The 57671-nt window shown below is 67.2% G+C and carries 45 protein-coding genes and 1 pseudogene (2 of these 46 cut by a window edge); 26 read left to right on the top strand and 20 right to left on the bottom strand.

Annotated elements, in window-relative coordinates:
- The 6 genes from AC0L5F_RS00245 to AC0L5F_RS00270 all read left to right on the top strand — a co-directional run.
- On the top strand, positions 1-2490 hold the 3' end of the coding sequence (locus AC0L5F_RS00245) for a DEAD/DEAH box helicase (protein ID WP_473314600.1). 2823 nt of this gene lie to the left of the window's left edge; only the last 2490 of its 5313 coding nucleotides appear in the window; the start codon falls outside the window, past its left edge; the stop codon is at positions 2488-2490.
- 150 nt (positions 2491-2640) lie between these two features.
- Positions 2641-3909: a hypothetical protein gene (locus AC0L5F_RS00250; protein ID WP_473314601.1), complete on the top strand. Its 1269-nt coding sequence runs from the start codon at positions 2641-2643 to the stop codon at positions 3907-3909.
- A 1076-nt stretch (positions 3910-4985) separates the two neighbouring features.
- Positions 4986-6167, top strand: coding sequence for a hypothetical protein (locus AC0L5F_RS00255; RefSeq protein WP_473314602.1), 1182 nt, complete (start codon positions 4986-4988; stop codon positions 6165-6167).
- Positions 6164-7216 (top strand): hypothetical protein, encoded by a 1053-nt coding sequence (locus AC0L5F_RS00260; protein WP_473314603.1) that lies wholly within the window; start codon positions 6164-6166, stop codon positions 7214-7216. Before AC0L5F_RS00255 ends, AC0L5F_RS00260 begins: the two co-directional genes overlap by 4 nt.
- A 185-nt stretch (positions 7217-7401) precedes the next feature.
- Entirely contained in the window at positions 7402-8775 is a 1374-nt protein-coding gene (locus AC0L5F_RS00265) for a hypothetical protein (RefSeq protein WP_473314604.1), read from the top strand.
- On the top strand, positions 8772-10079 hold the full coding sequence (locus tag AC0L5F_RS00270) for an AAA domain-containing protein (RefSeq protein ID WP_473314605.1): 1308 nt from the start codon (positions 8772-8774) through the stop codon (positions 10077-10079). Before AC0L5F_RS00265 ends, AC0L5F_RS00270 begins: the two co-directional genes overlap by 4 nt.
- Here the strand turns inward: AC0L5F_RS00270 and AC0L5F_RS00275 are convergent.
- Positions 10076-12826, bottom strand: a complete 2751-nt coding sequence (locus tag AC0L5F_RS00275; protein WP_473314606.1) for an ATP-dependent helicase — start codon at positions 12824-12826, stop codon at positions 10076-10078. The two genes, AC0L5F_RS00270 and AC0L5F_RS00275, sit on opposite strands and share 4 nt — an antisense overlap.
- A gap of 103 nt (positions 12827-12929) precedes the next feature.
- Here AC0L5F_RS00275 and AC0L5F_RS00280 point away from each other — a divergent pair, with 103 nt between their 5' ends.
- From AC0L5F_RS00280 to AC0L5F_RS00290, 3 genes are read left to right on the top strand one after another with little or no spacing between them, the layout of a single operon-like run.
- Complete coding sequence (locus AC0L5F_RS00280; protein ID WP_473314607.1) at positions 12930-14735, top strand: site-specific DNA-methyltransferase; 1806 nt, start codon at positions 12930-12932, stop codon at positions 14733-14735.
- A 4-nt stretch (positions 14736-14739) separates the two neighbouring features.
- Complete coding sequence (locus AC0L5F_RS00285) at positions 14740-17535, top strand: restriction endonuclease (RefSeq protein ID WP_473314608.1); 2796 nt, start codon at positions 14740-14742, stop codon at positions 17533-17535.
- A complete protein-coding gene (locus tag AC0L5F_RS00290; RefSeq protein WP_473314609.1) occupies positions 17522-19192 on the top strand; it encodes a GmrSD restriction endonuclease domain-containing protein in 1671 nt (556 codons plus the stop codon). The genes AC0L5F_RS00285 and AC0L5F_RS00290 overlap by 14 nt, the downstream gene beginning before the upstream one ends.
- A 31-nt stretch (positions 19193-19223) precedes the next feature.
- On the opposite strand, the gene AC0L5F_RS00295 is transcribed toward AC0L5F_RS00290, so the two are convergent.
- The gene (locus AC0L5F_RS00295) at positions 19224-19901 is read right to left on the bottom strand and encodes an NrtR DNA-binding winged helix domain-containing protein (protein ID WP_473314610.1); all 678 of its coding nucleotides are present in this window, start codon (positions 19899-19901) and stop codon (positions 19224-19226) included.
- Positions 19902-20004: 103 nt separating this feature from the next.
- Between AC0L5F_RS00295 and AC0L5F_RS00300 the strand changes: the two genes are divergently transcribed.
- The gene (locus tag AC0L5F_RS00300) at positions 20005-20853 is read left to right on the top strand and encodes an ARPP-1 family domain-containing protein (RefSeq protein ID WP_473314611.1); all 849 of its coding nucleotides are present in this window, start codon (positions 20005-20007) and stop codon (positions 20851-20853) included.
- The gene (locus AC0L5F_RS00305) at positions 20850-22346 is read left to right on the top strand and encodes an ADP-ribosylglycohydrolase family protein (RefSeq protein ID WP_473314612.1); all 1497 of its coding nucleotides are present in this window, start codon (positions 20850-20852) and stop codon (positions 22344-22346) included. The genes AC0L5F_RS00300 and AC0L5F_RS00305 overlap by 4 nt, the downstream gene beginning before the upstream one ends.
- A gap of 355 nt (positions 22347-22701) precedes the next feature.
- Here AC0L5F_RS00305 and AC0L5F_RS00310 read toward each other — a convergent pair whose 3' ends face one another.
- From AC0L5F_RS00310 to AC0L5F_RS00325, 4 genes are read right to left on the bottom strand one after another with little or no spacing between them, the layout of a single operon-like run.
- Entirely contained in the window at positions 22702-23574 is an 873-nt protein-coding gene (locus AC0L5F_RS00310) for a hypothetical protein (protein ID WP_473314613.1), read from the bottom strand.
- Positions 23537-24070 carry a hypothetical protein gene (locus AC0L5F_RS00315; protein WP_473314614.1) on the bottom strand — a complete coding sequence of 178 codons (534 nt, stop codon included), beginning with the start codon at positions 24068-24070 and terminating at the stop codon, positions 23537-23539. Before AC0L5F_RS00315 ends, AC0L5F_RS00310 begins: the two co-directional genes overlap by 38 nt.
- Positions 24067-24912, bottom strand: coding sequence for an N-formylglutamate amidohydrolase (locus AC0L5F_RS00320; RefSeq protein ID WP_473314615.1), 846 nt, complete (start codon positions 24910-24912; stop codon positions 24067-24069). The genes AC0L5F_RS00315 and AC0L5F_RS00320 overlap by 4 nt, the downstream gene beginning before the upstream one ends.
- A gap of 50 nt (positions 24913-24962) precedes the next feature.
- Entirely contained in the window at positions 24963-26249 is a 1287-nt protein-coding gene (locus AC0L5F_RS00325) for a vWA domain-containing protein (protein WP_473314616.1), read from the bottom strand.
- Positions 26250-26320: 71 nt separating this feature from the next.
- On the opposite strand from AC0L5F_RS00325, the gene AC0L5F_RS00330 reads away from it, so the two are divergent.
- The 4 genes from AC0L5F_RS00330 (at position 26321) to AC0L5F_RS00345 (ending at position 30664) form a co-directional block, all read left to right on the top strand.
- Positions 26321-26797 (top strand): helix-turn-helix domain-containing protein, encoded by a 477-nt coding sequence (locus tag AC0L5F_RS00330; protein ID WP_473314617.1) that lies wholly within the window; start codon positions 26321-26323, stop codon positions 26795-26797.
- 84 nt (positions 26798-26881) lie between these two features.
- Positions 26882-28054, top strand: coding sequence for a T3SS (YopN, CesT) and YbjN peptide-binding chaperone 1 (locus AC0L5F_RS00335; protein ID WP_473314618.1), 1173 nt, complete (start codon positions 26882-26884; stop codon positions 28052-28054).
- 13 nt (positions 28055-28067) lie between these two features.
- Positions 28068-29729, top strand: a complete 1662-nt coding sequence (locus tag AC0L5F_RS00340) for an NERD domain-containing protein (protein ID WP_473314619.1) — start codon at positions 28068-28070, stop codon at positions 29727-29729.
- Between the two features lie 2 nt (positions 29730-29731).
- Positions 29732-30664 (top strand): PDDEXK family nuclease, encoded by a 933-nt coding sequence (locus tag AC0L5F_RS00345; protein WP_473314620.1) that lies wholly within the window; start codon positions 29732-29734, stop codon positions 30662-30664.
- A gap of 45 nt (positions 30665-30709) precedes the next feature.
- Here the strand turns inward: AC0L5F_RS00345 and AC0L5F_RS00350 are convergent, their stop codons facing one another.
- On the bottom strand, positions 30710-31255 hold the full coding sequence (locus AC0L5F_RS00350; protein WP_473314621.1) for a hypothetical protein: 546 nt from the start codon (positions 31253-31255) through the stop codon (positions 30710-30712).
- A gap of 100 nt (positions 31256-31355) precedes the next feature.
- Between AC0L5F_RS00350 and AC0L5F_RS00355 the strand changes: the two genes are divergently transcribed.
- Positions 31356-31838 carry a hypothetical protein gene (locus AC0L5F_RS00355; protein WP_473314622.1) on the top strand — a complete coding sequence of 161 codons (483 nt, stop codon included), beginning with the start codon at positions 31356-31358 and terminating at the stop codon, positions 31836-31838.
- A gap of 114 nt (positions 31839-31952) precedes the next feature.
- On the opposite strand, the gene AC0L5F_RS00360 is transcribed toward AC0L5F_RS00355, so the two are convergent.
- Positions 31953-32558: a DUF2510 domain-containing protein gene (locus tag AC0L5F_RS00360; RefSeq protein ID WP_473314623.1), complete on the bottom strand. Its 606-nt coding sequence runs from the start codon at positions 32556-32558 to the stop codon at positions 31953-31955.
- 209 nt (positions 32559-32767) lie between these two features.
- Positions 32768-33505: a DUF429 domain-containing protein gene (locus tag AC0L5F_RS00365; RefSeq protein ID WP_473314624.1), complete on the bottom strand. Its 738-nt coding sequence runs from the start codon at positions 33503-33505 to the stop codon at positions 32768-32770.
- 272 nt (positions 33506-33777) lie between these two features.
- Between AC0L5F_RS00365 and AC0L5F_RS00370 the strand changes: the two genes are divergently transcribed.
- Positions 33778-34674, top strand: coding sequence for an alpha/beta hydrolase (locus AC0L5F_RS00370; RefSeq protein ID WP_473314625.1), 897 nt, complete (start codon positions 33778-33780; stop codon positions 34672-34674).
- Positions 34675-34677: 3 nt separating this feature from the next.
- On the opposite strand, the gene AC0L5F_RS00375 is transcribed toward AC0L5F_RS00370, so the two are convergent.
- Positions 34678-35367, bottom strand: a complete 690-nt coding sequence (locus tag AC0L5F_RS00375) for a DedA family protein (protein ID WP_473314626.1) — start codon at positions 35365-35367, stop codon at positions 34678-34680.
- A 23-nt stretch (positions 35368-35390) separates the two neighbouring features.
- Positions 35391-36053 carry a hypothetical protein gene (locus AC0L5F_RS00380; protein ID WP_473314627.1) on the bottom strand — a complete coding sequence of 221 codons (663 nt, stop codon included), beginning with the start codon at positions 36051-36053 and terminating at the stop codon, positions 35391-35393.
- Positions 36054-36103: 50 nt separating this feature from the next.
- Here AC0L5F_RS00380 and AC0L5F_RS00385 point away from each other — a divergent pair, with 50 nt between their 5' ends.
- Together AC0L5F_RS00385 and AC0L5F_RS00390 are read left to right on the top strand one after the other, a co-directional pair.
- A complete protein-coding gene (locus AC0L5F_RS00385) occupies positions 36104-37354 on the top strand; it encodes a histidine-type phosphatase (RefSeq protein ID WP_473316224.1) in 1251 nt (416 codons plus the stop codon).
- Positions 37351-38490, top strand: a complete 1140-nt coding sequence (locus AC0L5F_RS00390; protein ID WP_473314628.1) for a serine hydrolase domain-containing protein — start codon at positions 37351-37353, stop codon at positions 38488-38490. The genes AC0L5F_RS00385 and AC0L5F_RS00390 overlap by 4 nt, the downstream gene beginning before the upstream one ends.
- A 12-nt stretch (positions 38491-38502) precedes the next feature.
- Here AC0L5F_RS00390 and AC0L5F_RS00395 read toward each other — a convergent pair whose 3' ends face one another.
- Positions 38503-41109 carry a DEAD/DEAH box helicase gene (locus tag AC0L5F_RS00395; RefSeq protein ID WP_473314629.1) on the bottom strand — a complete coding sequence of 869 codons (2607 nt, stop codon included), beginning with the start codon at positions 41107-41109 and terminating at the stop codon, positions 38503-38505.
- Between the two features lie 64 nt (positions 41110-41173).
- Between AC0L5F_RS00395 and AC0L5F_RS00400 the strand changes: the two genes are divergently transcribed.
- Genes AC0L5F_RS00400 through AC0L5F_RS00410 form a run of 3 tightly spaced genes read left to right on the top strand, consistent with a single transcriptional unit; the run spans position 41174 to position 43721 of the window.
- Positions 41174-42307 (top strand): serine hydrolase domain-containing protein, encoded by a 1134-nt coding sequence (locus AC0L5F_RS00400; protein ID WP_473314630.1) that lies wholly within the window; start codon positions 41174-41176, stop codon positions 42305-42307.
- 46 nt (positions 42308-42353) lie between these two features.
- Positions 42354-42869 carry a hypothetical protein gene (locus AC0L5F_RS00405; RefSeq protein ID WP_473314631.1) on the top strand — a complete coding sequence of 172 codons (516 nt, stop codon included), beginning with the start codon at positions 42354-42356 and terminating at the stop codon, positions 42867-42869.
- Positions 42870-42890: 21 nt separating this feature from the next.
- Entirely contained in the window at positions 42891-43721 is an 831-nt protein-coding gene (locus tag AC0L5F_RS00410) for a dioxygenase family protein (RefSeq protein WP_473314632.1), read from the top strand.
- Between the two features lie 18 nt (positions 43722-43739).
- Here AC0L5F_RS00410 and AC0L5F_RS00415 read toward each other — a convergent pair whose 3' ends face one another.
- A complete protein-coding gene (locus tag AC0L5F_RS00415) occupies positions 43740-44126 on the bottom strand; it encodes a thioredoxin family protein (protein WP_473314633.1) in 387 nt (128 codons plus the stop codon).
- Positions 44127-44294: 168 nt separating this feature from the next.
- On the opposite strand from AC0L5F_RS00415, the gene AC0L5F_RS00420 reads away from it, so the two are divergent.
- Both AC0L5F_RS00420 and AC0L5F_RS00425 read left to right on the top strand, forming a co-directional pair.
- Positions 44295-48194, top strand: a complete 3900-nt coding sequence (locus tag AC0L5F_RS00420) for a DUF7669 domain-containing protein (protein ID WP_473314634.1) — start codon at positions 44295-44297, stop codon at positions 48192-48194.
- A gap of 296 nt (positions 48195-48490) precedes the next feature.
- Entirely contained in the window at positions 48491-48661 is a 171-nt protein-coding gene (locus AC0L5F_RS00425) for a hypothetical protein (RefSeq protein WP_473314636.1), read from the top strand.
- A gap of 136 nt (positions 48662-48797) precedes the next feature.
- Here the strand turns inward: AC0L5F_RS00425 and cspE are convergent, their stop codons facing one another.
- Positions 48798-49001 carry a transcription antiterminator/RNA stability regulator CspE gene (gene cspE, locus AC0L5F_RS00430; protein WP_056607991.1) on the bottom strand — a complete coding sequence of 68 codons (204 nt, stop codon included), beginning with the start codon at positions 48999-49001 and terminating at the stop codon, positions 48798-48800.
- Positions 49002-49386: 385 nt separating this feature from the next.
- Here cspE and AC0L5F_RS00435 point away from each other — a divergent pair, with 385 nt between their 5' ends.
- Positions 49387-51795, top strand: a complete 2409-nt coding sequence (locus AC0L5F_RS00435) for an immune inhibitor A domain-containing protein (RefSeq protein ID WP_473314638.1) — start codon at positions 49387-49389, stop codon at positions 51793-51795.
- Positions 51796-52301: 506 nt separating this feature from the next.
- On the opposite strand, the pseudogene AC0L5F_RS00440 reads toward AC0L5F_RS00435, so the two are convergent.
- The 5 genes and pseudogenes from AC0L5F_RS00440 to AC0L5F_RS00460 all read right to left on the bottom strand — a co-directional run.
- Positions 52302-52517: pseudogene (locus AC0L5F_RS00440) on the bottom strand (NAD(P)-binding domain-containing protein); the annotation flags it as partial.
- Positions 52514-53830, bottom strand: a complete 1317-nt coding sequence (locus tag AC0L5F_RS00445; RefSeq protein WP_473314639.1) for an MFS transporter — start codon at positions 53828-53830, stop codon at positions 52514-52516. The gene AC0L5F_RS00445 and the pseudogene AC0L5F_RS00440, both read right to left, overlap by 4 nt.
- Positions 53831-53930: 100 nt before the next feature.
- On the bottom strand, positions 53931-54713 hold the full coding sequence (locus AC0L5F_RS00450) for an exodeoxyribonuclease III (protein WP_473316225.1): 783 nt from the start codon (positions 54711-54713) through the stop codon (positions 53931-53933).
- Positions 54714-54775: 62 nt separating this feature from the next.
- Positions 54776-55162, bottom strand: coding sequence for a DUF1304 domain-containing protein (locus tag AC0L5F_RS00455; RefSeq protein ID WP_473314640.1), 387 nt, complete (start codon positions 55160-55162; stop codon positions 54776-54778).
- A 20-nt stretch (positions 55163-55182) separates the two neighbouring features.
- Entirely contained in the window at positions 55183-56835 is a 1653-nt protein-coding gene (locus AC0L5F_RS00460) for an FAD-binding dehydrogenase (RefSeq protein ID WP_473314641.1), read from the bottom strand.
- Positions 56836-56943: 108 nt separating this feature from the next.
- On the opposite strand from AC0L5F_RS00460, the gene AC0L5F_RS00465 reads away from it, so the two are divergent.
- The gene (locus tag AC0L5F_RS00465) at positions 56944-57432 is read left to right on the top strand and encodes a hypothetical protein (protein ID WP_473314642.1); all 489 of its coding nucleotides are present in this window, start codon (positions 56944-56946) and stop codon (positions 57430-57432) included.
- A gap of 101 nt (positions 57433-57533) precedes the next feature.
- On the opposite strand, the gene AC0L5F_RS00470 is transcribed toward AC0L5F_RS00465, so the two are convergent.
- Positions 57534-57671, bottom strand: partial view of a hypothetical protein gene (locus AC0L5F_RS00470; RefSeq protein WP_473314643.1) — the end only. The gene runs 267 nt beyond the window's last position; the window shows 138 of its 405 coding nt (coding positions 268-405); its start codon lies off the right edge, out of view; its stop codon occupies positions 57534-57536.

Raw genomic sequence — 57671 nt, forward strand, 5'->3', positions numbered from 1 at the left:
CGTTCCAAGAGGTTTGCTGGCGCGTCCGACGCCGCAGCCACCTCCACTCCACGGCTGGTCGGTGCGTACCTCAAGCGGATCGCTGCCGTGCACGAGGTCGATGCCGACGTCCTCGCCGGCAAGGTGGCCGAGCACCTGCAGGCCACTGGCGTGATCGACACGTCGTGGGTGCTTCGTGTGGACGACCCGGATGTCGCGCTCGAGATGATCGAGGCAGGATCGAGTCGATGGGTGTGCGCGAACTGTGGGGCCAGCTACCTCCACCCGTCGGGTGGCGTCTGCTCGATGCTCGATTGCGAGTCTCGCAAGCTCGAGGAGGAGCCCTCGAGCCCTGACGAGCAGAGCTACTACGGCTGGCTCGCCCAGAAGCCGATCCGTCGCATGGCCGTCGCAGAGCTGACCGGACAGACGAGTCTCGACAAGCAGCGCGACCGGCAGAGGCGTTTCAAGGGTGCGGTTCTTCCAGCACCCGCCGAGAACCCGCTGACCGATGCCCTGGACGTGCTGTCGGTGACGACGACGATGGAGGTCGGTGTCGACATTGGTTCGCTGCGCTCCGTGACCATGGCGAACATGCCGCCCAAGCGGTTCAACTACCAGCAGCGCGTGGGTCGAGCTGGCCGCAAGGGTCAGCCGTTCTCGTTCGCTGTCACCGTGTGTCGCGACCGATCGCATGACGAGTACTACTTCACGAACGTCGTGCACATGACGTCGGCGACTCCACCTCCTCCGTTCATCGACCTTCAGCGTCCCAAGATCGTCGAGCGCGTGGTGGCCGCGGAGGTGCTGCGGCGGGCTTTCCACGACCGCGTCGACACAGCGCCGTATCGCCCGAACGTGCACGGCAAGTTCGGGCCGAGCGCGGAGTGGGAGCACAACCGCGGCCACGTCCAGGGTTGGATCGAGGCGTCGGCTGATGAGATCGAGTCGGTTGCGGCGTACTTCTGCGCACACACCGAGATCGATCCTGAACGCGTCGCCTCGTGGGCGCGGAACTCCCTCCTCGATCGCGTCGACGAGGCAGTGGGCAACCCGTACTTCCACCACCCCGAGCTCAGCGAGCTGCTCGCCAACGCCGGAGTGCTTCCGATGTTCGGATTTCCCACCCGGTCGCGAGATCTGTATGGCGGCAAGGTCGAGAAGCACGAGGACCTGCGCGAGGCGATCGTCTCCAGCCGCGATCTCGGCATGTCGATCCGGTCGTTCGCACCTGGATCGGTGACGGTCAAGGACGGGTCCCAGCACCTGGCGATTGGATTCGCGGCGTACGAGCCGTCCGGTCATCGTTACCGATCGACCAACCCGCTGGCGGGCGAGATCAGGGTTCGCCGGTGCAAGACCTGTGGTGCGGTCGAGACCAGACAGACCGAGGACGTCGCGGGCTGCGCCGTCTGCGGGGGAGAACAGGACGCCTACCTCGTCTACCAGCCTGCCGGTTTCCGGACCATGTACACGACGATCGACTACGACGACAGCCACGAGGCGCCCTACCACCACGGGTACTCCGAGCTGTCGTCGTCGACGACGTACAGCGATTCGGAGACAGTTGGTGGTCTTGCCTTTGGTCTTCTCGAGCAGGCCGAGGTCGTCAGCATCAACGACAACAACCGTCGATTGTTTGACCTGACTCGACTCGGTGACTCGACCGTTGTCGCCAAGAACCCAGAGCTGTACGAATCGGCGCTCCCTCCATTCATGCGCGACTCTCCGTCGATCGGCGAGGCGGCGATCGGCGAGGTGCGTCGCACCGACGTCCTCCTGCTAGAGCTCTCTGGGCTTGACCTGGTCGGCGACGTGGTCTCGACTGGGTTCGAGTGTCCGGCTGGCGAGTCCGCGTTGATGACGTTCGCCGAGATGCTTCGCCGTGCAGCCAAGGACGAGCTGGACATCGACGAGTCCGAGCTGCAAGTCGGGCTCCAGCCGTGGTCCAAGAGCGGCGTGCTGTCACGCCGTGTGTTCGTCGCCGATGCCCTCGACAACGGCGCGGGCTACGCGCTCGAACTCGGCGACGTGACACGGCTGAGGCAGCTTCTCGAGGCGATCCGCACCGACATGGGCGGCCGGCTGGAGGCGCCAGAGCACCGAGACTCCTGCGCCACGTCGTGCCCGTCGTGCCTCCGGAGCTACGAGAATCGATTCGACCACTGGGGGCTCAACTGGCGTCTGGGGCTCGACGTCGTCGACCTGGCCCTCGGCAGGCCGCTCGACCTCGCGAGGTGGATGGGCACGCTTGAACGCCGTACGGCGCAGTTTGCCGAGGCGTTCGGCCAGTTCGGAGGCGTCGACGTGGACACCAATGGTCCGCTTCCCGTTCTCCGGGCGCACGGGCGAGCGATCGTCCTCGGACATCCCCTCTGGCGGCGTGATCGCGACGGATGGAACGAGATTCAGCGATCCGCGGTCGCGGGCGCCAGCACCGGCATGGTGTCAGACTTTCTTGAGCTCGAGCGCTTCCCGTTCCGCATCTGGTCCGCGCTCCAGGGCGTCTGAGCGATTGAGGAGCACACGATGAATCCATGGTTCACCCACCCTGCACGCCCGCTGACGGCGACCGCTGCAGGCAGCGACGAGCAGCGTTCCGTGCCCAGCCGTAGCCTGCGAGTGCAGGTGCTCGAGGGTGTAGTTCTAGCCGACCTAGACGTGCCGAGCGGATCTGTGTCGGTCGACCTGCTCGGCTCCATCGGCGAGCACTCTTGGCCCGGGATCGAGCAGGAGATCGACGCGAACGGCATAGCCATAGGATTCGAGGAACGCGGAGCGGACGAGTTGCCGCGCTACGAGCCGTGGGCCCCTGCTGGGACGGTCGAGGCGGTGCGGATTCGACTCCGAGACGGTCAAACCAGCGAATGGGACGTCTCCACGGTCACCAGCCCGCGCCGGGTCGGCCCCGTGACGCTGTGGATCTCAGACGCCGCGGCGAGTCAGGCAGTGAGAGACCTCGAGGACGTGGTGGCACCGGACGGTCGGTCGTCCAGGTTCTACGTTCGCCGCACCACGCAGCACCAGCACGGCGTGGGCGTTTTCTCGCACGCCGCGTTCGACGGTCTATTCCTCAACGTTGCCCAGCAGGCGACGGAGGGCGGCGCTCCAGACGGTCGGGTGCGGCTGTGGACCGGTCGCGACCGCGATGGTGAGGTCACGGAGCTCGTCATCGACCTCGCAGCCGGATCCCGGCTGGTTGAGCCGTCGTCGGGTGTCGACCCGTGGCGACAGGCGGTGTTCGGCGGCTTGCGGCTTCACCCCGACGCGGACCTGTCGAGCCTGATCAGGCGCGTGGAGCCGTTCTGGATCCCGGCCTACGTGCCAGGCGCAGGCGTCCAGATCGACGAGAACGATCCACGGGTTCGCGCCGCCCAGGACGATGTTGACGACGAGCACTACCTCCCCGCCGAGGTGTACGTCAGGCCGATCGGATCTGTTCCCCTGGCCGGCGAGCTGATGTTGGGTGCCGTGCAGCACGAAGCCGACGAGATCGTGGCCGGCTCGGCGAGGCTGGGACTGACGTGCGAGCCAGGCGTGTATCCGGTGTTCCTCGTCGACGATCCCGAGATGGGAGACGCTGGCTACCTCGTGCGCTTCGACGTCGGACTTCCCGCCCGCTGGTCCTACGCGCCCGGCGCGGTCGACGAGACCTGGAAGGCCGTGGGCGATGGTGGGGTCTGCATGTTCTCGGACCAGACGCCCGAGGAGACACGTCTCGCCTACCCGATCGCCAATCACCCCGTCCGGTGGAACGGGCAGGGAAGCGGCGCCCTGATCGTCCGCCCAAGTACCTTCGGCCCTCCGGACCTAGGCGTCTCTGAGGTCTACGTCGGCTACGACGACTCAGACCTACCGGTGGCGATTCTTCTCGACACCGTGAACATGGTTGCGGCAGACCTCACGTACGTCGACTCGGCGCGGGACTGAAGAGCGTCGAGCGTCCTGCGTCCCGCTCGTGCGCGAGACGCTGAGCCATCCCGCCCAGCGGCGACGGGAGCAAGTCAGTGTGCGTCACATGGTCGTGTCGAGTGAGCGACGGCATTCCGCATGGGTCATACGGCGTCTGAAAGTCTCAGGCCCCCTACATTGTCAGCTTGGGCCGCTCGACGTTGACAGCGTGATGCGCTCGTCGGACCGCGCTGGCGAAGCGGTCGTCGATATTGAGCCCTGACTCGACATGCTCCACACGTCCGCAACGAAAGGTGCGACGTCCGACTTGAACGTCGCGGGCTCGCGGTGACCAATCACAATAGCGATGAGGAGCACTTCGTCCTGGACACTGCGCCACCCCGCCTCAGTGGGGGCCGACTCGGGCCGCTCAAGCTCGGAGGCCTCTCTTGACCTCCTCGCGCGCAGGCCGTGCCTGTGCGTTCCAGGTCGCGACGGGAATACTCGAGCCAAGTTCCTCGAGCGAGAAGCGCCTCGAGGTGATGACTCAGCTGCGGCGCGATCTCATCGAAAGGTAGGTGCATCCGCGCCAGGGTCGCGAGGAGCGGGGCGCGAGTTCCACACGCCGACGGATTGGCTGAACGCTCGCCGAGGTCGGAGTTGTTCGGCGCTCTCGGCGGCACGTTCCGCGGGCAGCGAGTTGATCGTGGACCTCACGTCGCTTGCTAAATGAGCCACCGTCAGAGCAGACGACTGCTCGAGGCACGTCTGAACTTCGCCGGTGTAATCGAGGCTGCACTGCCTTGGGCACGCGGCCGGTGTCCTCCGAAGTCGTGGGTGGTGGCTATGTCTGTCGCAATGCGGCGAGGTCGCGCGCTTCTCAAGACGACCGCGAGCACGTTTGCGACAGTCGGGACGAGCGCAGCGGCGATGGCGATGAGCTTGCTAGGACCTTTCGATCGTGTCGAGACGTTGGCGGACCTTGATCCGATCAGCGGCCGGCTTCACCGGTCAGCTGACTCGAACGAGCCATTTTTGATCAGGATGTCGCGTAATGCCTCAGCGGAACTGCCTCAAGGGGAGACAATGCACTCGGTCATCGGGAGGAGATTGAAGTGACTGCGGGTGTCATCGTCGGGATTTCTGGCGTGCTGGTCGGGTTTGCCGCCGTGCTGTTCGCGCGACGGACCGCTCGGGTGCCGGTAGCCCCTCTGACCGAGGTCGAGACGGTCGAGCAGCAAGAGATCGAGCGCGTCGGCGCGGCACTTGCAGCCGGGGATGAGGTGTTCCTCCCGACCGGAAGGCCGAACGAGTTCGTCGTCTTCTCTCAGGCGTCACGAATTGAGGGTGATCTGGTGCCCGCCGATCTGGCTCGCTCGGCGGCGGCGAGCGTGTCCGCTGCGCTGCGCAGTGGAGTCGAAGCCGCACAGGCGTCGGGCCGACTCGTCATGGTTGACGGCGCCACGGCGAAGGCGATCCGCGAGGGTGCCATGGCAACGGACAAGGCCGGCAAGACGCTCGCCGTGGTCCGGAGTTCCGCCGGCAAGTGGGAGCACGTCGCACGGCTGACTCCGTCGGCCGGCAAGGTCGCGGGCGGCGCTCTCGCCGCCGCCAACGTCATGGGCGCGGTGAGCACGCAGATGCAGATGGCCGCCATCGAGGCCAAGCTCAGCGACATCGTCGAGGGCGTTCAGACGCTCGAGAACATCGCGCGCCGCGAGCTCGACTCATCGATCTTCGCGACTCGGAAGCTCGTGGAAGAGGTCGTTGGAGCGAGCCGGCACGCCGGCCACCTGCCCGAGCAGTCGTGGGCGATGATCGCGCCGCACTACAAGGACATCATCGAGGACCAGCAGATGGCCCGCGGAGCCGTCGAGGATTTCCTCAAAACCGCTGAATCCGATCCAAGGGGCTTCTGGCTCAAGAAGAAGGCGAGCTCGCTGCAGTCCAACCGCGAGCTTCTCGTCGAGCGGCTACAGACCCTCAAAGAGGCTGATCTGAACGTCGTCCGCATGCACATCGTCCGGTTGTGGCACTACACGGTCGTCCAGCCGGAGCTCGCTGGGTACTTCGAGGAGCTGGCTCGAGCAGAGCTCCAGGGGCAGACCGACACGGAGACGATGCTGTTGGAGCACGCCAACCGCACGATCGCGCAACACGGCGATCTGGGGCGGATCGAGAAGCTGTTTCACTGGAGCACGGGAGACGACTTCAGGCGCCAGGTCGAGCAGTTCGCTGACTTCTCTCCACTGGCACGTCGTGCGCCACAGGCGCTGTCGCTCGGACGGGCCGAATGAGCCGCGAAGAAGCGCGCCGCAACACGCGCGCGCGATTCGAGCAGTGGGCCAGCAATCCGACCTGCGAGGCCAACACGCTGTCGGCTGTGCACAACGTGCGCATGGACAGCGTGGCGTCGTCGGTCGGTCTCACTCCCTCGTTTGGTCAGTCGCCGTTTGCTATCGCGCGCGGCAATGTGTTTGAAGCGGGGCTGTTCCGCGATGATGCAGAACGACTGCGGAGTGCGTTGGAGCGCAAGGGGAGCCTGCCAGACGATTCGACCGGGTTTCTCGATCTTCGGCTGAAGATGAATGGTGGGAGCTCGGTCATGAGCGTCGACGCCGCCATCCAGGCGACGCAGCGATGGCTCGTTGATCTCGATGCGGGTGAGGCCACAGCATCAATCGTCGCTGCGCCCATGATCAAGATCCCGCGGGGAGTCATTCTCCCGGAGGCGCTCCTCATCATCGACCTCGTCACGGTGACGCTGGACGGAGACCATCCGGTTCTCCAGGTCGGTGAGGTCAAGGTGTTTCCAGATCGTGGCGGCCACACGGACCCTCGCCAGCTCTCGTCTGCGCGCGCTCAGGCTGGCCTCTACCAACGGGCACTGGAGACGGCAATCGAGGTGCTGGGGCTCCAGCGGGTCAGGGTCTCCAGCGAGGGAATCCTGGTGTTTACCTGGCCTGGTTCCAACCAGCCGTCCATCCGCGCCAATGAAGACCTGACCTATCAGTCGGTGAGGGCCGAGCGCGGCTTCGCGCGGCTCGAGGAAGTGGCCCAGTCGATCGTGAGAGACGATGACTTCTCGGCGGACCAACCCGCTCTGATGGACCGAGTACTCCACGCAGAGACGGCCTACTCCGACGCCTGCCTCGGGTTCTGTGACCTCGCTCCTCGCTGCCACGAGGAGGCGACCGCCGCAGACCGCGGAATCATTCTCGGCGAGACGGTGGACCGAACGCTCGGGTCCACGACGATCAGCAGGGCCCTCGAGCTGATGAACGGTGCGATGCCTGAAGACGATCGAGAACGCGATCTGCAGCGACAGCTGGGCACCACCCTGTGACGGCAGCGGAGGTCGCGCGCCGGCTGCGTGCGTGGGAGTCGGGAGAGCCTCGAGCGCGATTCGCGACACTTCATCATGCGATCGCGCCCCCGGAGCACGTGCTGATCGTCAGCTTCGTGCGGATGGCGGGGGAGTCGCGCCCATGGGGCATCGCCTGGGGTCACCCCGGAGAGACTCCGCGGTTCGTGTCCGTCCCCGACGGACGTGTGCGGGACGACGTGGCAGTCATCTGCGCCGAGCTCGCCGAAGATCTCCTGGAGCACTTTCGTGTCCACAACTGGACGTTTGATCCGCAACCGAAGGATGCCAAGCCAGAGGACCTCCGCCAGATCTGGGTCCCCAACGGCGGGCATCTCGCGATGCTCCACCAGCTGGAATACGCGTATGCGCAGACAAAGTTTGGCGGCGCCAACAACGAGGTGCTCAGGGCCGGTGGTCGACTTGCCGGTTGGCTCTTCCGCGAGACGTCGCGCCGGGGTAGCCAGCACGTCATCGACGCGAATGCTGCTGTCCGCGAGGCGTATGCGTTCCCGGCGCAGGACGTGAGGCAGGCGCACCTCGGCTATCTCATGGGGTGGCTCACGACCTCAGGCGATCGGCAGGCACGGCTGCAAGCGGCGACGCTTTCAGAGGCGAGTGCGGTGTCACCCACGATGAACCCCGAGGTCGAGCGCGACGAGCTCGATCGCCCCGTGGGCGCGCGCCGTTCGCTCATTCGTGAGGGCAGAGATGTGGCGGCTCTGGAAGGCACGATCGCAGACGTGTTGCAGCGTGAGCTCGACTCGCGGTGGCTCCTGGCTGAGATGGCCTATGAGTGGCTCAACTCCGACTCGCGTCCGAGTAACGGTGGTGTTGGCCGTCTCGTCACCGACTCGCTCGCGGAGTTCTGGTACCGAGTCCAGTCAAACGAGCTCAAGATCGCTGACCCGAGCGGAGCGCCGCCGTTTGTGCCGCATCCGGAGACCGACTTCCACGGCTCTTCCGCGGCCTCGAACTACTTGAACTTTGCGTCGGCAGAGGAGAAGTACCTCAACGCTCTGATCCACGACGACCCCGTGCTGTTCGATGACGCGTGCGAGACCGGGCACGGACTCCAGGTACGTGTGGTGCACGTGGAGGACGCGTCATCCAACCCGCGGTCGGTTCGCCCCATCTGGGACGTTGAGATCACCGGCGATCGTCCCCGCCGGGTCAGAGAAGGCGGGCGCGTCGTGCCGTTGCGGTCGGCTGGCCACTGGGCTGTCGTCGAGTCGATCAACCAGACCGAGACGAGTGTCCGGCTCCGACTCGAGTGGTCAGGGCGCAAGACGATGGCGATCACCGCTGGCATTGCAGACAAACCGGTCTCATCCGACTGGGTCGGCCTCGACATGAGCTTCGTGCTCTCCGACGCCGCTGACCTGACGATGCGCCGGAGCCAGGCCGTGTGGAAGGCGAAGGACGGCCCAGGAGCATGGCTGACCCACGGACGCGCGCCAGCGGCGCAACCTGTCGACATCGCGAACGATGTCCCGGAGGTCATCCTGGACGACATCCGACAGATCGAGGGTGACGTGTGAACAAGCAAGACCTTGACCAGCGCTACGACGACCTCGAGCTCGATCTCGCTGATCACTTCCTCGGCGGTGGGCGACTGGCTGTCGTGAAGGCGCCACCGGGCTCGGGCAAGACGCACACGCTGACGTACGTGCTGAAGCGACTGGTGTCGAGCGGCATGCGAATCGCCGTGGCCGCTCAGACGAACGCGCAGGCCGACGACATCTGTCGCCGCCTGGCGGGGCCGGACTTTGCCGAGCTCGTCGTGACCCGTTTCGCCAGCGCCGGCCATCTCGCTCCCGCGGGCTTTCCGTCGTCGGTGGGGTGGGCGTCGAAGGTCGATGACCTTCCTCCATCAGCGGGTGTGGTGGTCGGCACCACAGCGAAGTGGTCACTCACGCGTATCGACGAGCCGTTCGCGCTGCTGGCCATCGACGAGGCGTGGCAGATGGGATGGGCCGACCTCATGCAGTGCGCCAACGTGAGCGAGCGGTTTCTCCTGATCGGCGACCCTGGACAGATCCCACCGGTGGTGACTATCGACGTTCGTCGATGGGAGACGTCGCCCCGCGCACCGCATGCGGCCGCGCCATCGGTCGTGCTGGCAGACGACGGGTTGATGGCCGACGGGCTCAGCTCGTCGATCCCCGCGTGTCGCCGGCTCCCGGCCGAGTCGGTTGATTTCGTCAAGCCCTTCTACGACTTCGACTTTGCCGCGTACGTCGAGCCAGGTACCCGCGGTCTGGATCTGCCGCCGACCCACGCGTGGGCAGATCTGTCGACCGGTGCACCTCTGGTGCTGACGATCCCCACTCCGCCCGATGGGCCACCTATCGAGGTCGACCACGTGCTTGCTCAATCGGTTTCGCAGGTCGTTGCGGACCTTCTCGTTAACAATGCGCACATCCGCACCGGTGAGCCGTCACGTGAGCTGGTGGCAGCCGATATTGGTGTGACGAGCTCTCACCGCGTGATGAACGCTGCCATCGAGCAGTCGCTAGGCGGACCGTACATCGACGTCCGAGTCGACACCCCCGAGCGATGGCAGGGCCTCGAGCGGCCGGTCATGATCGCGATTCATCCGTTGAGCGGGGTCGTCTCGCCGTCGTCATTCGATCTCGAGACGGGGCGGCTCTGCGTCATGGCGTCCCGTCATCAGTCCGCGCTGATCATCTTGACTCGCGACCACGTGCCCGAGACCTTGCTGAATCACGTCCCGTCTGCGGAGCAGGCGCCGGGACGTCCCGACACGGTTGGTCGGGGACACGACGCTCACCTGCGGTTCTGGTCTGCGCTGGCTGAGGCCGATCGGGTGCGACCGCTCTAGCCAGCCGCGGATCCGCACACTGTGCGGACGTCGCAGGACGCACACTTCGACTTCTCAGGCTTGGGAGTGAAGTCCCGTGCCTTCATGAGAGCCGCGGTCTCGATGACGACCTGCTCGGTCTTCGCGATCGCATCGTCGGACACGTCGATCGTGTGTCTCTGGGTCGCCCCCATGTCGTGGACGAAGGCGCCCCCGACGGTCAGACCTTCTCGGCGGCCCGCGTCGGCGTAGATCTGGAGCTGAAGAGGGTGAATCTCTCCCTGCGTGGATGACTTGTAGTCGACGATGGCGAGGTTGTCGATCTTCCCTTCGTGCTCGTCGTAGATCACGTCGGCGCGACCGCTGACCACGACGCCATCGAGGTAGAGCTCGAACGGGCGTTCAGTCGCCCACGTGCGCCGGAGATCGTCCTGGTGATCGCTGACGTACTTGAAGATCAGCTTGCGAGCCTTCTCGCGCATCTCCTTGTGTGCGGCCTTATTCGCGAACGGGAGGAAGAAGTCAGACGTGATCAGGTCATTGATGACTCGCGGCTTCGGCACCTGACCCGTGGTGCGTGCGAGCTCGGCGATCATTCGCATGACATGGTGCACGGCGTTGCCGTATCCGATCTCGGACTTGACTGCTGGCATGAAGCCGAGCTCGTTGCGGAGGAGGTAGGACCGCGGGCAGGACAGGTACGCCTCGAGCTCGCTGTAGGTGACGGCCATGTCGGGCGTCTCGATGCCGCGTGGCTCGGTGTTGGTCGGCAGTCCCGCGCTGACCGCCAGCTTATTCGCTTCGACGATGTACGGCGACGGCTTGACCGCGTTCTTCGTGACTTTCAGGTGCGATGAGAGCGACACCCAGTCGCGGGCTCGAGTGAGCGCTACGTAGAACAACCGTCGTTCTTCCGCGTCGGACCCCTCGTAGCGGGCTGCGTCGAAGGAGGTCCGGGGGACCAGCCAAGGCCGGACTGTCCCTGCGCGACTCGACGGGAACCTGCCTGCGGTGAGCGAGGGTAGGAAGACGATCGGCCACTCGAGTCCCTTCGCGCCGTGAACAGTGCCCACGGCGACACCGTCGCCCAGTAGGTCCTCCTCGCCGTCGAATCCGTCGTAGTTGCCGTTGGCGTAGTTCGTCAGCAGGATCGCGAAGTTCTTGTAGAACCACTCGTTGCCGATGGAGCCTCCGACTTGCTCGTTCGGCACATCGGGGTCGCGACGGGATCGGCGAGTGACCGACTCGTAGTCAGCGAGCACGCTGGTGAATCGAGCAATCGTCCCAAGCCGATTGCGCTGGAGCGCGTCGCTCAGGTCCCAGCCGGCAATCTCGAGGAGAGCCGTCAGAGCGTAGAACTCACCGACCAGGCTCGGGTCGAAGTCGGGCGGTTCTTGAGTCGTCTTCGATCTCCACCGGATCAGGTGCCCCTGGAGCCGCTCGACGAGGTCGTCGCTCAGGTTGAAGACCTGGCGATAGTCCCTGAGTAAATCGTCAAGATGAATTGTCTCGCGCTTGATGAAACGCCCGGGCGCCCAGTCAACACCGGACAGCCAGGCGAACGTCGCACCAAAGACGGCCGCTTCGGGCTGCTCGAACAGTCCAGTACGCCCACCTGGCTGGACCGGGATCTTGGACAGGTCGAGCGCATCGAGAATCTTGGCGTACGCAGCGCGGCCGCGGACCAGGATGGCGATGTCCCGATAGCGCACTCCTGACGCGTGCAGGTCTTCGATGTCGAGCGCGATCGCGTCGGCTTCGGCCTGCTCGTCCTCGTGGCCGACGGCGATGGAGATGGCGGGACCGTCCTCGGCTCGAAACGTCCCCATCTCCTTGGCTAGCCGTTCGGGGATGGTCTTGGCGAAACCGTTGGCGACCTGGACGATTCCAGGTCGCGAGCGACGGTTGGTCAGCAAGTTGAACTGCGTGACTCCGTCGTAGCGATCCGCGAAGGAGACGATGTTGGCGACGTTGGACCCACGCCACTGATAGATGGCTTGGTCGTCGTCGCCGACCACGACGACATCGGCGGTCCCCAGCGGCTTGGACAGCAGAGAGATGAGCCGCTCCTGCGCCGGATTCACGTCTTGATACTCGTCGACGATGAGGTGGCGTAGATCGGCCGTGACGGCTGCGTGAACATCGGGCTCTTCTAGCGCCCGGACAGCCTCGACGATCTGGGTGCCGAACGACATGAAGCGGTAGCCGTCGAGCATCGCGTAGTAGAGCTCGGCCGAGTCCCGCAGTGCTCCGTCGGGGAGATCGGTGATCGGCATCATCTCGTTCTCGACGACGTCGATGTTCTCCTGGAATGCGGCGATTCCGCGGAACACGCGCTCCTTCTCGTCGAGACGACGCAGCTTCAATCGGTTGGACTCTCGGTACAGCAGGTTTGTCAGCTGGTTGGGGTCGAGCGGCGTGTACGTCTCGTACTTCGCCACATAGGTCTGGAGGAGGCGGAAGCAGAAGCCGTGGATCGTGCCGACGTACATGCGTCCCAGCCGGTCGGTCGCAGCGTCGCCGATCTTGGCCTCGACCCGGAGCCGGATTCGTTCCTTGAGCTCGGCGGCAGCCTTCTCGGTGAAGGTGAAGGCGACGATTGACTCCGCCGGCTCACCGTCTGCGAGGAGCGCAGCCACGCGCTGCGAGACGACTTCCGTCTTGCCCGACCCTGCCGCCGCGATGATCTGCACATGGCTGCCGCGATGCGCGACGGCATCAGCCGCTTCGCCCTGGAGTTCCGGAATTTCGTAAGAATCTGTCGCCACCGCCTCAAGATAGTTCGTTCGAGGGACGTTTCGGCCCGATTTCGGCCGCGCGATTCGCTAATCTCGAGGCCGGCGCTGATGCTCGACGAAGGGGACTGAAGGCATGACCGAAGAGCCCACGCGGGTGGATCTCGAGACTCCAGACCTGGCAGCGCAGAAGCGCGCGATCGTCGAGGATCTGCTCCCGGGAGTGGTCGCCGATGGGGTGGTCGACGCGACCCGACTTGGTGAGCTGCTCGACTTGCCGGTAACTTCCGCGTCTGACGGTCGCGAGCGATTCGGGCTGATGTGGGCTGGGAAACACGAGGCCGTCAAGTCACTTCTTACCCCGACCGCAGCGACCCTACGCCCGAACGTTCGCGATTCGATCAACTTCGATTCCGCCACGAACGTGTTTGTAGAGGGTGACAACCTGGAGGTCTTGAAACTTCTCCAAAAGAGCTACAACGATCGTGTCAAGGCGATCTTTATCGACCCGCCGTATAACACGGGGAATGATTTCGTATACGAGGACGACTTCGGCGATGGCCTGCGCGGCTACCTGCACTACACAGGCCAGACCGACGAGTCGGGCAACCGACTGTCGGCGGACATCGACACGGGCGGTCGCCATCACAGCCGCTGGCTGACGATGATGTATCCGAGACTGGTGCTCGCGAGGAACCTTCTTCGTCAGGATGGCGCGATCTTTGTGGCTATTGATGACAACGAAGCCGCAAACTTGCGCCTGTTGATGGACGAAGTTTTTGGGGCGGAGAACTTCGTAGCCAACGTTGTCTGGAATCATACAAAGCAAAGCAGGAACAACGAGACCTACTTTTCTCGTCAGCACAATCAGATCTTGATCTTCCGTCGTTCGGACGATCTTGGAGGATTCCAGCTTGCGCGTCAGGAGGAGCACAACCGCGCGTACTCGAATCCAGACAACGATCCACGGGGGCCCTGGCGCAGCGGAGACGTCCGCAACCCTGCGCCTCGTCCAAATCTCCGGTATCCAATTCCGACGCCGAACGGTGGTCAGATAGCTCCTCCGCCCAATGGATGGCGTTGGAGCGCGGAGACGGTCCAGAGCAAGATCGCTACCGGTGAGATTGTCTTCTCCCACGACCAGTCACGAATCGTTCGAAAGATCTACCTTGCGGACCAGGAAGGGCGAACACCGGAGAACTTGTGGGATGCGGCTGACGTCGGCAGCACACGCGAAGCGACGAGCGAAATCAAGGAGATTTTTGGCTCGCAGGTATTCGATACGCCTAAGCCGACCCGTCTGATTCGCCGGGTCTTGGAACTCATCACCGAGCCTACGAGCGAGGACGTAATCCTCGATTTCTTTGCGGGCTCTGGTTCGACCGCCCACGCCGTCGCGGCACAAAATGCTGAGGACGGAGGAAACCGCCGTGTCATCAGCGTGAATATTCCGGAGGCCACGCCGCAGGGGTCGGAAGCGAGAGCTGCGGGCTTCAGCACCGTCGCAGACATCACCCTGGCGCGAATTAGGTGGGTCGACGCCAACATTGGCGGTGGAGGCGTGCGGGCGTATTCGTTGGGACGAAGCAGTTTCATTCCGTGGTCAGAGATCGAGGACGGAGTTCTAGATCTGAGACCTTCGACTCTGGACGACGACACACCGACCACGAGCAACATCGCCGCGGAGGTGTTCCTACGCGAGGGCGTTTCCTTTGACGAGCGTTGGAAACTAGTCGAACTCGATGGCACGTCGGTTCGTGTCGCCGGTGGCGTTGCGGTGGCAATCAGCCAGGACCTCACCGCTGAGGTCGTTAGCGAGATTTTGGAGATGAAGCCCAGGGTGGTTGTACTTCTCGAAGATGACCTCGCCGGCAAGGATGCGCTGAAGGCTAATGCGGTCACCAATGCTCGAAACCTCGGCATTACGCTGAAGACGGTGTGACATTGTGATCGACATCAAGTTCGACGCCAGCCAGGCGTTTCAGCTCGATGCAATCGCCAGCGTCGTCGGACTCCTCGACGGGCAGGAGGTCGTCCAACAGGGGTTCACGACAGCGGAGCTGAGTACCACCGGAACACTCGACGGCTTCGAAGAGGTCGTGTACGGCAACACGCTGTCACTCGATTCAGCCACGCTTCTCTCGAACTTGCGTCGAGTGCAGGACAGGGACGTGCTCGGCGACGACGGTCAGAATGCTCCGGCCATCCCGCTCGATCTTCGTCGTGACCTAAAGCCCGGATCGTCGGACCTCGACTTCAGTGTCGAGATGGAGACGGGTACCGGGAAGACTTACGTCTACCTGCGGACGATCGCCGAGCTGAACCTGAAGTACGGCTACACCAAGTTCGTCATCGTCGTGCCGAGCGTGGCGATTCGTGAGGGAGTGCTGTCGAGCCTCCGGCTGCTCGAGGACCACATCCGCGAGCTTTACTCGGGACTGCAGTACGACTCATACGTCTATGACAGCAACGCGCTCACGCGCGTCCGCCAGTTCGCGATGGCGTCGCACCTGCAGATCATGGTGATCAACATCGACTCCTTCACCAAGGAGACGAACGTGATCAACCGACCGACCGACACGATGAGCGGCTACGCGCCGATCGAGTTCCTGCGGGCGTGCCACCCGATCGTGGTCATGGATGAGCCGCAGAACATGGAGACGCCCGTTCGTCAGGAGGCCATCAAGTCGCTCTCTCCGTTGCTGCGACTCCGCTACTCGGCCACGCACCGCGACCTAAAGCACCTCGTGTACCGACTCACTCCTGTCGATGCTTACGACATGCGGCTGGTGAAGCGGATCGGCGTGCTCTCCGTCGTGAAGGACGACGACTTCAACGACGCGTACGTCGAGGTCTCCAAGATCAAGGCGACCTCCACCGACGTCACCGCGACGGCTCGAATCTTCAAGGCGACCAAGCAGGGAACCAAGCTCACCACGGTCACCTTGCGGAAGGATGACGACCTGTTCGAGCTGAGCGGTAGTCGATCCATCTACGAAGGCTGGGCTGTCGAGGACATTCATGCGGGGTTCGATGGCGCGCCAGGTTACGTCGAGTTCGGCAATCGCCGTATGGTCCGGGAAGGCCGCGGCACGACAGACGAGGTCGAGCAGCAACAGCGCATCATGCTCCGGCAGGCGATCGAGTCACACTTCGAGAAGGAGCTGCAGCTCAAGCTCAAGCTGCGCCGAGGCATCATCGACTCCGCCATCAAGCCGCTCACGATCTTCTTCATCGACCGAGTCGCGAACTACCACCCCGCGGACAGCAAGTTCCGCAGCTGGTTCGAGCAGGAGTACGAGCTGGTGCGCAGTGATGCGCGCTACCGCAGCCTCGACATGCCAGACGTGAGCGACGTGCACGACGGGTACTTCGCGACCACGGCCAAGGGCGAGCCGAAGGACACCCAGCTAGACAAGGAAGGAAACGCGCGAGCCAGCAAGGAGGCCAACGCCGCCTTCGAGCGGATCATGCGGAACAAGGAGCAGCTGCTCAGCGCAGACGAGCCCCTCCGATTCATCTTCAGCCACTCTGCGCTCGTCGAGGGTTGGGACAACCCCAACGTGTTCACCATCTGCAACCTGCAGGACGGCAAGTCGCAGATGCGCAAGCGACAGCAGATCGGTCGTGGTCTCCGGCTCCCCGTCATGGCGAACGGTGAACGATGCCGGGTCGACGAAGTCAACATGGTCACTGTCATTGCGCACGAGGGCTTTGCGAAGTTCGCCGGTGCCCTCCAGAAGGAGATCGAAGACGAGACCGGAGTGACCTTCAAGAACCGTGTCGTCGACGTGAAGAAGGACAAGATCACGCTGACTCTCAAAGAGGCGGTGCTCGAAGACCCCATCTTCAGGTCCTTGTGGGACCGGATCTCACGCCGCACCACCTACCAGCTGGATTTCAAGACCGACAAGGTGGTGGACGAAGCCGTCAGGCGCGTGAACGCCATGAACGACGGTCGGAAGCTGGAGCCGATCAAGTTCCGCGTGAGCAAGCAGGCCGTAGATGTGGTGGCGGAAGGAGTGGACGGCGCCGAGTCCTCGGATCGCGGTGAAGTAGTCGTCGAGGGCGCCCGCCGGCTGCCTGACGTAGTCGGCGAGTTGTGCCGCCGCGTACCGCTCTCGCGAGCGACGATCGTGCGAATCCTGTCGTCGTGTGATCGCCTGGAAGAAGTGCGCACCAACCCGTCGCTCTTCATCGATCTCGTGACGGACGCGTTGAACCAAGCGCTGTACGCCCAGGTCGCCGAGGGAATCGTCTACACGCAGTCGGGTGATGACCGTTGGAGCGCGGAGTTCTTCCGGTCGCAGCACCAGGAGACGACGATCGTGAAGCCGGAGTTTGTTGTCGAGGCCACGAAGTCGATCACCGACAAAGTTGTGTGTGACTCGAAAGTGGAGGTTGAGTTCGCGCGCTACCTCGAGCAGCACGACGCGATTCCGTTCTTCCTCAAACTCCCAGGTTGGTTCAAGATCCCCACCCCACTTGGGAACTACAACCCCGACTGGGCCTTCGTGAAGCGCGACGACGGTGGAGAGCAGCTGTATCTGGTGCGCGAGACCAAGGGCACCGACCAGATCGACGCGCTCCAGTGGGAGAGCGAGGGTTGGAAGATCAAGTTCGGCGACGCCCACTTCCGCGCACTTAAGATCGACTTCAACTTTGGAAGTGATCCGAAGACGCTGATCGAGCTGTCGCCGGAGTTCAAGACGATGAAGGACTACGCCGATGACAAGCTTTGAGGCCGAGAAGAAGCATCTGAGCTACCTGCTGGATCAGATCGAGCAACGAGACCTCGCCCTTCCGGAGTTTCAACGGAACTTTGTCTGGAAAGCTTCGGAGACGCGAGAGCTAGTCCGGTCGGTCTTTCAAGCATTCCCAGCGGGGACGATCCTGCTCTTGCAGGGTGGGGTCAAGACATTCCAGCCGAGGGCGTTCGAGAAGGCCCCCGACCTTGGGGAGAAGTTGCCGACGTACCTGGCGCTCGACGGGCAGCAGCGACTCACGTCGTTGAGCCTCGCCTTCAACGGCCGCGGCGACTACTTGTACTTCCTAAATCTCTTGGACTTGCTTTGCGGTGAAGCGATCGATGAGGCGGTTGAGGTCTATCACGTCAAGCGATGCAAGCAGTGGGCGTCGATCTCTGGACAGGCGAAGGACTTGATGCTCCCGTTGAGTCGGTTGCGTGACTTTGCCAATTGGCGAGACGAGGTTATCGATGCAAAGGAGATAGAGAACCCCTCTGCGGATCTCAAAACTGTCCGTCAGCAGTTGAACGAGATTGAGAAGGAGTGGATCACTCCTGTTCTGCAGTATCAGTTCCCAGTGACGACCCTCGCCAGCGACACTGACTTGGATGCCGTTTGCACAATCTTCGAGACTCTGAACAGGACGGGGCAGAAGCTCTCGGTGTTCGACCTGCTTGTCGCACGTGGATATGCGCAAGGAGTCGAGCTACGACAGCTCAAGAAGGACGCGTGGGAGACGAATCCGTTGCTTTCCGAGTTCGGAATCGACCCGTACTACGTCCTTCAGGTGATCGCGACGTGGGTAAAGGGAAACCCCGTCCGTGGCAACGTTCTGGCGCTTGATGTCAAGGTTGACGTTGAACCGCGTTGGGCTGACGCTTCGAGGTATCTGCACGAGGCCCTCAAGCTGATTCAGGCGGAGTGCGGTGTACTCACGTCGAAGTACGTGCCGTACTCGACCATGCTTCTCACGATGGCTGCCGTGTGGCGGGTGATTGATTCGGCGGCCGGGCCGGAAGTTGGTGCGCGTCGCGACAAGTTGAAGCGGTGGTTCTGGTGCGCGACCTTTGCGCGCCGCTACGCGACGCAGGGCAACTCCCGAACGGCCAATGACTTCCCGGAGCTTGAGTCATGGTTGACCGGCGGCGAGGCGCCGTCAGTGACACAGCACCCTGACTTCCCAACGCTCCGAACCATCACCAGCAGTAACGACGCCCTGTACGGAGCCGTCTTGGCCGTGTCCCTACGGAAGTACCCGCTGGACTTTCACTTTGGAAAGCCCCTAACTCCGGATCGGATCCGAGCAGAGCAGATCGAAGACCATCACATCTTCCCGCAGGCCTACCTTGGAGATTTGGTACCGAAGCATGAGAAAGATTGCATTCTGAATCGGACGCTGATCGATGCCTCCACCAACAACAAGATTCGGGCGAAGGCGCCGTCGCTCTACCTCGCCGATATGGCTGACTCGTTGGGGGATCCGCTTGTCTCCGCAATTCTCGAGAGCCACACACTTCCGACCGGTCCGTCTAGTCCTCTCGCCGGGGACGACTTCGACGCGTTCCGCAAATGGCGTGAAGACGAGTTGACGACCTCCATCGCTGAGGTCACCGGATGGGCCCTGCAGTCGGAACCTCCTGCAGCGATCTAGCCGGTCGACCCGCGAGTCGCGGGGTTGTTAACTACGTGCGTGGGAGACGGGGTTGCTCGCCGCGATCCGGCGACGGCCTGCTGCCGCGTACCCACAGCCTGGCCGGTCGGCCGCCGTCCGTGCGGGACGCCTGTCGGCCAACAACGACATGCGGCGCGAGCTGGGGCTCCATCCGGCGACGGAAGGTGTCGCGGCGGATTCTCTCGCCGAGGATGGCCTCGTGGTAGGCGCGGAGCTCTGAGAGCGTGAAGGGGCCTGTGAGAAGTCCGTCGGGGTCGGGGGAGGTCTCGTAGCGCGAGCGGAGGTCGTCGACGGCCTCCGCGACGATCACGTCGTGGTCGAACAGCATCGGGGGGAGTGAGTCGACGGGGACGAGGCGGCCAGGGACCCGGGGGAGTGCGACGACGTGGCCGAGGGAGATGGTCCAGCCACGTGGGTCGCGGTCGGGGGCGTCGAACACGCGGAGCAGGCGCGGCTCGAGGTCGCCGGCGTCGAGGCCGGCCTTCTCGCGCAGGGTGATCGCGATGCAGTCATGGCTCGTCTCGCCCTCGCGAAGAAATCGCCCGGGGACGACCTTGCCGGTGAGGGAGACGGTGCTGTCGAGGACCAGAGTCGCGAGATGGGCGCCGGGAGTACCGGCTTCGGCGATGGTCAAGACGGCCACGTCCACGGCGACGTTCGGGCGCGGATAGTCGGTCAGGGACGCCATGTCGGACAGTCTAAGCGCGGAATTGCGCAAAGTGTCCAAGTGGGATGCTATGGTCCCCCCATCGGACTTAACGCAGAGTTGCGCAAAGAGAGAAGGTGGTCGCATGCGAGCACTTCACGTGGGTGGGGGATCCACCCGGGGCGCCATGACGGTGTTCCCCATCTGGGGCGAGTTCGCCCGTGTTCGGCCGCACGTCGCGGCCACCGACGCCGTCCGGATCGTCGAGGTCGGTGACGTCGGTTCGCTGCAGGTGCAGAACCTGGCCGAGCTGCCGGCGATCCTGTTCGAGGGCCAGGTCCTCGAGGGCGGCTGGCAGAACCGCATGGCCGCCCAGTCGTCCATCGTCGGGCCGCGCTCGACCGCATCGGTCGAGGTCGTCTGCGTCGAGGAGGGGCGCTGGGGCGGCGGTCGCGATCACCGGTGGGGCGGCCGCCGTGGCAGCGGCCGCGTCCGGTCGGCGCTGCGTCAGGAGGATCGTCAGGAGGTGGTCTGGAGCCGAGTCCGTGAGTACGAGGACGCACTCGGCACGACCGCCACCGCGTCGTTCACCGAGCACGCCGACCGCGAGGCAGGCCGAGTGGCTGACCTGGCCGACCACGTGCGCCAGCTGCCGGGCCAGATCGGCGTGCTCGTCGCGGTGTCCGGTCAGCCGCTGTTCGCCGAGGTCTTCGCCGACCACGACACGTTGGTCCGCGAGTTCGACGCCATCGTTCGCGCCGCAGGTCTTGACGCGATCGGACTGCCGGTGGTGGCGACGCCCTCGCGGCGCGCCCGTCGGTTCGTCGAGCGCGCGAGCCGGGTGGACGTCCAGCCGATCGGTGCTGCGGGTCTCGGCCGCGCGATCGCGGGGCGCAACCAGCACGTGCAGGTCTCAGGTCTCAGCTGGGACGGGGCCGATGCGCACCTGGTGCTGACCAACCCGCGGCACGAGCTGAACGCGGTGTCGGCATGAGCACCCCGAAGCTGACCGCGGCCCAGGTCGACCGCGCCTGTGGTGTGCTACTGGGTTCGGCCGTGGGCGACGCGCTCGGCGCTGGCTACGAGTTCACCTACCCGGGTCCCGACCTCGTCCCGGCGATGATCGGCGGCGGACTCGGAGGGTTCGAGCCGGGCGAGTGGACCGACGACACCGCTCAGGCGGTGGCGATCGCTCGCGTCGCGGCCTCCGGCGTCGACCTCCGGTCGACCGAGGCGCTCGACCAGATCGCCGACGGGTTCCTGGAGTGGTTCGTCGGCGGCCCCGCCGACGTCGGCATCCAGACGGCGGCCGTCCTGCGTCGAGCGCAGTCCGATCCCACGGGCGCGGGCATGACCGCCGCGGCAAGGTCGGTCCACGACGAGTCCGGCCGCAGCGCCGGGAACGGCTCGCTGATGCGCACCGGTCCGGTCGCCCTCGCCTACCTCGACGACCCCGACGGCCTCGTCGAGGCGGCAATGGCGGTCAGCGCGCTGACCCACTTCCAGGACCACGCGCAGGAAGCGTGCGCCCTCTGGTGCTTGATGATCCGACACGCCGTGCTGACGGGCGAGCTGCCGACGTTCGACGAGGTCGAGCCGTGGATGCCGAACGCCGAGGTCTGGCGGGAGCGCGTCGCCGAGGCCGAGTCCAGGGACCCGTCGGCGTTCACCCAGAACGGGTGGTCCGTCGGTGCGCTGCAGGCGGCGTGGTCGGCGATCACGCACACACCCGTCCCGTCGGACGACTTCGCGTGTGTGCATCTGCAGGACGCGCTGGGCGCGGCGATCCGTATCGGTCACGACACCGACACGGTCGCGGCGATCGCCGGGGCGCTGCTCGGCGCGCGCTGGGGCATGAGCGCGATCCCGGCCGACTGGCGGCGGGTGCTCCACGGCTGGCCCGGCCTCACCGGTCGCGAGCTCGAGCACCTCGCCGTGCTCATCGCGCGCGGCGGCGAGCCCGCGAAGTACAGGTGGCCGCTCGTCGACCACATCGACTACACGGGATACCAGTACGGGGCCGACTCGCTGGCCCGTCACCCGTTCGACGACGGAGTCTGGCTCGCCGGTGCCACGGCGCTCGACGAGATCCCCGACGACGTCGACGCCGTGGTGAGCCTGTGCCTCACCGGTCGCACGCAGGTGCCCGCAGGTCTGGAGCACATCGGGATCCGGCTCATGGACGAGTCCGATCCGTCGTACAACCCGAACCTCGACTTCGTGCTCGTCGACGTGGCCCGGACGGTCGCTCGCCTGCGCGACGAGGGCAAGGTTGTCCTGCTGCACTGCGTGGCCGCCCACTCCCGCACGCCGACCGGCGGCATCGCCTACGCGATGCTGCGCGGAATCCCGCTGGCCGAGGCGATGCCTGCCGTGTGTGGCGCCCTGCCCTTCGCCCGCCCGAACCGCGGGTTCCGCGAAGCTCTCGCCCGGCTGGAGACTCGCCGGTCGACAGGTCGACGCCCGTTCCTCCCGGAAGCAGAATGAGCACGTGCCGTTCCACGTCTATGTCATCGAGCTCGATCGCGAGGCTCTCGACGACCGTGACAGGCGCTGTGGGGAGGGTCGAGTCGTGTACGTGGGCTACACCTCGAAGGACCCAGTCGAGCGGCTGGCGCAGCACCAAGCGGTCGGCAAGCTGAGCGGAAGGGTCTTCCGACGCATGATCGATCCGACACGGTCGTCCTTGCTCGAAGACGTTCCCTATCCAGGACCCTTCGACTCGGCTGCCGAGGCGAGGCGCAACGAGCGTCGTAGCCACAACCGGCTCCTGTCCGACGGGTTCGTCGTCTTCGGAGACAAGGGACGCCGACGTTGACTGCCATCAATCGCCAGCGGGCGGCTAGTCTCGGCGGTCAAGCGCCCAGGCGATGGCTGCGGACACGGCAGGGTGGGCCAGGTAGGGGCCGATCTTGTGCTCATGCATCACCGCGGCTTTCGTCTGCCGAAAGGACGGCCTCCCCGGAAAGCGTTTGATGCGCACATCCACGACCGTGGGATAGCGGTCCTCCAAGCCGACGAATCCGGTCACCACGTCGCGAGTGTTGTGGATGTTCACCCATGAGTGAACCTGGTCGAACGGGAAGTGCTTCAGGGAGTTGAGGGTCTTGTCCCAGCTCCCGGCACCGAGCGGGGAGCCCACAGTGAGGAGAAGTCGCACCGACTGGTCGGGTCGAAGCCGAGTCAATAGATCAGCGGCCACGACCGAGCCGAGGCTGTACCCGATGACGATGAGGTCTCCCGAGCCGAGCTCATCGACCACCTTCCGACACACTCGCTCCCGCCGGTCGCGATACTGCTCTGCGGTTTTCTTGAACTTTGGAAGGTTGCCCCGCACGATTCTTGCCGCGGACCGCCGCGCCCTGTCCGGCACCAGGGCGCGCCGCGGTACTCGGCCGTGCGCGAAACCCTCGAGCGCGAGTCTCAGGTCCGACTGGTTCCGCTCGTACGCTCGGCGGGCAGTCGCGCTCGCGGGCTCCGGGGCTGCCCGCCGCGCTTGCCCGTCAGGAGCCTTTCGCAGCTCCTTGTGATAGCTGGGTGCCGCGAGGTTGTCGACCGTCCACGCACTCAGGCCGGCATCGCCGAGTGCGGCGTTGAGCGGGCCGAGCCAAGCCTTCCGCGACTTCGGACCCGATGTTCCGTGGATGAACACCAGACGGGGAAGCGGATGTTCGTTGTTAGCACTCATTCCGGTAGGCACCTCCAGAGCAATCATGGCAGGAATGTGGAGGGGTGTGAGCGAACGCGAAGCTGTGGATGCGATAGAGGTCGGACAGGGCGAGGCCGCGCTCTGTGCGCGGGGCGAGGGCGAGGACGGGGGCCTCAGCGTGCTGGAGGTCGGCGATGTCGCGGTCGGTGAGGTCATCGTCGGTCCAGATGATCGGGCGGCGTTCATGGGCGATCGACCGGTCGACGACCTCGGCCTTCCACCAGTCGTCGCTGTCGAACATGTCGTAGGCAAAGAAGTCGTCGAGACCGACGGCCGGCGCGAGCGACGTGCGGGCGTCTTGTGACCAGGTGGTCAGCCAGCGCACCTCGGCGAGTCCGGCGCGGTGGGTCATGTTGATGAAGTCGACGACATCGGGGGAATAGTGAATGGGCCACTCAATTCCCTCGGTCGTGGCCTTCGTGCGGGTCAGGTGCTCGGGCAGGTTCTTGCCGGCGGCGTTGACCACGCCGTCGACGTCGAGGAACCAGATCGGTGTGCTCATCGCTGATGCCGATGCGTGTCGATGTGGTCGACGAACGCAGCGAGGGAAGCCACGATCGGCTCCAGCGCAGGCACGACCAGCTGGAACGACTCGTCCATGTAGAGGTCGCGGCGCAGCTCGATCATGATCGCCTCGACCTCTCTGCTGAGCTCGTAGTGCCCCAGCGGCACGTAGCAGCCTGAGAACGGCGTGTTCAGTCCCTGTTCGAAGTCGGCGAACGCCTCGATGGCAGCAATCTCGAGGTCCACCGGCGTGTGGAACGGGTCGGTGCCGAGGCAGATCTCCGGTCGAGGGCCGTCGCCGTACAGCTCGTACGACAACGGGTCGAGAGGGAACGAGTGCAGGTCGACGATGGTGACCTGGCCCCACGCGGCACGGCGCTCTTCCACCAGGGTGGCGAACGCCTCGGCGTAGGGCGCGTAGAAGCGATCGACCAGCTCCGCCGCCACCTCGTCTGGACGGCGGCGCAGGACCTCGCCGCCCGACGTGGTGGCGTAGACGGCGCCCATGCCGACGGCGTTCATCTCCTCACGCTCGTCCGGAAAGCGCTCGGGGTCGATCACGAGCCGCGACAGGCGGTTGACGAACGACCAGGGACGAACGGGGGTGCGCTCCGACACGCGTGCCGCGATCACGTCGGTGAAGGCGTCGGTCATCGCGTCGAGCTCCCGCGCGAGTCCGGAGTCGGACAGCGCGAGGCCCGCGCGCACGTCGTCGGGGATCGCGCGCGATGCGTGAGGGACGTGGATGATCACCGGTGAGGCGGCGTCGCCCGGGATCACCTCGAAGGCGGGCGCGCTGGCGTCGGCTTCGCCTCGGTCGCTCGTTCCTCGCTCCCTCACGGTCGGCCGCGCGCGGCCTCCCTGGCGAGCAGGTTCGGCAGAGGAGTCCGTCACTGCGGCCGCCTGCGGTCGCGGCGTCGAGAGGAGGCGACGTTGGCGACGTACAGCGCCTTCGAGGTGCGGTTGGCGCCCACGTCGCCGAAGCGGTCCAGCTGCTCGATCGCCGCGGTGATCAGGTCGATCTCGTTGGCGAACTCGTAGCGCCGGTCGAGCGGGATCGTGTCCCACTCGGTGCGAAGCAGCGCGATGGCGCGATCGAACCGGCGCCGGCCGGCAGGCACGTCGCCGGATTGCAGGGCGTCGGCGGCCCGACGCTTGAGACGCTGCACCCGCTGGAACAGCACCTCGGAGGTCACCTCGCGGTCGAACCGTCCCGGCTTGTCGCCGGGTGCGGCCACCTGGGCCCACACGGTCTGTGAGGTCGACTGGTCGCTGAGGTCGTCGGCCAGCGTCCACGCGAGCCGCAGGGTGCCCACCTTGCGGCGCCCCGGTTTGGAGGCCCGCTTGGGCGTGAACTGCAGAACCAGGCTGCGGGTCTGCTCCGGCGCGAGGTTCCCGAGCTCGATCGACACGCCGCCCTCGACCGGGCGGGTCGTGGCGTCGTTCAGCACCGAGACCGCCTTGACGCCGTTGCCGCACGTCACGGTGAGCCGGCACTGCAGGTAGCGCTGGCCCAGCAGCTCGCCGCACTCCGAGCCGATCGCGCCGGCGGCCGTGTCGGCCTCCTCGGCGAAGTGATGGTTGCCGGCACCCTCGCGGGCGATGGTCTCGAGCAGCGACTCGTCGTAGCCCAGACCCATGCCGAGCGTGGACGTGGTGATGCGCTGCTGGACGAACTCGCCGGTGCGGCCACCGAGCACGTCAGCGTCGGTCACCCCCTGGTTGGCGTGCCCGTCGCTGATCAGCAGGACCCGCACGCCCTCGGTCGCCTCGAGCCGCCGCGCCTCCTTGAGGCCCCGCAGCAGCCCCGCCCCGAGATCGGTGCTGCCGCGGGCCTCCACGCCGTCGATGGCGCGCTTGATGCCATCGCGGTCGCTGACCGGTCCGGCCGGCACCACCACGTCGACGTCGTTGTCGAACGTGACGAGGCCGAAGGTGTCGCCGGGGGAGAGGCGGTCGACCACGTCGCGCAGGGCGCGCTTGGCGTGGGCGAGACGCCCGCCGCCCATCGATCCGCTGCGGTCGAGGACCACCACGAGGTTCGTGGGAGTGGTGCGCTTCCGGTCGGGGAGCGACGGTGCGACGACCTCGACCAGCAGGGATGCGCGGTCGGAGGAGGTGAGGTCCCGGGAGAACCAGTGATAACGGCCCCGGTCGAGACGAGTGTTGAGTTCCATTCTCGGCTCCTTTCGTCTAGGCTTGTGCAAGCAGCATAATGCATACTGCATAGATTATGCAAGGAGCAGTGGTGACGACTCTTCCCCCGTTCGCCCGGGTCATCAAGGAGCAACGCGAGCGGCGCGGCCTGTCCAGAGCCCAGCTGGCGGAGGCGTCCGAGCTGTCGTACCCGTACATCTCCCAGCTGGAGACGGGTCTGCGCAAGCCCTCGCGATCGGCGGCGAACGCCATCGCCGGAGCCCTGGGGCTCGAGCTCGAGGACTTGGAGCGCACCATCCCGGCAGACCTCAAGGACAGTCAACAAGTGCTGAAAGCAGAGCAGTATTCAGAACAGCTGCTGTCCGGAGGTCCACTCTCGATGCCGCCGGCCGGCTCGTCCTCGCGTGTCGTGGCCGGATCCGGGCCGGGCTCGCGCGACGACCTCATCGGCGACATGATCGACCTGCTCGAGGAGTTCGACGCCGACGAACGTCTCGACGTCCTGGCCGAGGTTCAGAAGCGTGCGATGCAGCGCATGATGGATCAGAATCGGCGCGCTGGCGACTGAGCAGATATTAGCCAGATGCATAAAAATGTCACACGTGCTCTCTAGCGTCGAGATCGTCAGGTCGTCGACGAAGGGAGCAAGGTCATGGTCAGCTACGAGGAGAAGGTCGTCGACGACTCCGTCGCGACCGCATGGTTGCGGATGCGTGTGCGCCTGGCCGACCACCTGGCCGACATGGACGAAGGAGACGTGCTGCGGCTCGGAGTGAGTGGCGCAGACGCGCAGGACGCCACGGTGTTGTTCCGAGCGGAGCGGTCCGGGCGCTACGTCGCAACGTGGCGGTGGGCCGACCGCTTCACCTCCGACGGTTCGGCGTCGCGCCACGAGCCGATTCACTTCCACCGGAAGAAGATCGACGCGTACGTCCGTCGGGTGGCCGAGCAGCTGATGGCCGCCGGGGCCCAGCACCCGTCGTTCGTCGAGGTGCTCGAGGGCGACGTGGTGCTGGTCGACCCGCCGACCGCCGTCGTCAGCCGGCCATCCGGCGCGGTGCCGGACCTCCCCGAGTCGGTCATGCCGGGATCGCACGAGGAGCTCGCCGAGTGGGTACGACGGGTGGTGGAACGTCAACTCGGTCGTGACCCCCGGATCAGCCGCGACGGGTCCATCGGCATCTCCCGTGAAGACGACTCGCTGCGCATTGTCATCAGCCGCAGTCGGCAGATCATCGAGGTCTGGGCGGTGGTGGCTCGCGACGTCGACATCCGCAAGGCGCGCAAGGTCGTCGCCAAGCTGGGCGCTCGCCTGCACTTCTTCTCGTTCTCGGTCCAGGGCGACCGTGTCATCGTGAGCACCACGGTCAACGCAGGCCCGTTTTGTCCCGACCACCTCGACCGAGCGATCGACTCGACCTTCGGCTACCTCGCCGACGGTGCAGACCGGGTCCGCGCCAAGGTTCAGCGTGCCCCCAGGGCCGAGCTGCCGCCGCGTGACCCGGCGACGGACAACCAGGTCGACTCCGACCTCCTGCTGGTCTTCGCCGCGGGCGGTCGAGCGGCGATGGTCCAGCTGGCGCGTCATCTCGCCGCGGACTCGCCTCGGACGTTGACCCAGTGGCGTCGTGCGGCCGCCGCCCACGCGAACGCGGCACGTGCGGGCGTGGCGTCCGCGACGGGAGCCAGGCAACAAGCCCTGATCGACCACGTCGTCGCGTGGCGTGACGTCGCGGAGGCGCTGACCGACGCGGGGTCGGCGATCATCCACGAGCGAACGGCAGACGCTCCGGCCGATGAACGTCGCGACGACCCGGCGGCCTGAAAGGATCTGCGACATGTCGACGCCGATGTTGTGGCCAGAAGAGCCCAAGTTCGCAAGCGGAGCCGAGCAGCGCGTGTGGAAGGCGCTGAAGGACGGCCTGGGCGAGAACGACCTGCTGATCGCCAACCAGCGGTTCACCGACACCCGACGCGACTATGAGCTCGACATCGCCGTCGTGTTCGACGGGCTCGGCGTGGTCGTGCTCGAGATCAAGGGGGGTCAGGTCTGGGTGGAGAACGGGCACTGGTTCCAGCGACTCCCCGAAGGGCCGAAGCGCCGCGACCCCGTCGCCCAGGCCATGACGGCCAAGCACGTGCTGAAGCGCTGGGTCGAGGACTCGATGGCGTGGGCGGGCAAGCGGCCCATCGCTTGGGTGCACGGCATCGTGCTGCCCAACACGCGGCTCGAGCCGCAGTTCGACATGCCCGACTGCCACCGGTGGATGGCCGTCGACCGCGACGACATGGCCGACATCGTCAGCCGGGTCAAGAACATGCTGCTGCTGCAGGAGCGCCAGGAGCGTGCGTGCGACACGTCGGACATTGTGGCGATCCACGAGGCGCTGCAGGGCCGTTTCCTCCCGCAGCGCCAGTCGCTGCTGCCGTCGGACGACGTGGCCGACCGCGTCGCCGAGCACGACGAGATCATCGAGCGACTCAGCCTCGAGCAGTCGCGCATCCTGGACTTCATCGCGCATGTCGACCAGGTCGAGATCCGCGGGGGAGCGGGCAGCGGCAAGACCTGGCTGGCCGTCGAGCAGGCGCGACGGCTGGCTCGCGACGGCAAGCGCGTCGCGCTGATGAGCTACTCGCGCGGACTCGCGGAGTGGATGAAGCGGCGCCTGGGCACCTTCGAGGCGAGCGACCACCCGGCCTACGTGGGCACCTTCCACGGACTCGGCGAGCAGTGGGGAGCGCCGGCCGGCGAGAACGACGACTCCGACTTCTGGGAGAACCAGCTGCCGCGCGAGATGCTCGACCGGGTGCGCGAGCAGGAATGGGGGGACCTCTTCGACGCCATCGTCATCGACGAGGCGCAGGACTTCGCGGACTCGTGGTGGCCGGTGGTGCTCGAGGCGCTGAAGTTCGAGGACGGCGGCCTGTACGTGTTCACCGACGAGGGGCAGCGCATCTTCTCGCGCTTCGGCGACTCGCCCGCGGGCCTGGTGCCGCTCATCCTCGACCGCAACCTGCGCAACACGCGCCAGATCTCGCGTGCGTTCACGCCGATGGCGCCCAACCGGCTGCGGGTGAGCGACCACGAGGGCGAGGAGGTGCAGCTCGTCGAGTGCCCGCACGGCGACGCTCTCGACCACGCCGACGACATGGTCGACCAGCTGATCGACCAGGGCTGGCAGCCGTCGGACATCGCCGTGCTGACCACGGGGAGCCGTCACCCCGAGCACAAGGCCCGCTACGACACGCTCGGCTGGCACGGCTACTGGGACTCGTTCTGGGACGACGATCAGGTCTTCTACGGCACCGTCCTCGGCTTCAAGGGGCTCGAGCGGCCGGCGATCATCCTGGCGGTCAACGAGAAGCCGGGCCAGGACCGCGCCACCGAACGTCTCTACACCGGCCTCTCCCGTGCCCGCGACCTGCTCGTCGTGTGCGGAGATCCGCAGCACATCGAGACCGTCGGCGGGCCGAAGGTGCTGCAGCGGCTTCGTGGGTAGAAATGATGATTGAGCCGTGGGTGGTCGATCGCGTTGCTGCGACGACCGATACTGACCATGCGGTGGCGCGAGAGTGGCTTGAAGCCTTCAAGACAGTCACCGATGAACACGTTTGCGACGATCGGTTCGTGGTCGCTCCGCCGTTGGTGATCGGCGATCTGCGGCATCCGGTCTGGGCTCGACTCAAGTTTCTCCTCAACGACGCGAAGTGGGAGTCTCCCGAGGGACTCGTCGACCTTGCCCCACCGGACCTCGCCACGGCGCTGAGCCTGCCATTGGAGGTGGTCGATCAGTACCCCGTGTCGGGGACATTCGCCATCCTCGCGGGAGCCATCGACCGGATGGGCGCAAGCGAGGAGGACGCGGAATGGTCGTTGAGCCTGCTCGATGCCTGGCTCGAGACCTATCTGAAGCACGACGGGACGCTACGTCGCTACGACGTCGACCCGATCGGTCTGGAATCGAATCTGGAGGACTGGCTCACCCAGAACATCCACCTGCTGGCCGAGCACGGGCATCCGGTGCGGCTCGCCTCGGTCGAGAAGGACGGGGTCAAGCCGCGTCAGTTCGCCGTTCGACGAAACCTCCGCGCCGACGTCATTTGCCGCTACGACGCGTCCACTCCGTGGGCGTCGGCGGGGGACTGGCTCGTGATCGAGCTGAAGGCCACGGCCGCGAACTCGCTGGCCTGCGAGCAGGTCGCTCGTTACGTCAACTTCCTGGTGCCGCAGGTGGATGGAGCCGTTCACGGCATGGTGATCGCGGACGGCAGCTCCATCGGTCTTCAGCGTGCGCTCCGCGAGCGGAACTTCGACTACCTGCCGGTCGATGCGCTTGGCTATCGACAGCACCTGTCGGTGTCGGGCAGAGCTCCATCGAGCGCCGACCCGAACGAATCGACCTTCCGGCCCGCCACGGAATTGGCCGAGTTCTAGAGGCTCGCTCGCCACGCGCGCCTGCACCCACCCCTGGCGCGCTGATCAGTCGCAGGTGTCGCAGATGCCTGAGGCGGGCAGCTGCATGAAGCACGTCGGGCAGATGGCGGCCGCGGGTCGCTCCACCTTGGCTGGTCGAGCTGCCCGGGGAGTGCCGCTACCCGCCGCGCGGACACGAGCAGGCTTGCGCAAGCGCTGGGGCTGTCCGCCATCGTCGGGCAGGTCGGTCGCGTAGCGGCGGTAGCACTCGAGACGGTCCTCGGCGGCACGTTGCTCGACGTCCTGGACGGCTCCGCCAGTCGTTGCCGACACGGCGCGCAGATAGGCGTCGCCGACGCTGCCGTCGGCGCGCACGCAGAGTGACGTCAAAGGAGGTTCACCGGCACGGTGCGCCTGGATCGCGATCAGGTCGAGCATCTTGCCGATCCAGTTCATCTGCGACGCGCTCGTGCGACGGCCCGACTCGGCCTGCACGTGCTCGCCGATCTGCTGGTACGTGACCACCGCGCCGTAGGTGCCGGCCGTCTCGAGCAGCTCGCGGTACGCCACGGGAGTCCACGACTTCAACAACTGGTCCGTCTGGGTCGTCACCTCAGGCATGCTACGCCGGGCTTCCGGGCGCCGACCGAAAGGCTCGATCTCGACTGGAATCTCAAGCCGAAGTGTCAGTGCCGGTCCGTAGATTCAGGTCATGGAGTCCTTCGACCTGTACACGTGGCGCGATCCACGCGCCTGCACCCCCGAACAGTTCGGTGGGCCACTCCCCGTCGAGATCCACGCAGCCTCGGCCGACGACCTCGTCGATGTCTGCCGGGAGATCGGATCTCATACGCTGCTCGATCAACCGTTGGTCGAGCCGAGGCTCGCTTGGGCCGAACCCTATGCACTCGTCCAGCTCGCCCCGGACTTCGAGAGAGGGGTGATCGACGTCGTCGCCAACGGACACACGATCACGGTCGGCGCGCGTCCCGTGCGTCCGATCGAGGTAGGTCGTGCGATCTTCGGGGTGCTCGGAAGCAAGCCCGCGGGGCCCGGGGAGATGCTCGAACTACATCACCACTTCTGCGGCACGGCCAGGGTCCAGCTGCGCATGAACTACGTCGATGCAGGTGATCACCCGCTGTCCGGAAGCGCCGCGACGCAGGACGAGGCCGACGGGAGCCTTGATGAGTAGCGTCCTGCCAGAGGGCGCTCGATCCACCGGCTCGACGTCGTTGGCGACACCTTCGAGGGCGGCCCGCCCGCCGATCACCTCTCGCAGACGCGATGAGGTGATCGGCGCGGAGACTCAGAACGTGTCGTTGATCGTGATGGTGTCGTAGTCCTTCGGCAGGTCATCGGCGGTCAGACAGTCCACCTTCGTGGTCTGGCCGACCGGGATCTGCTCCGTGGTGCAGTCGACCAACGCGAGAACCTCGTTGCCCTTGAGGAACTTGAGCTCGACCAGCGCGCCGTCCTTCTCGTCGCGGTTGTTGGTGACCTTGAGTCCGGTCACGTCGATGCCACCGAACTCGCCGGCCTTGACCTTCCAGCCAGCTGCGTAGTCGAAGCCGGAAACTGTGAAGGCCTCACCTTCGGTGATCGTCAGCGGGTTGTCCGGGCCGCCCGGCTCGCGGTCCGCCTGTTCAGCGTCGCTGATCGACTCATCGATCGAGTTGCTGATCTCGGTGGCGGCTCCGCCGACCAATGCCAGGCAGCCTCCGATGAACAGGACGCCTACGGCGATGGTGCCCAGCAGGATGTTGCGCAACGTGTGGCTCTTCTTGGCCGGTGCGGCCGGTCCCTGGGTGTGCTCGGTCCACTGGTTCCCGTCCCAGAAACGCATCGTCCCGGTGTTGTCGGGATAGAAGCCGGCCGGCTGGTTGGATCCGGTGGGCGGCTGCTGCTCGGTCATGTGAGTCCCCTCGTCATGGGGCGACCCCCTGCCGCCCCGCGTCGAGAAGCATCGACCGGATGTCTGGTGAATCCGGCCGAATCCGCGGCATCTGGCTCCACCGAGCCAGACACGCCACCCCATCGAGCCCTCGGCCGACCGGCGATCGATGAGGGGTCAGCGGTCGGTCGACAGCGCAGCCGGCCAGAAGGCGGTGCTCCGCCGTTCGCTCACCTCGGTGCTGCCGGGTGGGTCGGCGGGGGTGGGGCCACGATGTATCCGTCCTCAAGGGATCCGTACACCTGCAGCGCCGATCGGCGGTGGTGCCACAGCCACGCCAGGTGGGCGCACAGGATCGCGTCGATCTCGTCCTCGATGCGGGTCAGGTCGCCGCGAGCGGGGGAGTCGACGACGGTGGCCAGCTCGCGCCAGCGGTCGCTCTCGGGCAGACGCAGCTCGCGGATGGTCTCGAAGTGGTGCACCAGCTGCCGGAACCCGGCGGCGCGGTCTGGGCCCTTCTTGTAGAGGATGCGCTCCCCGAGGCCGAACAGACCGACCATGGCCGGGTGCGGGTAGACCTCGAGGCACTGGGGGTGGTCGGCGGTGGCGAGGTGGTCGGGGTCAGGGGACCAGCCGAAGCGAGCGGCCAGGGTCTCCGCCCGGGGTGGGTTCATCCACGGCATGGAGCGGTTGGACGAGTGCGGTCCGGCGCGGTAGCGGCCGAAGGCCCGGGCGATCTCGTTCTCGCCGGACCGGCGGCCGGTCTGGTTGGGGACGACGAGGGGTGCGTCGATGCCGACGACGACCGGTGCTCCCGGGAGGTCGTCGAGCCAGGCCGCGATGTCGTCGTCCGACCTGGCGACGGCTGAGCGGATGAGCCGCCCGGTGGCGTCTGTGGCCGCCAGCCCCGTGCGGTTCCGCGCCGCCCACGCCAGGTCGATGCCGACGAACAGCGGCGCGGTGGGCATGGGGTGAGGGTAGTGGGCTGGTTTGTCGAGATTGGTGTGGTTCGCCTCGGCCTTCGGCCTCACAGTCGCTGCGCTCCTTGGCGAACGGGTTGTTCGCCGTTCGTCGCTAGGGGAGCTGTCCGGGTGTGGTTCGCCTCGGCCTTCGGCCTCACGGTCGCTTCGCTCCCTGGCGAACGGGTTGTGTGGTGCGCCTCGGCCTTCGGCCTCACGGTCGCTTCGCTCCCTGGCGAACTGGGGTGGCCGAAACGTGGTCTGCGCGGGACGATCGGGGGATGCGTACTGATGTGGAGATTCCCAGTCATGGCGAGCGGCTCGGGGCGTGGCACTACACGGCCGAGTCCGACGGCCTCGAAGGGCCCACGGGCCGGCCGTGCGTGGTCATGGCGCACGGGTTTGGTGCCACGCGTGACGCCGGTCTGACCCCGTTCGCCGAGAAGTTCGCCGCCGCGGGCGCCGACGTGCTGGTGTTCGACTACCGCGGCTTCGGCACCTCCACCGGAGCCACGCGCCAGAGCGTCGACCACCGTGCGCACCGCGCCGACTACCGATCGGCCATCGACTTCGCGCGCCGGCTCGAGGGCGTCGACCCCGACCGCATCGTCGCCTGGGGCAGCTCGTACTCCGGTGGACACGTCATCTCCGTGGCGGCCGGGGACCCGCGCCTGGCGGGCGTCATCTCGCAGGGCGCCGCGATGGACGGGCTGCGCGCCGTATTCCAGATCCTCGACTACGCCGGACCGGGCCAGCTGCTCAAGCTGACGGGGAACGCCCTGCGCGACGTCGGGCACATGGTCACCCGTCGCACCCCGCACATGATCCCGATCGTGGGCCCCCCGGGCAGCACGGCCACGATCACCTCCGACGACGGCGAGTCCGGCTACAGCAAGATCATGGGCCCGACGTTCCGCAACGAGATGCGGGCGCGCGGCATCCTGCCGATCATGGTCAACCGTCCGGTGTCGGCGGCCAAGAAGCTGAAGATGCCCGTGATGCTCGTGGTCGCCGCGCAGGACAGCATCGCGCCAGTGGCAGCGGTGGAGAAGGTCGCGCAGAAGGTCAAGGGCCCGGTGCAGGTCGAGCGGTTCGACGTCGGCCACTTCGACATCTACGAGGGCGAGACCTTCGACAAGTCCAGCGAGGCGCAGGTGGAGTTCCTGCGCTCGCTGTAGGGCTCAGCCCTCGGGGTTCGACTGGGGCTTGATTCCCCGGCGGTGCTTGATGCCCTCGTAGACCAGCGGGATCAGCGTGAACAGCAAGATGACGATGATCGCGTAGTCGATGTTCTCGCCCAGCGCGGGGAACGTCTGGCCGAGGAAGAACCCGAGCAGGGTGATGCTGAGCACCCACAGGACGGCACCGACGGCGCTCCACTTGAAGAACCGCCGACGGTCCATCTGGGTGACTCCGGCGACGACCGTGATGTAGGTGCGCACGAACGGCACGAAGCGGCCGATGACCAGGGCCTTGTTGCCGTGCTTGGCGAAGAACGCCTCGGTGGTGGTGAGGTACTTGCGCTTGAGGATGCGGCCGTCGCGTTGATACAGCGGTGGCCCGATCTTGCGACCTATCTCGTACCCGACCACGTTGCCGGCGAACCCGGCCACCGACATGAGCGTGCACGCGATGACCAGCTCGGTGAAGGGGGTGCCCACGCCGAGCACCTCGATGTTGCCGCCGGCGATGAACAGGCCGAGCGCGAACAGCAGGGTGTCGCCCGGGAGGAAGGGGAAGAACAGGCCGCACTCGACGAAGATGATCGCCAGGCTGATCCAGAAGAAGGTGCCGCCGAACTGGTCGAGCAACCAGTTGGGGTCCATGAAGCTCGGACCAAGGGTTGCGGGCTGGACGAGCGGCAGGATCACCCCCACAAACTACCCGTCGGCACCTACGGAATTGCGGCGGGCTTGTCGCCGTTGAACGCCCAGGTGGAGTCCCACGCGTTGATGCGCAGCCCCGTGGACGTCTCGTGGATCTCCAGCTTCATCCGCACCGCGTACCCGACGGCAGTCTGGCCGCCGTCGCCCTGCACGAGCACCTTGCCCGAGCTGGTCAGCCAGATCGTGGGGTAGCCGAACTCGAACTCGTACCGGGGCGCCGTGATCTTCTGGTCGATCACGATCTCAGGATCGGTGCGCAACGCCAGCCCGGTGCCGGTCAGCTCCTCGGGAAAGTCCACGAACGTCAGGCCCCGCACAGTGTCGGCGTCCTTCGCGTTCGACCCGGCGTCGGCGGCCGCGCGCTTCAATGCCTTGAAGGCGCTGCCGGTCAGCACCGACCGCAGCTGGTCGACGTCTCCCTCGACCATCTGCTGGAGCGGAAGCCGCAGGTACTCGCTGTTGAACTGGTACCGCAGGGCGACCTGAGCGGCGAACGCGTAGGCGTCGCGGGCGGTGGGGTTGTCGGTGTCGAACGGTGCGATGCGCGGGTCGGGCGCCGTGTCCGTGGTGATCGGGCTGGGCGAGGAGGTGATCTGCGGTGCGGGGCCGGACGAACCAGAGCATCCCGCCGCCAGCACGACCACAAGAGCGGCCACGACACCTGTGAGCATCGGCCGAATCATGCACCAACTGTTCCACACTGACCTACTCTGACGACGTGATGAAACTGCCTGTCGTCGTGGCGATCTTCGTCGCGCTCACGATGCCGGCAGCGCACGCCGACGTGAGCAACGCGAAGTACTACGCGAACCAGACGCCGTACGGCGATCCGGCCAGCACCGCGATCATGCCGGCGCCGGACGGCTACACGCTGGACTTCCTCGAGACCGTGGGGCGCCACGGCGCGCGTTCGCTCACCAGCGACAGCGCCGAGAAGCGAGCCCTCGCACTGTGGGAGAAGGCCCGCAAGGCCCGCAAGCTCACCTCCAACGGCAAGACCTTCAAAGCCGACGTGGTGCGGTTCCAGACCGCCGAGAAGAAGATCGGCTACGGCAGGCTAAGCGCCACCGGGGTCGCGGAGTGGAAGGGCATCGGGCGCCGCACGGCAGCCAACTACGCCGACTTCTTCGCCACAGCAGCCGCCGAGGGCGACCCCATCGCCTTCCGGACCACCTCGGTGTACCGCACCAAGCAGAGCGCCGCAGCCCTGCAGAGCAGCCTGCGCACCGCCTTCCCCGACCTGCGCCTCGCGACGCCGACCACCGACACGCGCATGGAGATCTCCAGCGGATCGACCTCGAAGGGCCGAGCGGCCATCGCCCGCGCCCTGAACATGAAGAACACCAAGGACCGTGCACGCCACCTGCTGCGCACGATCTACACGACCAGCTTCGTCAAGAAGATCAAGGATCCCGTCGCGGCTGCACTCGACGTCTACCTGCTGTACACCACGGCCCCCGGCATGGCCCGCGAGACGTCGGTGACCTTCGCGAAGTACGTCCCGGCAGCTGACCGTCCCGCCATGGCGCAGGCGAAGGACACCCAGAACTTCTACCGGTACGGCCCCGGCGTCGCCGGGCAGCGTGACTCGTTCAAGAAGGCCGACTTCCTGCTGGCCGACTTCTTCAGCCGGATCGACACCCGTCTGGCCGGTGGCGGGGTGGCGGCCGTGTTCCGCCTGGCGCACGGCGAGACCACGATGCCGTTCGCCGCGCGGATCAAGGCACCGGGCAGCGAACGCCAGGTCTCCTCGTCCACCTTCTTCGCGTATCGCTGGAACCCGTGGCGCGGATACGTCGCGGGCCGACTGGCCGGCAACATCGAGTGGGCGATGTACACCGCCGCCGACCAGCCGCCGCTGGTCACGATGCGCTACAACGAGCAGCCGGTGCGGTTCCACGCCGGCTGTCGATCCACCGAGACGGCTGGCTACTTCTACACGGTCACCGAGCTCAAGCGCTGCCTGAAGTGAACCGGCTCTGGGCAGCGGCTCCCGTCCTGGCCCTGCTGGCTGCGTGCACCTCGCCCGCCGACGAGCCGGCTGCCAGCCCCACGCCCAGCCCCAGCCCTGTCTCGCAGTTCGTCTTCCCGGGTGTCGACTGGGTGCGCACAGACCCGAGCGCCGCAGGCTTCGACCCGGCCGGTCTCGAAGCGGCCGACCGTGCGGTGCAGCGCGACGACACCGCCTGCTTCGTCGTGGTCAAGGACGGCGCGGTGGTGCACGAGAGCTACGGAGCCGGCCTCGACGCGAACACCACCCGCGCGGTCTTCTCGGTCACCAAGTCGTTCACCTCCGTGCTGGTGGGCATCGCCGCGGACGCCGGCCTGATCGACCTCGACGCTCCTGCTGCCGATCACGTTCCGGCCTGGAGAGGCACCCCGGCCGCCACGGTGACGGTCCGCGACCTGCTCGCGAACGTGTCGGGTCGTCACTGGGACTACCGCACCGACTACGAGAAGATGGCGTTCGCCGAGCCCGACAAGACGGCGTTCGCGATCGGCCTTGAGCAGGACGACCCGCCCGGCACGGTCTGGAACTACAACAACTCGGCCATCCAGACGCTGTCGCAGGTGCTGCGAGACGCGACCGGCATGGAGCCCGCCGCCTACGCCCGACAGGTGCTGCTCGCACCGCTGCAGATGCAGCACACGATCTGGGGCGCCGACCGGTCCGGTCACAGCACCACCTTCGCCGGCATCACCTCGTCGTGCCTGGACCTCGCGCGACTCGGCTACCTGATGATGCGCGGCGGCGAGTGGAAGGGCCAGCAGGTCGTCTCCCGGTCGTACGTGGAGGCGGCCACGTCGAGCTCGTCGAAGCTCAACGCCGCCTACGGCCTGCTGTGGTGGGTCAACGACGAGGGCACGGTACGCGGCGCGCTGCCGGCGATCGAGGGTGCTGCCGACGCCTACAGCGAACCGACCCGCACGGGCCGCCTCGCACCGTCGGCGCCTGACGACGCCTTCTGGGCGCTGGGCTTCGGTCGCCAGATCATCGCGGTCCTGCCGTCCGAGGGCGTGGTCGCCGTGCGTGTCGGTGCGATGCCGAAGGACCAGGGACTGCAGCCCGAGGAATTCACCGCGCTCGTCACGGACGCCCTGCGCTGACCTGCGGCGTGCTCAGTGCCGCAGGGCGACGAGTCGCGCGAGCTCGGCGTCGGACAGCTCGGTCAGAGCGCCCTCGCCACCGTTGACGACGGCGTCGGCCAGCGATCGCTTGCTGGCGATCAGCTCTGCGATCGACTCCTCGATGGTGCCCTCGCTGATCAGGCGGTGGACCTGCACCGACCTGGTCTGCCCGATGCGGTGGGCGCGGTCGGTCGCCTGGTCCTCGACGGCGGGGTTCCACCACCGGTCGTAGTGCAGGACGTGGTCGGCCCGGGTGAGGTTCAGGCCGGTGCCCGCCGCCTTCAGCGAGAGCACGAACACCGGCACCTCGCCATTCTGGAACCTGGTCACCATCTGCTCGCGCGCCGGCACGCTGGTGCCGCCGTGCAGGAACTGGTGGGTGATCTTCTTGTCCGCGAGGTGGCGCGTGAGCAGACGCCCCATCTGCGCGTACTGGGTGAACACCAGCACGCCGCCGTCCTCGGCCACGATCTCCTCGACGAGCTCGTCGAAGATGCCGAGCTTGCCCGACCGACCGCCGAGCTTGCCCTCGGTCTCGCGCAGGAAGTGCGCCGGGTGGTTGCAGATCTGCTTGAGCTGGGTGAGCAGCTTGACCACCAGGCCGCGCCGCTGGATGCCCGCAGCCTGCTCGATCTGGTTCATCGTCTGGCGCACGACCGCCTCGTACAGGCCCACCTGCTCGCGGGTGAGGTGGGTGGTGTGGTCGGTCTCGATCTTGGGCGGCAGCTCCGGCGCGATGCCGGGGTCGCTCTTGCGCCGACGCAGCAGGAACGGTCGGATCAGCGTGGAGAGACCGCCGGCCGCCTCGTCGTCGCGACCTGACTCGATGCGCCGCGACCAACGGGTGCGGAACTGGTCGTGGGTGCCCAGCAGTCCCGGCGTGGTCCAGTCGAGGATCGCCCACAGCTCGGAGAGGTTGTTCTCGACCGGGGTGCCGGTCATCGCGATGCGCGCGTCGGACGGGATGTCGCGCAGCGCCTGCGCTCCGCGGGACCGGGGGTTCTTGACGTTCTGCGCCTCGTCCGCGACGACCAGGCCCCAGCCGGGAGGGTGCTTGGCGAGCAGGTCGGAGTCGGCGCGCATGGTGGCGTAGGTGGTGATCACGAACCCGCTGGTGGCGTCGTCGACCCAGCGCCGCGGTCCGTGGTAGCGCTGCACGGGAACCCCGGGGGCGAAGCGCTTGATCTCGCGCTCCCAGTTGCCCAGCACCGAGGCCGGGCACACCACCAGGGTCGGCGGGGCCTGCTCGCCCGTGCGGGCGAGGTGCTGCTCATGCCGAGTCAGGTGCAGGGCGATCAGCATGACCGTCTTGCCCAGGCCCATGTCGTCGGCGAGGATGCCGCCGAGGCCCAGCTCGGTCAGCTGGGCCATCCAGCGCAGGCCCTGCAGCTGGTACTCGCGCAGGCGGCCGTCGAGGCTCGCCGGCTGTGCAGCAGGCGTGATGTCGCGCTCGGTCGCGGCGAGCCGCAGGCGCACCTCCTCGAGCCAGCCGACGGTGTCGACCTCGGTGGGCACGCCGTCGATCTCGATCTCGCCGGTCACCGCGGCACGCAGCGCCTCGATGGCGCTGATCTGCCCCGACGTCCGGTGCAGGGCTCGCTCGATGCGGCTGCGCTCGACGAAGACCCACTGGTCGCGGATGCGCAGGAACCCGTGGTGCGAGGCAGCCAGCTCCTCGACCTCGGCGGCCGTGAGCTGCTGGCCGCCGATGGCCACCTGCCAGTCGAAGCGGAACAGCTGGGCCTGGGTGAACGACGACGGCCGGTCGGTGGGCAGACGGTCGTCGCGCTGCACCACCACCGAGGTGTCGAGCTCTCGCACCAGCTCAGGCGGCCAGCTGACGTCGGCACGCAGAGCCATCAGCAGCGTGGTGAGGTGGCCCGACCCGAGCTGGGCGAGCTCGGCGGTGCTGACCGTGGTGGCGCCTCGCGCGTGCGGCTGGCGCAGGCGTTCGGCCGGTGCCCACCGGTCGTCGAGGCGCCGCAGCATGGCCAGCAGCGGCTCACGGGCACCGATGCGCGGATGCGAGTCGTTGTCGAGCAGGTCGGTGGCCTCGAACGCCGCACCGGGCGACGGCCGCACCCGCACCCGCACCACCGCGGACTCGGTGTCGGTGGGCTCGCTGAGGAAGGTGATCACGAACGTGTACGAGTACGTGACGGGCCTGTAGGGGTCCGGCGTGCGAGCGGGCGCCTCGTACGTGGAGCGCTGCGGCGTCGAGGCGGCCGCGGGTGCATCGACCGCGAGCGACTTGAGGAACCCCTGCACCTGCGCCAGGCCGGACTTGCCGCCCACCACCGGGATCGACTGCGCCGCGTGCTGCAGCTGGCCGCTCTCTCCGTCGGTGGGGGAGCCGAGGCCACCTCGCGCCATGAGCCGCAGCGCGAGGATGGCCGGATTCGCCCACGCGCGCGCCGTCGGATCGGCGTACATGACCCGGATTCCCTGGCTCAGCGCACCGATCGCGTCGTTGGCCGAGACGCGCTCCTCGCCGTCGGGTGCGTGGAACACGAACCGCGACTCGGCCGGTGTCTCACCGACCTCGAACGTGACCGGATGGCGCAGCAGCGCACGGAGGTCGCGAGAAGAAATGGGCATCGTTCCATTGTCTCTCACCCCTGGTCATCGCGCCCATGAGGTCCGCCCCTGTCATCATCGACAGATGGCCCCGATGCGTGTGCTGGCGGCGGCGGCGCTGATGTGCTCGGTGGCCGCGTGCATGTCCGACGGCACCGACGCCGAACCCCGGCCCGCGCTCACCGCGACGCTGCCGGCCGTGACCGACGAGCCCGTCGCGTTTCCCGGCGACGAGTGGCCGCGGGCCGACCGCGGCGACTGGGCCGATCTCGACCGTGATCTCGCCCAGAACGCCTCGTCGTGCGTCGCGGTCGTCCAGGACGGTCAGCTGGTGCACGACAACTACTGGAACGGCGGGGGAGTGGACGTGCCGGTCCGCACCTACTCCATCACGAAGTCGCTGACGTCCGCCCTGGTCGCGATGGCAGCCGGCGACGGGTCGCTGGTCCTCGACGACTCCGCGTCGGAGCAGGTCGACGAGTGGCGGATCGGTCCCGCCACCGACGTCACCGTGCGTGACCTGCTCGCCATGACGTCCGGGCGCGAGTGGAGCGAGGCCACCGACCGGCAGCTGATCCGCGGCTCCCGCAACCAGACGGCGTACGCCATCGGCCTGCGACAAGCGGCCCCACCGGGGGAGTGGGTCTACGACAACGCGGCGCCGCAGGTGCTCGAGCGGGTGCTGTTCGAGTCGATGGTCGAAACCGGCGACGTGGTGGATCTGGCCGAGCGGCGCCTGCTGGACCCGCTCGGCATGGAAGACACCACGTGGCCCCGCGACGCGACCGGGCACGCCACGACGTACTCGGGCATCACGTCGACCTGCCAGGACATGGCGCGGTTCGGGTACCTGATGCTGCAGGACGGCCGGTGGGACGGCGAGCAGCTGATCCGGCCCGAGCTCGTGGCCGAGACCACGCAGCCGTCGACCGACCAGAACGCGGCCTACGGCCTGCTGTGGTGGACCAACGCCGAGGGCCGGGTCGTGGAGGTGCGGCGGCAGGCGGGATTCCCCGAGGACATCGCTCCGTACGAGGGACGGCTTGCCCCGGACGTCCCGCCCGACGCGTTCTGGGCGTTCGGGTACGGGAACCAGTACGTCGCCGTGGTGCCGAGCGAGAACCTGGTGGCGGTGCGGCTCGGGCGACGGCCGGCGAGCCCTGACCAGGTGACGTTCAACTCCTTCACGTCGGGCGTCCTCGCAGCGCTGGGCGACTAGCTCGCGGCACGGCATTGCTGTCAGTGGCGGGTGGTTCGCTGGCCTCATGGACCCGGACGAGCCCAGCTGGCCGCTGATCGACGACTTCTTCGCCCACGTGGGAGAGGGCCGGTCCGCCACCACGCTCAACCGGTATCGACACGTCCGACTGACGCTGGTCGACATGCTCGAGCGCGCCGACCTCGCGCCGTCGCTGGGCACCAGCGCCGCTGCGCTGCTCGACGCCGAGCGTCAGTTCCACGCCTCGGGCGCGTTCTGGACCCTTTTCGGTCCCGACGAGCTCGTGCGCTGCCTGCCCCAGCTGGTGACCGACGTGATGCTCCCCGACTCCACGGGGCTGGCGCGGGTCCAGATCTCCCTGGCCAGCCGGTTTCTCGCGCACCTGGAGCTGGCGGGCGTGCTCGACCCGCAGCGCGGCGACGAGGTCCGGTCGACCGCCCGCGCCATCGACGAGTCACGGGCCTGGCTCGAACGCCGCGCGGCGGAGGCTCCGCCCGACGCCCGTGCACGTCGCATCCCGTCGCGCCTCCTGCAGAACCCGTCCGACGACCAATCAGGTTGAATCATCAACTAGTATGGGGTCGTGACGACCCCACGACCCTCCTACGCCCTGGCCGACCTCGAGCAGCGGCTGCAGCCCAGCGACCTGCTGCCCGTGCTGTTCGTCGGCCACGGCAACCCCATGCACGCCATCAGCGACAACGAGTTCACCCGCACCTGGGCGCGGATCGGCGCGGGTCTGCCGGCCGCCCAGGCCATCGTGGTGATCAGCGCGCACTGGCTCACGCCCGGGGAGACCCACATCACCGATGCACCCCGCAACCAGGTGATCTACGACTTCGGCGGATTCCCCGACGAGCTCTCGCAGGTGCAGTACCCCACCGAGGGTGACCCGCGCATCGCCGCGATCCTCGCGCGGCAGCTGGCCGAGTACGAGGCGAAGCTCGACGCCCAGTGGGGCCTCGACCACGGCACGTGGAGCGTGCTGAAGCACCTGGCGCCCGAGCCGACGGTGCCCGTGCTGCAGATCAGCATCGACTACGCGATGCCGCTGCCCCAACTGTACGACCTGTACTCCCGACTGCGGTCGCTGCGCCGCAGGGGTGTGCTGTTCATCGGCAGCGGCAACATCGTGCACTCGCTGGGCCGGGCCCGGTGGGACGGCGGCGCGGCGTGGGACTGGGCCGAGCAGTTCGATCAGGACACGGCGAGGGCTCTCACCGAGCGGCAGGTCGATCGGTTGGTCGACCCGTTCGGCACGTGGCGCGAGGCGCGCCTCGCCGTGCCCACCGACGACCACTACCGGCCGATGATCGCCGCGCTCAGCCTGCTCGAGCCGGGGGAGGACTTCACGTTCTTCAACGAGGCCATCGACATGGGGTCGATCAGCATGCGGTCGTTCGTGACCGTCTAGTCCCCGACGGGCGAGGAGTCAGGCCTGGGCCTGGGTGTCGTCGGCCGCCTGCTGCGCGGCCACCTTCTTCTTGACCTCGTCCATGTCCAGCTCGCGCACGGCCGTGATCAGCTGCTCGAGGGCAGGTGCCGGCAGCGCACCGGCCTGCTGGAACACCATGACGCCGTCGCGGAAGGCCATCAGCGTGGGAATCGACGAGATGCCGACTGCCGAGGACAGCTCCTGCTCGGTCTCGGTGTTGATCTTGGCGAAGGTGATGTCCGTGTGCTGCTCGCTGGCCTTCTCGTAGACCGGACCGAACTGCATGCAGGGACCGCACCACGACGCCCACCAGTCGATGAGGGTGATGCCCTCGGAGTCGAGCGTGTCGTCGAGGGTCTGGGCGGTGAGTTCAACTGTGCTCATGATGGCGTCAACGAGCAGGCCCCGCCGGACATTCCATCCGCGGCTCCGTGAAGGTCGCCGCGGGCCAGATTCGGCGGCTGACATCCGTCATGAACGGACTGCACGAGACTCATCATCACCAGTGGGTGTGGACTCATGCCCTGAACGGGCCGAGGAGAGGGAGCGCGGGTGAAGTACGACCAGCCGGTGTGGCAGCTGATGCACGCCTGCGCCGACGCTCTGCCCGACACCTTCCGGTACGACGACGTGCGGGCTTGGTTCGCTGAGCACTACCCCGAGGTCAGTGACGCCACGCTCCGTGCCCACGTCGTCGGTCTGACCGAAGGCGGCGCCAAGCACCCGCAGTTCCAGCGCCGGTCCCCGCTGTTTCGCCGGGTCTCGCGGGGCGTGTACGCGCCGATCCCGTTCGAGGAGCGTGGCGAGCTTCCCGAGGACGACGACACACCTCCGACCGTGCGGTTCACGCTGGTCGGTCCTCCCGACGACTCCGACGCGGTCGATCCGGAGCCGACCGACGATGCTGCGACCGAGCCCGAGGCGTCCGAACACCCCGACGCCGCTGGTGCCGAGTCGGCCGAGGCGACCGGCGACGAGTCGGGCGCCGTACCCACCGAGAAGCCCCACGGAGGGGCCGAGGACTTCTGGCCGTTTCCCGGTGCCGCGTCCGAGACTCCTGAGACCTCCGAGCCCGCCACGGCTCCCGCGCGGCCGACTGCTGCCGAGGCCGCACGCCGCAAGGCGAACGAGAAGGAGGCTCGCCGCCGACGCAAGATCGCCAAGCGAGAGGCCAAGCGCATCGCCGAGCTGCAGGTCGAACGTGCGCGGCGTGAGCTGTTGGCCCAGCAGAACCCTGAGGCCGGCGCCGAGTCGGAGGTCACGCTGGGGACAGACCCGGTGATCCGTCCTCGCAGCGTCGTCGGCCGCCGCGGCATCGAGGCGGAGCGTGCGCGACTGGCGGCCGCGCGAGGCGAGGCGCCGCGCGACCAGTCGAGCGCGGACGAGTCGAGCGCAGACCAGTCGAGCGAGGGCCAGTCGAGCTCACGTCAGGCAGGCCGCGATCAGAAGCGCCAGAGCGCGGGCACCGATTCGTCCAGAGTGCGGTTCGGTGCTGCCGAGCGGGCTCGTGCCCTGAGCCAGGGAGCGGTCCAGTCGGACCGTCGCAGGCTCGAGGCGGAGCGTGAGCAGCTGGCTCGTGTGGCGGCTGAGCGAGAACGCGAGAATCGAGAGGCCGAGGCCCGGATCGCCGCTGAGCGTGCGCGGCTGGCCGCCGAGCGTGCCGAGGCCGACCGTCTGCGTGCGGAAGCCGTCCAGGAACGGCTCCGGCTGGAGCAGCAGCGGGTGGAGGCCGAGCGGGTTCGGCTGGAGCAGGAGAGAGCTGCTGCCGCTGCGGCTCGAGCAGAGCGCGAGCGTCGTGACGCCGAGGCTGCCGAGGCGGAGCGAGTCCAGGCAGAGCGTCGCGCGGCAGAACGCGCGGAGGCGGAGCGGATCGCCGGCGAGCGCCAGCGGGCTGAGCGTGAGAGGGCGGAGCGGGAGAAGGCCGAGCGAGACATGGCCAAGCGCCTCGCCTCGGAGCGGGCGCGTGCCGAGCGTGCCCGCATCCAGCGAGAGAAGGTCGAGCAGGAGCAGATCGAGGCTGAACGCGCGCAGGCTGAACGCGAGAAGGCCAAGCGTGAGAAGGCCGAGCGCGAGAGGGCCAAGCGGGAGAAGGCCGAGCGTGAGAAGGCCAAGCGTGAGAAGGCCGAGCGCGAGCGGACTGAGCGTGAGAAGGCCGAGCGCGAGCGGGCCGAACGCGAGAATGCTGAGCGCGAGCGGACTGAGCGTGAGGAGGCTGAGCGCCAGCGTGCTGAGCGCGAGCGGGTCGAGCGTGAGACGGCTGCACGAGAGAAGGCGAAGTCCGTCGAGGCCGCCCAGGAAGCTGCCCGTGCCGAGGCCGACCGCGCCGAACGGATCCGTCTCGAGGCCGAACGCGTGCGTCTCGAGACCGAACGGGCTCGGCTGGAGGCCGAACGGGCCCGCTTCACCGCGAGCCCGCGGTTCTTCGCCGACTCGGCGCCGGTGGTCGACCCGCTGGCCGCTGTCCGGGTCGAGGCCGAACGAGCTGCGGCCGCCGAGGCCGAAGCGGCCCGGCTGCAGGCCAAGCGTCTCGAGGCCGAGCGGGTGGCGCAGGAGGAGCGGCGTCGAGCCAGCAAGCTGCGCAAGGAGGCCCGTCGCGAGCGCGAGAAGGCTGAGTCGCTCGACCGCGAGCGCGACGAGCGCCGAGCACGGCGCGAGGAGGAGCAGCGCCGCCGCAGCGTCGCCGAGCAGGAGCGCGACTCAGAGGCCAGGCGCCGTCGCGAGGACGAGGAGCGCCGCAGGGCGTCACAGGCGGTCCGCGACGAGCTGGAGCGCCTCGAGCGCGATGCCTTGGCGCGGGTCGAGAGCGAACGCGCGATGCGTGAGCGGTCCGAGACCGAACGCGCCCGCCGCGAGAAGGATTCATTCGAGCGGGCAGAGCGCGAACGGCTCGCCTTCGAGCAGGCCAGCCGTGAGCAGCAGGAGCGTGAGCAGCTCGAGCGCGAGGAGCAGGAGCTGAACCTGACCCTGCGTCCGATGCTGGACGACCGGCCCTCGACCGCCGACCGTCCCGCACCGGAGGCGCCGGTCGTCCCGCCAGCGGTTCCGGCGATGTCCGATGCCGACGACCCGGACACGAGCGACGACTCGAGCGCAGGCGACTTCACCAGTCCTGGCGGCATCGTCATCGTGCGGGCTCCGCGGCCGCAGCGCAGCGCGGGAGACCACTCCGACGCCGAGGCGCTGGAGCGACCTGTCGTGCCCGTCGACGCGGCGGACGACGACAGCCATGCCGCGCAGCTCGACGAGGCTGGGCTGCTCGACGTTGCTGGCCCGTTCGACGAGATGGACGACGAACCGGATCGCACGAGCGACGCCATCGTGCTGGGGAGCGTGGGGGAGCGCCTCAGGGTTCCGGCACCGGCTCGCGACGCCTTCCGCGACCTGGCCTTCCAGCGGGCGCGACGCGACGCCGAGCTCAGCGGCGCCCGCTGGTTCGTGCTGTCGGCCGAGCACGGACTGCTGGAGCCGCAGGAGTGGATGTCGCCCGACGAGCGGGCCATGACCGACATCGAACCGCGTCAACGTGCCGCCTGGGCCACCTGGGTCGTGGCACGTCTGGAGTCGTTGGTCGGCGACCTGCCCGGCCTGATCGTGCAGGTGGCGGCACCGGGGGTCATCGCGACGCCGGTGGCCGAGGCCCTGCGTGAGGCTGGAGCCGAGGTCGCCACTGGTCCGATCCTGCCCCGGTCGGCCGACCCCGTGTCGGACGACCTGGTCGCCGATGCCGTCGCGGACAACGACGACGAGCCCGGCGAGGACGTCTCCACCGTGGTGAAGGCCCCGATTGCCGCGGTACCCGCTCCGCCGTCCTCGACCGGGAAGATCGAGGACGTGCAGGACGACGACGTGCAGGACGACGACGTGCAGGACGACGACGGGTCCGAGGTCGCGGCTCTCGACGATCGCCCCGACGCCCAGATCATCCCGTTCGCGCGGTCCGGCTCGATCGCGGACCATCTCAGCAACCCGCGTCACTTCGTGCCGGCCGGAGCGGCCGCCTCCCTGCCGCACCACCCGGGCCTGTACGCCTGGGCCGTCGACCACGCGGGCTCACGTGACCTGAATCGGGCCCTGCGTCTGCCGGTGCGCGCCGGGGTCATCTACGTCGGCCAGGTGGGTGGCACCTCAGGTCTGTCCGACTCCGGCTTCAGCCTGAACGACCACGTCACCCGGGTGCAGCTGCACGGCCGGGCGCGCGCGTCGACGTTCCGCATGACCCTGGCCACGGCGCTCGCGGGCTACCTCGGACTGCACACCATCGAGGATCCTCGGCTCACCCAGTGGATGCTCGAGCACCTCACGATCACGGTGTGGCCCACTGACGACGTCGCCAGCCTGCACGACATCAAGGAATCGGTCGTCGACGAGCTGATGCCGGCGTTGAACGTCGACCGGCGCCAGAGCCAGGAGTACCGCGATCGCATTGCCGAGCTGCGGGGACGGCTGGCCTGAGCCGGTGCCGATCGACATACCGAGCGAATGCCGTCGATGGGGTGGCGCGAACGTGCCGGTGGCCTGATGATGAACGTGCACTGAACCTGGGGAGGGAGCCCCTGACGCCACGTGAGCGTCGCAGGATGGTGCTGGCGCCCCGGCGTCGCTCGGCACGAGGCGAGCGGACGCCGGGGGCGTCGCCTTTCTCGGTCCGTCGTCCTCCGGCCGTGACGTCCGGGGACGTGACCCGCGACACACAACACTACTGATCGGTAGACCTTTCGAGCCGTCAAACATGAGGATAGCCTCAGGTCATGGACGAGACCGCATTCGACGTCAACCGCTCACATCTCGTCGAGGCCTCGCGTCGTTTCCCGGCCGCTCGCCTCGCACCGCAGGCGCCGCATCCGGTGCGCGACCTGAGCTATCTCGCCGCCGCGTCCGCCGAGTTCGGCCGTCACGCCTGGGACGAGAGCGGCCACTGACGCGCGTCCCCCACCCCTGAGCTGTTCGGAGTCTGCCCTCACAGGCCACGAACGCCGCGAAAGCCCCGGAGATCTCTCCGGGGCTTTCGTGTGGGTGGCCCGACGTGCCGGCCTCGGCCGGGTCGGGCCGGTGGTGCTACAGCGGGCGGATGTTCGCTGCCTGCAGACCCTTCTGGCCCTGCTCGACGTCGAACTCGACCTTCTGGTTCTCGTTCAGCGAGCGGTAGCCGCTGGTCTGGATGGCGGAGAAGTGCGCGAACACGTCCTCGCTGCCGTCGTCAGGGGCGATGAAGCCGAAGCCCTTGTCCGCGTTGAACCACTTCACGGTTCCGGTTGCCATGTGTTTCTCCTCTGGGCGAGTTGTCGGCCGCGGCCTTCGCAGCCAACCGTCGCGACGTACATCCCACCTTGAGAGGAACTACACACCCCGTAAGGAACGTCATTCATCGTGCGGCCAACGTCGTGCAACTGCCGTCAATCGTAGAGCACGCGGTGTCGGGGGGAAGGTCTGGACCGTGTCGGTCCGTGAAAATTCTGGGTGAACTCACGGTGCTCGGGCCGAGGATCGTCAAAAATTTCGGGGTTCCTCATCTAGTCATAAGGAGTCATTCAGTTATAGTCCTCTGCAACCACAAGTCAGGTCGGTCGGTTGCAGGTCTCGGGCGCACACCCAGCGTTCGCGTCGAGCCGGGCGCTCTGTACGTCGAACATCACAAGGGGGAACAGTGAAGCGTGTCACCACAGGCCTTCTCGGCCTCGGACTCGCGGCGTCGCTCGGACTGGCCTATGCGCCGGCCAGCGTCGCGGACACGGCACCGCCGGTCAGCGGAGCCGATCGTGTCAGCCGGGACCATGAGCTGCCCAACCCGTTGGAGGACAAGCGTCGAGCGCTGCGCGAGCAGGCCGTGGCGTCGGTCGTCAACGGTGAGGCGAAGCCGGTCACCAAGGACGGCGTCTCCGTCGTCAAGGTCGGCGAGGGCACCAGCCCCGCAGACGCGGCACGACTGGCGAACAAGCAGTACAAGAAGGACGCCCGCAGCAAGGCCACCACCCAGGCCAAGAAGGGCAAGAAGCAGGCGCAGTACGTCGAGCTCGAGCAGGAGCGCGCCGACAAGATCTTCGTGATCCTGGCTGAGTTCGGCAACAAGCGTCACCCCGACTTCCCCGACCAGGACACCGATCCCACGGTGCCCGGGCCGACCACGTTCGACGGACCGTTGCACAACGCGATCCCCGAGCCGGATCGCGCCAAGGACAACTCCACCATCTGGCAGCCCGACTACAACCGTCAGCACTACCAGGACCTGTACTTCGGCACCGGCAAGAACACCGAGTCGGTCAAGACGTACTACGAGACGCAGTCGTCAGGCCGCTACACGGTCGACGGCACGGTCTCCGACTGGGTCAAGGTGCCCTACAACGAGGCCCGCTACGGCCGCGACGAGTCGTACCGCACCGTCTGGAACCTGATCGAGGACTCGCTGAAGGCCTGGGTCAAGGACCAGAAGGCCAAGGGCATGACCAACGCCCAGATCAAGAAGGAGATCCAGTCGTACGACCAGTACGACCGCTACGACTACGACGGTGACGGCGACTTCAACGAGCCCGACGGCTACATCGATCACTTCCAGATCGTGCACGCCGGTGGCGACGAGGCCGACGGTGACCCGCAGCAGGGCGAGGACGCCATCTGGTCGCACCGCTGGTACGCCTTCGTCACCGACGCCGGCATCACCGGACCGCCGCAGAACCCCCTCGGCGGCACCCAGGTCGGCAACACCGGCATCTGGGTCGGCGACTACACCGCCCAGCCCGAGAACGGTGGCCTGTCGGTCTTCGTCCACGAGTACGGACACGATCTCGGACTGCCCGACGCGTACGACACCTCCGGTGGCGGCGACAACTCCAACGAGTACTGGACCCTGATGGCCCAGAGTCGCCTCAACGGCAAGGGCGAGGCCCTCGGCACGCGCCCCGGTGACCTCGGTGCGTGGGAGAAGCTGCAGCTCGGCTGGCTCGACTACGAGGCGTTGACGGCCAAGCAGAAGAAGACGATCACGTTCGGGCCGCAGGAGTACAACTCCAAGAACGCCCAGGGTGCGGTCGTCGTGCTGCCCAAGAAGGAGATCACGCGCCAGCTGGGGGCACCGGCCTCCGGCGACAAGCAGTTCTTCTCCGGTTCGGGCGACGACCTCGCCACCTCGATGACCACGGACGTGGACCTGACCGGCAAGACCGGCGCCGAGCTGACCGCCAAGGTCCGCTACGCGATCGAGGAGGGCTACGACTACGCCTACATCCAGGCCTCCACCAACGGTGGCGACACCTGGACGTCCCTGGACGGCACCATCGGCGGCCAGCCGATCGGTGACGACACCTCGGGCAACCCGGGCATCGACGGCTTCCAGGACACCTACGCGGACCTGAAGGTCCCGCTCGGTGCCTACGACGGCCAGAAGATCAAGCTGCGGATGTACTACAAGACCGACGGTGGCGTCGCGGAGGCCGGCTTCTTCGCCGACGACGTGAAGGTCACCGCCGGTGGCGAGGAGTTGTTGTCCGACGGCGCGGAGGGCGACACCGCCTTCACGCTGAACGGGTTCACCATCGTCGGAGCGTCGACGACGGACCTGTACGACAACTACTACGTCATGGGTCACCGCTCCTACGTGAGCTATGACAAGTACCTCGAGACCGGGCCGTACAACTTCGGCTTCGCCAACACGAAGCCGGACTTCGTCGAGCACTACCGCTACGGACAGGGTTTGTTGATCTCGTACTGGGACACCTCCCAGCTGGACAACAACACCAACGTCCATCCCGGACAGGGTCGCAACCTGCCGATCGACGCCCACCCGGAGCCGATCATCAACATCGCGACCGGCGCTCCGTGGCGTGCTCGCGTGCAGGTGTACGACGCACCGTTCGGCAAGATCAAGGCCGACTCGATGACGCTGCACACCAACGGCAAGCCCAGCTACATCCGGGCCCAGCCGGCGCAGCCCGTCTTCGACGACACCAAGAAGTACTGGTACGCAGAGCTGCCGAACCACGGCGTCAAGCTCCCGGCCGTCGGAGTGAAGGTCAAGGTGCTGAAGCAGAAGGGCACCACGATGAAGGTCAAGTTCAATTGATCTGAGTCGTCACGGCTGACGAGGGGCCCGCATCCATTCGGATGCGGGCCCCTTCGTCGCGGTTCGGGCAGCAGCGACGAGCCGACGATGCGGGTCGCCTGGGCGAGCTTGGCGGTCAGCTCGTCCTTCGGCTGCGCGCCGGCGTAGGCCGGCTGGTCGCGCTCGACGCGCCACGAGTCGGCCAGCGGGCCGACGTTGACGGTGTCGAACCCGAGCTGGTCGTACAGGTCGGTCACGAACGCCACGGCGTCGTCGCTGTCGCCGGCGGTGGCCAGCGCCAGTCGCGCGGTGTCACCGGCCGGCAGACCCTTGGCGTTGATGTCGGCGGCCGGGACGTGGTTGAAGGCCTTGACCACCCGGGAGGTCGGCAGCCGGTCCTGCAGCATGCTCGACGTGGTGGTCTCGCCGCGATCGAGCGCCTCGATCTGGCCGTCTCGCTGCGGGTAGTAGTTGTTGGTGTCCAGCACGATCTTTCCGCCGAGGGCCTCGAGCGGAAGCTGGTCGATCGCGCCGAGCGGCACCGTCACGACCGCGACGTCGCCAGCTGCTGCGGCCTCGGCAGCCGTGGCGGCGCGCGCGTGCGGGCCGAGCTGGTCGACGAGGGCGGCCAGCGTCTCGGGATTGCGGGAGTTGGCGATGACGACGTCGTGACCGGCGTCGATCACGGCCTCCGCGACCGCTGAACCGATGTTTCCTGCTCCGATGATTCCGAAAGTGGTCATGCCTGGTTCAGCGTCTCGGCGGGGACTTTCATTCCGTCGATCGCGCCGGAGGCCCCACCAAACTCGTCGCCGACCTCGCCCGCGACGTCGTCGCGCGAACCGTGGGACGACGACGCGTGTCCGTCCTCGTCCATCCCGGCGTCGGCGTCGGCCAGCAGGCGGTGACCGGAGGCGAGCACCGCCACTGCCACGGCGACGGTGACCGCGGCGATGGCGAAGGGGAGGTGGACGTTGAAGTGCTCGACCAGCTTGCCGGCCGCGAACGGCGCCAGGCCGCCGCCGATGAAGCGCACGAAGCCGTAGGCGGCCGAGGCGACCGGGCGCTCGACGGGCGAGACCATCATGACCGCCTGGGTCATCAGGGTGTTGTTGATGCCGATGAAGATGCCGGCGGTGATGACGCAGGCGACCATCAGCGCGGTGTTCGTGGGGCTGATCGCCATGACCGCGAGGTCGACGGTGAACAGCGCGAGCGATCCGTACAGCGAGCGCGCCGTGCCGAACTGCCGCTGCAGCCACGGGGCGCCGATCACCGAGAAGAAGGCGACCAGCAGGCCCCAGCAGAAGAAGACCCAGCCCAGCGCGGTGATCGACAGTCCCATCGGGAACGGCGCGTAGCCCAGCATGGTGAAGAAGCCCCAGTTGTACAGCAGTGCGGTGATGCTCATGGTGAGCAGGCCGCGGTGCCGCAGGGCTCGCAGGGGAGCGCTGAGACTGGTGCGGTGCTCGGGCTTAGGCGTGGAGGGCAGCAGGAATGCGGTGGCGACGAGAGCGATGGCCATCAGGACGGAGACGCCGAAGAAGGGTCCGCGCCAGCTGATGTTGCCCAGCGCGCTGCCCATGAGCGGTCCGGCCGCGATGCCGAGGCCGAGGGCTGCCTCGTACAAGATGATGGCGCCGGCGAAGCCGCCTCGGGCACTGGAGACGATCGCGGCCAACGAGGTGGCGATGAACAAGGCGTTGCCGAGGCCCCAGCCGGCGCGGAAGGCGACGATGCCGCCGATGGAACCGCTGGCGCCGGCGAGCGCCGAGAACGCCACGATGATGACCAGGCCGATCAGCAGCGTGTTCTTAGCGCCGAGGCGGCTGGAGACCCAGTTGGTCACCAGCATCATGACGGCGGTGACCACCAGGTAGCTGGTGAACAGCAGCGTCACCTGGCTCTCGGTGGCGTTCAGCTGGGTCTTCAGCGCCGGGAGGATGGGGTCGACGAGCCCGATGCCCATGAACGAGATGACGCAGGCGAACGCGACCGCGTAGACAGCCCGCGGCTGGTTGAACAGTGACGGCGACCCAGTCGTGCCGGACTCCATTGACCCTCCAGATTGGTTGCTTACCGCAACCAATCTAGCGGAGCCTGCGACTCGACGCCACGATGCGCGACGTGCAGTCGGTCACGTCCTGATGGGCGATCTAGAGGTCGTAGTCGACGACGAGAGGTGCGTGGTCGGACCACCGCTCGGCCCAGCTGTGGGCGCGGTCGACCTCGGCGGTGCGGGCTGCGGCGGCGAGGTCGGGCGTGGCCAGCTGGTAGTCGATGCGCCATCCGGTGTCGGTGTCGAACGCCTTGCCGCGCATGGACCACCAGGTGTACGGGCCGTCGACGTCTCCGGCCAGGCGGCGGTGCACGTCGGCCCAGCCGAGATCGTCGAACCAGCGGTCGAAGTGGGCGCGCTCCTCGGGCAGGAAGCCGGCCTTCTTCTGGTTGCCCTTCCAGTTCTTGATGTCGCGCTCGGTGTGGCCCACGTTGAGGTCGCCGGTCACCAGGCCGTGGTGGCCGGACGCGGCGATGGCGGCCATGCGAGCTCCCATGGCGTCCAGGAACTGCATCTTCTCGTCCTGCTTGGGGGTGCCGGCGCCGCCGGTGGGGACGTACGCGGACACGACGGTGAGGGTCGATCCGTCCGGCAGGGCGAGGTCGGACTCGATCCAGCGGCCGGAGTCGTCGAACTGGGTGTCGCCGGTGCTGACCCGGTGGGTCACCGGGTCGGTGCGGCTGAGCACGGCCACCCCGGCGCGACCCTTGGCGGCGGCCTCGGCGTGCACGACGTGGTAGCCGGTCGGCGCCACCAGGTCGCGGAGGACGTCGTCGGGCGCGCGCACCTCCTGCAGCGTGACGATGTCGGCGTCGCGGTGCGCGAACCACTCCTCGATGCCGGTGCTCTGACCGCGCAGCTTGTTGTAGGAGGCGCGGATCCCGTTGACGTTGACCGTGGCGATGCGAAGCACGCCGTCAGGCTAGCCGCCGGGTCGGACGGTCAGGCGGCCAGTGCGGCGAGCACCACGGCGAGCAGCGGGAGCGTGCCCTGGGTGAGCGCGGCCTGGCGGTACTGCTTCCCGCTGGCGATCAGCACGACCGCCGCAGCGAGCATCGAACCGCACCCGGCGAGCACCAGCGCCCAGCCGGCGGAGCGATCGTCGGCGGTGGCGACCAGGACGATGCCGACCGTCGTCACGAGCGCCAGGAAGAGGTTGTAGAAGCCCTGGTTGTACGCCAGCGGCGCCGTGGTGTCGGCGTCGGCCTGCGAGGCGATGGAGAACCGGCGCCACGTCGACGGCTGCCGCCACGTGATCGACTCCATCGTCCAGATGAACACGTGCAGAGCTGCGGCCAGCGCAGCGAGGATCAGGGCGATCACGGTCATGGTGGTGACCCTAGACCGCCTCAGCAGACCTGACGAGAAGCGGCGCGCCCCGCCGCCCGGCCGGAGAACAGGCAGCCGCCGAGGAAGGTGCCCTCCAGCGAGTTGTAGCCGTGGACGCCGCCACCGCCGAACCCGGCCACCTCGCCGGCCGCGTACAGGCCGTCGATCGGGGTGCCGGTGCCGCCGAGGACCCGGGAGTCCAGATCGGTCTCCAGCCCGCCGAGCGACTTGCGGGTGAGCACGTGCAGACGCACCGCGATGAGCGGGCCCTTCGACGGGTCGAGGATCTCGTGGGGTGACGCGACGCGGATCAGCTTGTCGCCGCGGTACGAGCGGGCCTGGCGCATCGCGGCGATCTGCAGATCCTTGGTGAAGTCGTTGGCGAGCTCGCGGTCGCGCTCGACCACCTGGCGACGCACGTGCTCGAGGTCGAGAGGGGAGTCGGGGGTCAGGCGATTCATGCCGGCGACGAGGTCCTCGATGGTGTCGGCCACCACGAAGTCCTCGCCGTGTCGCTTGAATGCCTCGACCGGACCGGTGGCGCCCGAGGACAATCGCTCCTTGAGCAGCGTGCGGACGCTGCGGCCGGTGAGGTCGGGGTTCTGCTCCTGGCCCGAGAGGGCGAACTCCTTCTCGATGATCGCCTGGGTGAGCACGAACCAGGAGTGGTCGTGGCCGCTCTGGCGCAGGATCTTCAGCGTGCCGAGGGTGTCGAAGCCCGGCAGGCCCGGCACCGGGAGGCGGGTGCCTCCACCGTCGAGCCACAGCGAGGACGGTCCGGGCAGGATCCGGATGCCGTGCATCGGCCAGATCGGGTCCCAGTTCTTGATGCCCTCGACGTAGTGCCACATGCGGTCGCGGTTGACGTGGCTGGCCCCGGCCGCCTCGGCGATGGCGAGCATGCGTCCGTCGACGTGCTGGGGGACGCCGGAGATCATGTGATCCGGGGGAGTGCCGAGGCGATCGGGCCACGCCGCCCGGACGAGGTCGTGGTTGCCGCCGATCCCGCCGGAGGTGACGATCACGGCCTGCGCCGTGAGCTCGAAGTCGCCGATCGAGGTGCGTGACGACGATGCTCCGCGCTGCACGTCGGTCGGTTCGAGCAGCTGGCCGCGGACACCGGTGACGGCTCCGGCGTCGGTGATCAGCTCGTCGACCTGGTGGCGGAACGCGAACGTGACCAGGCCCTGCTCGACGCCGCGGCGGACGATCTTCTCGAACGGCTCGACGATGCCGGGGCCCGTGCCCCAGGTGATGTGGAAGCGGGGGACCGAGTTGCCGTGCCCGCCGGCGAGGCCGCCGCCGCGCTCGGCCCAGCCCACGACCGGAAACACCTGATGGCCCTTGTGGCTCAGCCACGAGCGCTTCTCGCCGGCCGCGAAGTGGACGTACGCCTCGGCCCACTGACGTGGCCAGTGGTCGGTGTCGCGGTCGAACTGCGCGCTGCCGTGCCAGTCCTGCAGGGCGAGGTCGACCGAGTCCTTGATCCCCATGCGGCGCTGCTGCGGTGAGTCGACGAAGAACAGCCCACCGAACGACCAGAACGCCTGGCCGCCCAGGTTCTGCTCGCCCTCCTGGTCGACCAGCACGACCCTGCGGCCGGCCTCGACCAGCTCGGCGGTGGCCACCAGTCCGGCCAGGCCCGCCCCGACGACGATGACGTCTGCGTCCATGGGGCGAGTCTGCCGCACCGACGGCGCGATGCGGGGCCAGGTCTGTCGCCCGCGGGTGTTTTGGCGCTAGGTTTCTCAGGAAACCTTCACCCTTCAGGAGATGTGACCATGGCAGTTGACTTCAAGTCACTTGGAAAGAACGACCAAGGGGCGCTGATCTCCGGCGGCCTCGCCATCGTGCTGTCGTTCTTCGGCAGCTACGTGACGGTGTCCTACGACGGCCCCGGCTCGGCGGCGCTCGGCAACATCTCGGTGGGCACGAACGCCTGGACCAGCTATGCAACGCTCGGCATCCTGCTCGTCGTGGCCTCGACCGCGATCGTCGCCGTCAAGGCGTTCGCGAAGGACAACCTTCCCGACGGAGTCCCCTGGAACCTCGTGGCAGCCGGCACCGCCGGACTCGGCACGCTGCTGCTGATCCTGCGGGCGCTCACGGCAGGTGGCAGCGGCGGTGGCGTCAGCGTCGGTCCCGGCTGGTCCGGCTACCTGCTGTGGATCGCCTGCATCGCGCTGACGGTGTTCACCGTCCTGTCGTTCCGCGACTCCGGTGAGAAGATCCCCGAGATCAACAAGAACGACACCCCGCCCGCGGCCTAGGGGTCCACTGCTCCAGAACCCGCTGGGCCTGACGTTCCGACCCCGACACGCTGGCATGTCGCGTCGAAACGTCAGGCCCAGCGGGAACCACAGGTGCGGGTTCAGGAGGTGAACGGGGGGCGGGCGTCGAGCCTGACCGACTGGCGGCCGGCCCACCGCCACAGGCGCGCCGTGAGGTCGCGGTCCTCGTCGGTGACCAGGTTGCCCATGACACGCAGGGCGACGGTCATCAGCCGGTG

This window comes from Aeromicrobium sp. 10G20-16, assembly GCF_055809665.1.

What these genes read in the sequence shown, in the direction of transcription:
- AC0L5F_RS00260 (WP_473314603.1), top strand. Translation starts at nt 6,164, where the DNA reads ATGAGCCGCGAAGAAGCGCGCCGCAACACGCGCGCGCGATTCGAGCAG.
- AC0L5F_RS00280 (WP_473314607.1), top strand. Translation starts at nt 12,930, where the DNA reads ATGACCGAAGAGCCCACGCGGGTGGATCTCGAGACTCCAGACCTGGCA.
- AC0L5F_RS00290 (WP_473314609.1), top strand. Translation starts at nt 17,522, where the DNA reads ATGACAAGCTTTGAGGCCGAGAAGAAGCATCTGAGCTACCTGCTGGAT.
- AC0L5F_RS00295 (WP_473314610.1), bottom strand. Translation starts at nt 19,901, where the DNA reads ATGGCGTCCCTGACCGACTATCCGCGCCCGAACGTCGCCGTGGACGTG.
- AC0L5F_RS00300 (WP_473314611.1), top strand. Translation starts at nt 20,005, where the DNA reads ATGCGAGCACTTCACGTGGGTGGGGGATCCACCCGGGGCGCCATGACG.
- AC0L5F_RS00305 (WP_473314612.1), top strand. Translation starts at nt 20,850, where the DNA reads ATGAGCACCCCGAAGCTGACCGCGGCCCAGGTCGACCGCGCCTGTGGT.
- AC0L5F_RS00310 (WP_473314613.1), bottom strand. Translation starts at nt 23,574, where the DNA reads ATGATTGCTCTGGAGGTGCCTACCGGAATGAGTGCTAACAACGAACAT.
- AC0L5F_RS00315 (WP_473314614.1), bottom strand. Translation starts at nt 24,070, where the DNA reads ATGAGCACACCGATCTGGTTCCTCGACGTCGACGGCGTGGTCAACGCC.
- AC0L5F_RS00325 (WP_473314616.1), bottom strand. Translation starts at nt 26,249, where the DNA reads ATGGAACTCAACACTCGTCTCGACCGGGGCCGTTATCACTGGTTCTCC.
- AC0L5F_RS00335 (WP_473314618.1), top strand. Translation starts at nt 26,882, where the DNA reads ATGGTCAGCTACGAGGAGAAGGTCGTCGACGACTCCGTCGCGACCGCA.
- AC0L5F_RS00340 (WP_473314619.1), top strand. Translation starts at nt 28,068, where the DNA reads ATGTCGACGCCGATGTTGTGGCCAGAAGAGCCCAAGTTCGCAAGCGGA.
- AC0L5F_RS00345 (WP_473314620.1), top strand. Translation starts at nt 29,732, where the DNA reads ATGATGATTGAGCCGTGGGTGGTCGATCGCGTTGCTGCGACGACCGAT.
- AC0L5F_RS00355 (WP_473314622.1), top strand. Translation starts at nt 31,356, where the DNA reads ATGGAGTCCTTCGACCTGTACACGTGGCGCGATCCACGCGCCTGCACC.
- AC0L5F_RS00360 (WP_473314623.1), bottom strand. Translation starts at nt 32,558, where the DNA reads ATGACCGAGCAGCAGCCGCCCACCGGATCCAACCAGCCGGCCGGCTTC.
- AC0L5F_RS00365 (WP_473314624.1), bottom strand. Translation starts at nt 33,505, where the DNA reads ATGCCCACCGCGCCGCTGTTCGTCGGCATCGACCTGGCGTGGGCGGCG.
- AC0L5F_RS00370 (WP_473314625.1), top strand. Translation starts at nt 33,778, where the DNA reads ATGCGTACTGATGTGGAGATTCCCAGTCATGGCGAGCGGCTCGGGGCG.
- AC0L5F_RS00380 (WP_473314627.1), bottom strand. Translation starts at nt 36,053, where the DNA reads ATGCTCACAGGTGTCGTGGCCGCTCTTGTGGTCGTGCTGGCGGCGGGA.
- AC0L5F_RS00385 (WP_473316224.1), top strand. Translation starts at nt 36,104, where the DNA reads ATGAAACTGCCTGTCGTCGTGGCGATCTTCGTCGCGCTCACGATGCCG.
- AC0L5F_RS00395 (WP_473314629.1), bottom strand. Translation starts at nt 41,109, where the DNA reads ATGCCCATTTCTTCTCGCGACCTCCGTGCGCTGCTGCGCCATCCGGTC.
- AC0L5F_RS00400 (WP_473314630.1), top strand. Translation starts at nt 41,174, where the DNA reads ATGGCCCCGATGCGTGTGCTGGCGGCGGCGGCGCTGATGTGCTCGGTG.
- AC0L5F_RS00405 (WP_473314631.1), top strand. Translation starts at nt 42,354, where the DNA reads ATGGACCCGGACGAGCCCAGCTGGCCGCTGATCGACGACTTCTTCGCC.
- AC0L5F_RS00415 (WP_473314633.1), bottom strand. Translation starts at nt 44,126, where the DNA reads ATGAGCACAGTTGAACTCACCGCCCAGACCCTCGACGACACGCTCGAC.
- AC0L5F_RS00425 (WP_473314636.1), top strand. Translation starts at nt 48,491, where the DNA reads ATGGACGAGACCGCATTCGACGTCAACCGCTCACATCTCGTCGAGGCC.
- cspE (WP_056607991.1), bottom strand. Translation starts at nt 49,001, where the DNA reads ATGGCAACCGGAACCGTGAAGTGGTTCAACGCGGACAAGGGCTTCGGC.
- AC0L5F_RS00445 (WP_473314639.1), bottom strand. Translation starts at nt 53,830, where the DNA reads ATGGAGTCCGGCACGACTGGGTCGCCGTCACTGTTCAACCAGCCGCGG.
- AC0L5F_RS00455 (WP_473314640.1), bottom strand. Translation starts at nt 55,162, where the DNA reads ATGACCGTGATCGCCCTGATCCTCGCTGCGCTGGCCGCAGCTCTGCAC.
- AC0L5F_RS00460 (WP_473314641.1), bottom strand. Translation starts at nt 56,835, where the DNA reads ATGGACGCAGACGTCATCGTCGTCGGGGCGGGCCTGGCCGGACTGGTG.
- AC0L5F_RS00465 (WP_473314642.1), top strand. Translation starts at nt 56,944, where the DNA reads ATGGCAGTTGACTTCAAGTCACTTGGAAAGAACGACCAAGGGGCGCTG.